Origin of the sequence: Kaistia sp. MMO-174 (genome assembly GCF_037147815.1) — a bacterium.
In the GTDB taxonomy this organism is placed as follows: Bacteria; Pseudomonadota; Alphaproteobacteria; order Rhizobiales; family Kaistiaceae; genus Kaistia; species Kaistia nematophila.
Map to the genome: position 1 here is coordinate 274699 of NZ_JBBCUO010000003.1, position 57671 is coordinate 332369.

The 57671-nt window shown below is 67.5% G+C and carries 43 protein-coding genes and 1 other RNA gene (2 of these 44 only partly in view); 8 read left to right on the forward strand and 36 right to left on the reverse strand.

What is annotated here, in order from left to right; genetic code table 11:
• A protein-coding gene (locus WFK98_RS13235; protein ID WP_266338415.1) for a ribbon-helix-helix domain-containing protein crosses the window boundary here: on the forward strand, positions 1 to 132 show its 3' portion. The gene continues 120 nt to the left of window position 1, outside the view; 132 of the gene's 252 nt are visible here — the last part of the coding sequence; its start codon lies beyond the left edge, outside the window; the stop codon is at positions 130 to 132.
• Here the strand turns inward: WFK98_RS13235 and WFK98_RS13240 are convergent.
• The 3 genes from WFK98_RS13240 to WFK98_RS13250 form a co-directional block, all read right to left on the reverse strand.
• Positions 119 to 3997: an AsmA family protein gene (locus tag WFK98_RS13240; protein WP_336800788.1), complete on the reverse strand. Its 3879-nt coding sequence runs from the start codon at positions 3995 to 3997 to the stop codon at positions 119 to 121. The two genes, WFK98_RS13235 and WFK98_RS13240, sit on opposite strands and share 14 nt — an antisense overlap.
• Positions 3951 to 5372, reverse strand: a complete 1422-nt coding sequence (locus WFK98_RS13245; RefSeq protein ID WP_266338416.1) for an FAD-binding oxidoreductase — start codon at positions 5370 to 5372, stop codon at positions 3951 to 3953. The genes WFK98_RS13240 and WFK98_RS13245 overlap by 47 nt, the downstream gene beginning before the upstream one ends.
• A gap of 173 nt (positions 5373 to 5545) precedes the next feature.
• The gene (locus WFK98_RS13250; protein WP_336800545.1) at positions 5546 to 6529 is read right to left on the reverse strand and encodes a zinc-binding dehydrogenase; all 984 of its coding nucleotides are present in this window, start codon (positions 6527 to 6529) and stop codon (positions 5546 to 5548) included.
• Between the two features lie 190 nt (positions 6530 to 6719).
• Between WFK98_RS13250 and WFK98_RS13255 the strand changes: the two genes are divergently transcribed.
• Complete coding sequence (locus tag WFK98_RS13255) at positions 6720 to 9077, forward strand: ATP-dependent helicase (RefSeq protein WP_336800546.1); 2358 nt, start codon at positions 6720 to 6722, stop codon at positions 9075 to 9077.
• Positions 9078 to 9164: 87 nt separating this feature from the next.
• Here WFK98_RS13255 and WFK98_RS13260 read toward each other — a convergent pair whose 3' ends face one another.
• Complete coding sequence (locus tag WFK98_RS13260; RefSeq protein ID WP_336800547.1) at positions 9165 to 9566, reverse strand: GNAT family N-acetyltransferase; 402 nt, start codon at positions 9564 to 9566, stop codon at positions 9165 to 9167.
• A gap of 44 nt (positions 9567 to 9610) precedes the next feature.
• On the opposite strand from WFK98_RS13260, the gene WFK98_RS13265 reads away from it, so the two are divergent.
• Complete coding sequence (locus WFK98_RS13265) at positions 9611 to 10504, forward strand: 50S ribosomal protein L11 methyltransferase (RefSeq protein WP_442907419.1); 894 nt, start codon at positions 9611 to 9613, stop codon at positions 10502 to 10504.
• Between the two features lie 236 nt (positions 10505 to 10740).
• Here the strand turns inward: WFK98_RS13265 and WFK98_RS13270 are convergent, their stop codons facing one another.
• Positions 10741 to 12243, reverse strand: a complete 1503-nt coding sequence (locus WFK98_RS13270; RefSeq protein ID WP_336800789.1) for an acetyl-CoA hydrolase/transferase family protein — start codon at positions 12241 to 12243, stop codon at positions 10741 to 10743.
• A 156-nt stretch (positions 12244 to 12399) separates the two neighbouring features.
• A complete protein-coding gene (locus tag WFK98_RS13275; protein ID WP_266338421.1) occupies positions 12400 to 12618 on the reverse strand; it encodes a hypothetical protein in 219 nt (72 codons plus the stop codon).
• Between the two features lie 238 nt (positions 12619 to 12856).
• Between WFK98_RS13275 and WFK98_RS13280 the strand changes: the two genes are divergently transcribed.
• Complete coding sequence (locus WFK98_RS13280) at positions 12857 to 14692, forward strand: aminopeptidase P family protein (protein ID WP_336800549.1); 1836 nt, start codon at positions 12857 to 12859, stop codon at positions 14690 to 14692.
• Between the two features lie 129 nt (positions 14693 to 14821).
• Positions 14822 to 15385 carry a PRC-barrel domain-containing protein gene (locus WFK98_RS13285; protein ID WP_266338423.1) on the forward strand — a complete coding sequence of 188 codons (564 nt, stop codon included), beginning with the start codon at positions 14822 to 14824 and terminating at the stop codon, positions 15383 to 15385.
• 59 nt (positions 15386 to 15444) lie between these two features.
• Here the strand turns inward: WFK98_RS13285 and ligA are convergent, their stop codons facing one another.
• Positions 15445 to 17592, reverse strand: a complete 2148-nt coding sequence (ligA, locus tag WFK98_RS13290) for an NAD-dependent DNA ligase LigA (RefSeq protein ID WP_336800550.1) — start codon at positions 17590 to 17592, stop codon at positions 15445 to 15447.
• Between the two features lie 131 nt (positions 17593 to 17723).
• The gene (locus WFK98_RS13295) at positions 17724 to 19001 is read right to left on the reverse strand and encodes a multidrug effflux MFS transporter (RefSeq protein ID WP_266338425.1); all 1278 of its coding nucleotides are present in this window, start codon (positions 18999 to 19001) and stop codon (positions 17724 to 17726) included.
• 379 nt (positions 19002 to 19380) lie between these two features.
• Here WFK98_RS13295 and WFK98_RS13300 point away from each other — a divergent pair, with 379 nt between their 5' ends.
• On the forward strand, positions 19381 to 20763 hold the full coding sequence (locus WFK98_RS13300; RefSeq protein WP_336800551.1) for an FAD-binding oxidoreductase: 1383 nt from the start codon (positions 19381 to 19383) through the stop codon (positions 20761 to 20763).
• Positions 20764 to 20811: 48 nt separating this feature from the next.
• Here the strand turns inward: WFK98_RS13300 and WFK98_RS13305 are convergent, their stop codons facing one another.
• The 24 genes from WFK98_RS13305 to WFK98_RS13420 form a co-directional block, all read right to left on the reverse strand.
• Entirely contained in the window at positions 20812 to 21648 is an 837-nt protein-coding gene (locus WFK98_RS13305; RefSeq protein ID WP_336800552.1) for a siderophore-interacting protein, read from the reverse strand.
• A gap of 206 nt (positions 21649 to 21854) precedes the next feature.
• Positions 21855 to 23525 (reverse strand): DNA repair protein RecN, encoded by a 1671-nt coding sequence (recN, locus tag WFK98_RS13310; RefSeq protein ID WP_266338428.1) that lies wholly within the window; start codon positions 23523 to 23525, stop codon positions 21855 to 21857.
• A gap of 19 nt (positions 23526 to 23544) precedes the next feature.
• Positions 23545 to 24384, reverse strand: coding sequence for an outer membrane protein assembly factor BamD (locus WFK98_RS13315; protein ID WP_266338661.1), 840 nt, complete (start codon positions 24382 to 24384; stop codon positions 23545 to 23547).
• A gap of 216 nt (positions 24385 to 24600) precedes the next feature.
• The gene (gene lpxC / locus WFK98_RS13320) at positions 24601 to 25551 is read right to left on the reverse strand and encodes a UDP-3-O-acyl-N-acetylglucosamine deacetylase (RefSeq protein ID WP_336800553.1); all 951 of its coding nucleotides are present in this window, start codon (positions 25549 to 25551) and stop codon (positions 24601 to 24603) included.
• 266 nt (positions 25552 to 25817) lie between these two features.
• Positions 25818 to 27590, reverse strand: coding sequence for a cell division protein FtsZ (gene ftsZ / locus WFK98_RS13325; protein WP_266338430.1), 1773 nt, complete (start codon positions 27588 to 27590; stop codon positions 25818 to 25820).
• Positions 27591 to 27689: 99 nt separating this feature from the next.
• A complete protein-coding gene (gene ftsA / locus WFK98_RS13330; protein ID WP_336800554.1) occupies positions 27690 to 28982 on the reverse strand; it encodes a cell division protein FtsA in 1293 nt (430 codons plus the stop codon).
• 29 nt (positions 28983 to 29011) lie between these two features.
• Positions 29012 to 29920, reverse strand: a complete 909-nt coding sequence (locus WFK98_RS13335) for a cell division protein FtsQ/DivIB (RefSeq protein ID WP_266338432.1) — start codon at positions 29918 to 29920, stop codon at positions 29012 to 29014.
• Positions 29917 to 30840 carry a D-alanine--D-alanine ligase gene (locus WFK98_RS13340; RefSeq protein WP_336800555.1) on the reverse strand — a complete coding sequence of 308 codons (924 nt, stop codon included), beginning with the start codon at positions 30838 to 30840 and terminating at the stop codon, positions 29917 to 29919. The genes WFK98_RS13335 and WFK98_RS13340 overlap by 4 nt, the downstream gene beginning before the upstream one ends.
• A gap of 140 nt (positions 30841 to 30980) precedes the next feature.
• The gene (locus WFK98_RS13345; protein WP_336800556.1) at positions 30981 to 33743 is read right to left on the reverse strand and encodes an autotransporter outer membrane beta-barrel domain-containing protein; all 2763 of its coding nucleotides are present in this window, start codon (positions 33741 to 33743) and stop codon (positions 30981 to 30983) included.
• A gap of 89 nt (positions 33744 to 33832) precedes the next feature.
• The gene (gene murC, locus WFK98_RS13350; RefSeq protein WP_336800557.1) at positions 33833 to 35245 is read right to left on the reverse strand and encodes a UDP-N-acetylmuramate--L-alanine ligase; all 1413 of its coding nucleotides are present in this window, start codon (positions 35243 to 35245) and stop codon (positions 33833 to 33835) included.
• A gap of 3 nt (positions 35246 to 35248) precedes the next feature.
• Entirely contained in the window at positions 35249 to 36367 is a 1119-nt protein-coding gene (gene murG, locus WFK98_RS13355; protein WP_336800558.1) for an undecaprenyldiphospho-muramoylpentapeptide beta-N-acetylglucosaminyltransferase, read from the reverse strand.
• Positions 36368 to 36371: 4 nt separating this feature from the next.
• On the reverse strand, positions 36372 to 37532 hold the full coding sequence (gene ftsW, locus WFK98_RS13360; protein WP_266338437.1) for a putative lipid II flippase FtsW: 1161 nt from the start codon (positions 37530 to 37532) through the stop codon (positions 36372 to 36374).
• A complete protein-coding gene (gene murD, locus WFK98_RS13365; protein WP_336800559.1) occupies positions 37532 to 38932 on the reverse strand; it encodes a UDP-N-acetylmuramoyl-L-alanine--D-glutamate ligase in 1401 nt (466 codons plus the stop codon). The genes ftsW and murD overlap by 1 nt, the downstream gene beginning before the upstream one ends.
• Positions 38933 to 38939: 7 nt before the next feature.
• Positions 38940 to 40025 (reverse strand): phospho-N-acetylmuramoyl-pentapeptide-transferase, encoded by a 1086-nt coding sequence (mraY, locus tag WFK98_RS13370; RefSeq protein WP_266338439.1) that lies wholly within the window; start codon positions 40023 to 40025, stop codon positions 38940 to 38942.
• Positions 40025 to 41476 (reverse strand): UDP-N-acetylmuramoylalanyl-D-glutamyl-2,6-diaminopimelate--D-alanyl-D-alanine ligase, encoded by a 1452-nt coding sequence (locus WFK98_RS13375; protein WP_336800560.1) that lies wholly within the window; start codon positions 41474 to 41476, stop codon positions 40025 to 40027. The genes mraY and WFK98_RS13375 overlap by 1 nt, the downstream gene beginning before the upstream one ends.
• Positions 41473 to 42933 carry a UDP-N-acetylmuramoyl-L-alanyl-D-glutamate--2,6-diaminopimelate ligase gene (locus tag WFK98_RS13380; RefSeq protein ID WP_336800561.1) on the reverse strand — a complete coding sequence of 487 codons (1461 nt, stop codon included), beginning with the start codon at positions 42931 to 42933 and terminating at the stop codon, positions 41473 to 41475. Before WFK98_RS13380 ends, WFK98_RS13375 begins: the two co-directional genes overlap by 4 nt.
• Before the next feature lie 84 nt (positions 42934 to 43017).
• Positions 43018 to 44751, reverse strand: a complete 1734-nt coding sequence (locus tag WFK98_RS13385; protein ID WP_266338442.1) for a peptidoglycan D,D-transpeptidase FtsI family protein — start codon at positions 44749 to 44751, stop codon at positions 43018 to 43020.
• The gene (gene ftsL, locus WFK98_RS13390; protein ID WP_266338443.1) at positions 44748 to 45191 is read right to left on the reverse strand and encodes a cell division protein FtsL; all 444 of its coding nucleotides are present in this window, start codon (positions 45189 to 45191) and stop codon (positions 44748 to 44750) included. The genes WFK98_RS13385 and ftsL overlap by 4 nt, the downstream gene beginning before the upstream one ends.
• Positions 45191 to 46225 carry a 16S rRNA (cytosine(1402)-N(4))-methyltransferase RsmH gene (rsmH, locus tag WFK98_RS13395; protein ID WP_336800562.1) on the reverse strand — a complete coding sequence of 345 codons (1035 nt, stop codon included), beginning with the start codon at positions 46223 to 46225 and terminating at the stop codon, positions 45191 to 45193. The genes ftsL and rsmH overlap by 1 nt, the downstream gene beginning before the upstream one ends.
• On the reverse strand, positions 46222 to 46695 hold the full coding sequence (locus tag WFK98_RS13400; protein ID WP_266338445.1) for a division/cell wall cluster transcriptional repressor MraZ: 474 nt from the start codon (positions 46693 to 46695) through the stop codon (positions 46222 to 46224). The genes rsmH and WFK98_RS13400 overlap by 4 nt, the downstream gene beginning before the upstream one ends.
• 532 nt (positions 46696 to 47227) lie before the next feature.
• An RNA gene (rnpB, locus tag WFK98_RS13405) (RNase P RNA component class A) lies at positions 47228 to 47619 on the reverse strand.
• A gap of 239 nt (positions 47620 to 47858) precedes the next feature.
• Positions 47859 to 48359 (reverse strand): lytic transglycosylase domain-containing protein, encoded by a 501-nt coding sequence (locus WFK98_RS13410; RefSeq protein ID WP_266338446.1) that lies wholly within the window; start codon positions 48357 to 48359, stop codon positions 47859 to 47861.
• 172 nt (positions 48360 to 48531) lie between these two features.
• Positions 48532 to 49314, reverse strand: a complete 783-nt coding sequence (locus WFK98_RS13415; RefSeq protein WP_336800790.1) for an N-acetylmuramoyl-L-alanine amidase — start codon at positions 49312 to 49314, stop codon at positions 48532 to 48534.
• Positions 49315 to 49316: 2 nt separating this feature from the next.
• On the reverse strand, positions 49317 to 50033 hold the full coding sequence (locus WFK98_RS13420) for a J domain-containing protein (protein ID WP_266338447.1): 717 nt from the start codon (positions 50031 to 50033) through the stop codon (positions 49317 to 49319).
• A gap of 175 nt (positions 50034 to 50208) precedes the next feature.
• On the opposite strand from WFK98_RS13420, the gene WFK98_RS13425 reads away from it, so the two are divergent.
• The gene (locus WFK98_RS13425) at positions 50209 to 53838 is read left to right on the forward strand and encodes a hydantoinase B/oxoprolinase family protein (protein WP_336800563.1); all 3630 of its coding nucleotides are present in this window, start codon (positions 50209 to 50211) and stop codon (positions 53836 to 53838) included.
• Between the two features lie 55 nt (positions 53839 to 53893).
• Here WFK98_RS13425 and WFK98_RS13430 read toward each other — a convergent pair whose 3' ends face one another.
• On the reverse strand, positions 53894 to 54901 hold the full coding sequence (locus WFK98_RS13430) for a zinc-binding alcohol dehydrogenase family protein (RefSeq protein WP_336800564.1): 1008 nt from the start codon (positions 54899 to 54901) through the stop codon (positions 53894 to 53896).
• Between the two features lie 130 nt (positions 54902 to 55031).
• Between WFK98_RS13430 and WFK98_RS13435 the strand changes: the two genes are divergently transcribed.
• Complete coding sequence (locus tag WFK98_RS13435) at positions 55032 to 55370, forward strand: winged helix-turn-helix transcriptional regulator (protein WP_266338450.1); 339 nt, start codon at positions 55032 to 55034, stop codon at positions 55368 to 55370.
• A gap of 196 nt (positions 55371 to 55566) precedes the next feature.
• Here the strand turns inward: WFK98_RS13435 and WFK98_RS13440 are convergent, their stop codons facing one another.
• The 3 genes from WFK98_RS13440 to WFK98_RS13450 form a co-directional block, all read right to left on the reverse strand.
• Positions 55567 to 56268 (reverse strand): hypothetical protein, encoded by a 702-nt coding sequence (locus WFK98_RS13440; protein ID WP_266338451.1) that lies wholly within the window; start codon positions 56266 to 56268, stop codon positions 55567 to 55569.
• Between the two features lie 104 nt (positions 56269 to 56372).
• The gene (locus WFK98_RS13445) at positions 56373 to 57272 is read right to left on the reverse strand and encodes an extensin-like domain-containing protein (RefSeq protein WP_336800565.1); all 900 of its coding nucleotides are present in this window, start codon (positions 57270 to 57272) and stop codon (positions 56373 to 56375) included.
• 111 nt (positions 57273 to 57383) lie between these two features.
• Positions 57384 to 57671 carry the 3' end of an alanine racemase gene (locus WFK98_RS13450; protein ID WP_336800566.1) on the reverse strand. Its footprint extends 933 nt past the window's final position, so only the last 288 of its 1221 coding nucleotides appear in the window; the start codon falls outside the window, past its right edge; the stop codon is at positions 57384 to 57386.

The following is a 57671-nucleotide window of genomic DNA, read 5'->3' on the forward strand; positions in this document are numbered from 1 at the left end:
GCCGCCATCGACGGCGAGCGTGCGGCCCAGACCAATCTCTCCTCCGCCATCCGCCTCGCCGTGCTCGCCTGGTATCAGGCGCGCGTGGAAGCGCAGGCGCCGAAAGAGACCGTCCCGCTCAATTCGGAATAGACTCCGGCGGCGTCAGCCGCATCGGCGCGCCGGGATCGAGCGGCGGCTGCGGCAAAGGCGGCAGGGCCCGGGTCTGTGGCGTCGGCGGCACCTCGCGCAACAGGGTTTCGATCCCGTCAGTGAAATCGAGCTTCTGCCTTTCGGCCTCCGCCGCGCGGCGCGCCCGCTCCTGGCGCTGCGCCTCCGCCTTGCGAGCGGCATCGGCAGCTTTCCTGGCCGCAGCGGCTTCGGCGGCCGCCTTCTCCGCTGCCAGCTTCGCCGCCGCTTCGGCGGCCTGCCGCGCCTCCTCGGCCTTGCGCGCGGCATCGCCGCGGCGCTGATCGTCCTCGCGCGCCAGGCGCACGAGCCGGTTCAGCTTCTCCTTCTCGAGGATCTCCGCCTGGAGCTTCTCGATCCGCTCCACCTCGCGCTCGAAGGCTCGCACCGACAGGAAGCCGGCGAGCGGCGCGACGTCGATCCGCCGCGTCGGCGCATCGAGCGGCCCGGAAAACACGAGCCCGACCTGCGGGATGGCGCCGCTGACGCGGTCCTCGCCCGGATCGATGGTCAGCGTCCACTGGCTGTCGATCGTATCGGCGTTCAGGTCGATGGTGGCGCCGCCGGCCATCGTCGCGCTCTTGCTGACGACGTTCAGGTTTGGCGCACGCAGCGTCCCTGCGGCGATCGAGAACGCGCCCTCGACGCGGTCGAATGCCAGCGTGCCGGCGTCGAGATAACCTGCGAACAGCTTGCGCAACTCCGCCTCGCTGATCTCGCGGCCGGCATTCGCGGCGCGGATGACCGCGCCGAACGCCTCCGGATTGACGAAGCGGGCCGAGCCTTCGCCGATGGTGAAGGAGCCCCCGCCCGTAAGCGCCGAGACAACACCCGCGGCCGAGCGGCCGGAGCCCTCGAACTGGCCGGAGAAGTCGAAGCTGCCATCGGCGACCGAGCGCCCGTCGCGCTGCCAGACGACGTCCGTCAGCGCCGCGCCCTTGACCGAGACCTGTCCCGAGACGGTGGCGTCGCCCTGCGGATTGGCGATCGAGAGCGAGCCGGTCGCCTTGCCACCGGCGAAATCGCCATTGGTCAGGCGGATTTCGGTGCGATCGCCGGAGAAGCTGGTCTCGACCGCCGCATTGGTGACGGCGAGGCCGTCGCCGATGGCGAGCCGGTCGGCGGAGAGGCGGAAGGCTACGTCGAAGCCATCGATCGCCGGGCGGCCGAACGTGGTCTTCGACCAGACGCTCTCGGTGTTGGCGAGCAGGTCCGGCGGCAGGCCGAGGCCCAACGCCAGCGCGAAGGTCAGGTCGGCCTCGTCGATGGCGACGTCGCCCTTCAGCCTCCAGCGGCCGGCGTCGCGGCCGAAATCGATCATGCCGCCGGCATAGGCGTCGCCGAGCCTGGCATCGCGGAACGACAGCGTGGCGCTGCCGTCGCGGATATCGAGCGAGCTCGCCGCCTCGAGCGGCAGCTTCTCGCCCTGTCCCGGCAGGGCCAGCCCGACCAAGGTCAGCGCCGGGGTTGCATCGGCACCGCGCGCCGTGATCGTGCCCTGGTAGCTCGGCACGCCGGCCTCGTCGATGCCGAGGCTGCCTTCGGTCGAATAGGAGAGACCCGCGAATTCGCCATTGATCGTGCCGTTCACGCCCTCGGCCAGCGAGCCGCCGCCACCGGTGGTCTCGACCGCGATCCGGGCGCGACCGGGCTTTTCGAGCGGCGTCGCCTCATAGCCGAGCTGGCGCAGCAGATGGCCGGCGTCGTTACTGTCGACAGCGGCCGAAACCTTCAGCTCGCCCTCGCGCCAGGCGGCCGGCGTGCCCTTAAACCCGACCGCCATGTCAATGGCGGTGCCGCCGGACGTGCCGTTCACGGTCAGGTTCGCATGGGTGACGCCGTCCTGCGCCCGTGCATTGACGACCGTGTCGAGAATGGCGGGGCCGAGCAGCGGCGCCGCCGTCTTGAACCAGCCGGCGATGGCCGAGCCGGGCAGCAGCCGCTCGACCAGCGCAGCGGATCCCGTGAGGTCGGAGGCGTCGACGGAGACCGAGAGCTGGCCGTTCGGCGCGCCGGTCAGGTCCGCGACACGGCCGCTCGCCGAGATCGCCGCGCCCGCGACATTACCGATCGACAGCTTCTTCGCCACCAGCACGCCGTTCGACAGGCTGCCATCGGCGACGACCTTTTCCAGCGTGATATCGTCGATGTCGAGCGCGTCCGTCGCGACCTTGATCTGGAAGTCGTCGGCGAGCGCGCCGGTGTTGCTCAGGCTCCGGCCCGCGAAGAGCTCGGTGAGCGCAACCAACTGGTTGTAGTCGAGCCGGTCGGCGGTCAGGTCCACCGAGAGGTTGCGGCGGCCGCCGGATGCCGCCTGCTGCCAGCGCAGGCCGCCGTTCAGGTCGGAATCCTGCATCTGCGCCGTCATGCCGGATATCGCGACCGAGCCGGGCGCGAGATGCAGCTGGCCATTCATCTCGAAGGCGCGCAACTGCGGCATCGCCGCGATCTTGCCGCCACGCCACCAGGCGGCAAACGTCGTCGGCTGGTCGGAAACGATCCGCACGGCGCCGTCGAAGGTCGCCTTGGGCACGGTAGTGACGACGCCATCGGCCGCAAGCCGAGTGCGCCCCGGCAGATCGGCGCCCAGTTCCTCGATCTTCCAGCCATTGTCGGCCGTGACCGCGTCGAAACGCAGGTTCTGGATCACCGAACCACCGATGACGATGCCGGGAATGTCGAAGCCGATGCGGCCGGGGATCGACGGCACGGGCAGCTCCGCCAAGCCCTTCACGACGGCCGACGAGGCGATCTCGACGCTCGCCGGCTCGTTCGGCCCCTTGCCGATCGAACGATCGAGGTCGAGCTGGCGCGCCTTCAGCACAGCATCGAAGCGCATCGCCTTGCCGAGGTCGATCGAGGCGGCGCCTGTCAGGCTGTAGGGCCTGTCTTCCGGCCCCTGCGACAGGGTGAAGTCGGGAAAACGCAGCTGCTCGGGACGCAGATCGAACGTGCCGGAAGCGCGCCAGCCCGGCGGCGGCTTCCGGCCCGCCTTGCCGTCGTCGTCCTGGACATGGGTCAGGCCGAAATTGCCGGACCAGCCGAGCCCCTTGTCGTCGAATCCGAGTGGCCCCTCGGCCGAAAGCGCAATCGGCACGGTCGCCGGATTGGCCTCGAGCTTGACGCGGATGGTGTTGTTCGGGTCGCGACGGCCCGTCGCGACGCGGAACGTCGTCGGCACGCCGTCGGCGACCAGCCCCCCCTCGATCTTCCAGGGCCCGAGCAGCGAGCGCGCATCGACGGCCGCATTGATGTTGGAAAGCGAGACGGCCCTTCCCGTGCGGGCGTCGCGATAATCGATCACGCCGTCGGAGATATCGACCTTCTCCAGCGTCACGGCGTCGGGATCGAGCGACTTCGACGCTTCCGAGCGGCGCAGCCAGTCGGGCAGGCCGTCGGCGCCGACGGTGACCTGCAGATGCGGCCGGGTGATCGCCATGTCGACCACTTTGAACGTACCCGAGATGAGCGGGATCAGCTCGATCCGGACCGCGAAGCGGTCCACCGTCATCATCGGCTTGTCCGGCGTTCCGCCGACGCGCACATCGGTGAATACCAGCGAGGGCATGGGCAGCAGCGAGGCGTCGGCGGTCCCCGCGACGGTGACCGGCTGGCCGAGGATCTTCTCCGCCTCGCGCTCGAAGGTCGTGCGGAAGGCGTTCCAGTCCACGAACCAGGGGATCACCAGCGCCGAGACCAGCACGGCGATGATGATGCCCCCGATGATCAGATACAGCCTGTTCAGCTTCGCCTCCGCCTTGCCGACCCGCGCGGGAGCGCGCTCACGCGTCGGGCAGGATCTTGCCCGGATTGAGGATTCCGAGCGGATCCAGCGCCCCCTTGATCACTCGCATGATGTCGAGACCGTGGCCATGCTCCTTGACGAGATATTTGCGCTTGCCCTGGCCGACGCCGTGTTCGCCGGTGCAGGTGCCGTCGAGCGCGATCGCCCGCTCGTTCATCCGGCTGATCACGGCTTCCGCCTTGGCAATCTCTTCCGGATTGGTGACGTCTATCAGAAGCTGGGTGTGGAAATTGCCGTCGCCGACATGGCCGACGACCGGTCCGATCAGGCCGTTGGCCGCGATATCGGCACTGGTCTCGGTGACGCATTCCGCCAGCCGCGAGATCGGCACGCAGACATCGGTCGAGACGCTCTGGATGGTGTCGCCAGGACGAAGCCCCTTCACGGCGAAATAGGAATCGTGGCGCGCCTGCCAGAGCTTGGTGCGATCCTCGGGACGGGTCGCCGAGGCGAACTCGCCGCCATTAAATTCCTGCGCGATCGCCGCGAACTGCTCCGCCTGCTCGGCGACCGAGGCCGGCGAGCCGTGGAATTCGAGGAAGAGATGCGGCGTCTCGGGCAGGCCGAGCTTCGCGAATTCGTTGGTGGCGCGGATCATCATGGCGTCGCCGAGCTCGATGCGGGCAATCGGGATGCCGCTCTGGATCGTCAGGATCGCCGCGTTGCAGGCATCCTCGACGGTCGGGAAGGAGCAGACGCCGGCGGCGACCGATTCCGGCAGGCCGTGCAGGCGAACCGTCACCTCGGTGATGATGCCGAGCGTGCCTTCCGAGCCGACGAGCAGCCGAGTCAGGTCATAGCCGGCCGAGCTCTTCTTGGCGCGGCTGCCTGTGCGGACGATCGAGCCATCGGCCATCACGGCCGTGAGGCGCACGACATTCTCGCGCATCGTGCCGTAGCGAACGGCGTTGGTGCCGGAGGCGCGTGTCGCCGCCATGCCGCCGAGGCTGGCGTCGGCGCCGGGATCGATCGGGAAGAACAGGCCCTGGTCGCGGATGAAATTGTTGAGCTGGATGCGGGTGACGCCGGCCTCGACGGTGCAGTCGAGATCCTCGGCATGCACCGCGACGATCTTGTTCATCTGCGACAGGTCGATCGAGACGCCGCCCTTCGGCGCGTTGACATGGCCTTCCAGCGAGGTGCCGGTGCCGAACGGGATGATCGGCACGCGATGCGCGGCGCAGATCTTCACGATCTCGGAGACTTCCTCGGTGGAAGCCGCGAAAACCACGGCGTCGGCGGGCTCGTTCGGCAGCCAGGTCGTCGTGTTGGCGTGCTGGCGCCGGATCTCGAGCCCACGGGTGAAGCGCGAACCGAAACGCTCCTGCAGAAGATCGAGCGCGGCGCCCAGAGCCACTTCATCACGCGCGCCATCGTTGCGCAGCGCCGAAACTACCATTCCGAGAACCTCCCAAGCGATTTCACGGCTTGCTCGCCATGTCGCCGGCAACCTAGCAAAATCAGGCTGCCACGCCAAAGACTTCCTGCCGTTGACGCGGCCTGCCGGAACCCGGATTCGACGGTTTCACACGGTGGCGTTGCGGGGCTCCGGATAGCCTACCAGCTGGTTCGTCACAGTGAACCTTCGATGGCGATCTTGCCCGACCGTCCGGGCCGGTCGCTGGCCGCCGCCGCAGCAGCGGCATCGGAAAGTCCGAACCGCTCATCGATCGTCAGGCGGAGCGCGCCCGAGGCCGCGAGCCGCACCAGCTCGCCGATCAGACGCCCCAGTTCGCCACGGTCCGTCGCCGCCATCCGTCGCGCGCCCCAGAAACCCTTCACCGAAACCTGACGGAAGATGAGGTCCCCCGACGAGATCACCAGCGGCTTGTTCGACATCGCGCCGAACGACATCAGCAGCCCGCCCTCGGCGAGCAGGCTGGCGAGCCTGCCGCCCTCCTCGCCGCCGACGCTGTCGACCGCGCGCAGGATGGGCGCCCCGCCGGCGAGCGCCCGGACCCTGTCTTCCCAACCCGGCGCCTCGGTCGAGACGACATCGCCGATACCAAGCGCCGCCAGCTCGGCGATGCCGGCATCGCGGCGCACGAGGCCGATAACGCGGATGCCGCGCGCCTTGGCGAGCATGGCGACGATCTTGCCGACGGCGCCGTTCGCGGCGTTCTGGATCATGCACTGGCCGCTGGCGATCTGCAGGTCTTCAAGCAGCATCAGCGAGCTCAGCGGCATGGCGATCAGCTGGCAGGCCGTGTCGTCGTCGATCCCGTCCGGCAACGGCACCGAGGCGGCCGCCGGCGCGAGGAAATAATCCGCCCAGGCGTCGGCGATACCTGCCGCCACCACGCGCTGGCCGATCGCGGGCTCCGTGACGCCCGGGCCCAGCGCATCGACAATGCCGACCGCCTCGCTGCCGCCGACCGCCGGCAGAGCCGGCTTGTGACCATAGGTGCCGCGGATGGTCCAGAGATCGTGGTTATGGATGGGCGACAGCATCATGCGGACGCGGACCTGGCCCTGCCCCGGCTGCGGCGTCGGCCGCTCGCCCGTCTTCAGGACCTCGGACGGAACGCCGAAACGCTCATAAACAGCCGCTCGCATGCGCCGCACTCCTCTTCTGCTGCCGATAAGGTAGCGCGCCGGCCCGGTACCCGCAAACGGCCGAGGCCTCGAAAAGACACGCTCCGCACTTGGACAGCGAGACGCCCTTTCTGTAGGAAAGCTGGCATGGACGGCTGCCGCGGTCCATATTTGTTCTCATGTCCAGCTCTTCGAATCGACCGCCCCTGAGATGACCGCTCCCTTCGACAGTTCCGCCCCCGCCCCGCGCCCCGGCGGCATTGCCGCGCGCGCGCTCGGCCGGGCTGCCGCCCCCACGCCCGATTATGTCGCCCGTCTCAATCCCGAACAGCGGATGGCGGTCGAGACGACGGAAGGGCCGGTGCTCGTCCTCGCCGGTGCCGGCACGGGCAAGACGCGCGTGCTGACGACGCGGATCGCGCATCTGCTCGCCACCCAGAAGGCCTATCCGAGCCAGATCCTCGCCGTCACCTTCACCAACAAGGCGGCGCGCGAGATGCGCCACCGCATCGGCGACCTGATCGGCCCCTCTGTCGAGGACATGAACTGGCTCGGCACGTTCCACTCGATCGGCGTCAAGATCCTGCGCCGCCACGCCGAACTGGTCGGCCTGCGCTCCGATTTCACCATCCTCGACACCGACGACCAGATCCGGCTGATGAAGCAGGTGATCCAGGCCGAGAACATCGACGAGAAGCGCTGGCCGGCGCGGCAGCTCGCCAACCTGATCGACAGCTGGAAGAACCGCGGCCTGACGCCGGAAGACGTGCCGCCGGGCGATGGCGGCTCCTTCGCCGACGGCCGGGGCGTCAAGCTCTACAAGGCCTACCAGGCTCGCCTGAAGACGCTGAACGCCTGCGATTTCGGCGACCTGCTTCTGGAAAACCTGCGCCTCTTCCGCGAGCACCCCGACGTGCTCAGGGACTATCACCAGCGCTTCCACTACATGCTGGTCGACGAGTATCAGGACACCAACGTCGCGCAGTATCTCTGGCTGCGCCTGCTGGCGCAGGGCCGCAAGAACATCTGCTGCGTCGGCGACGACGACCAGTCGATCTATGGCTGGCGCGGCGCCGAGGTCGACAACATCCTGCGCTTCGAGAAGGATTTCCCGGGCGCCGTCGTCATCAAGCTCGAGCGCAACTACCGCTCGACCTCGCACATCCTCGGCGCCGCCTCGCACCTGATCACCCACAATGAGGGCCGCCTCGGCAAGACGCTGTTCACCGACGCCGTCGACCCCAATGCCGCCCGCGTCCGCGTCGCCTCGGCCTGGGATTCGGAGGAGGAGGCCCGCGCCATCGGCGAGGAGATCGAGGCGCTGCAGCGCAAGGGCCACAGGCTGAACGACATGGCGATCCTCGTGCGCGCCTCGTTCCAGATGCGCTCTTTCGAAGAGCGCTTTGTCTCGATCGGCTTGAACTATCGCGTCATCGGTGGTCCGCGCTTCTACGAGCGGCAGGAAATCCGCGATGCGCTCGCCTATCTGCGCGTCGTCGCGCAACCCGCCGACGACCTCGCCTTCGAACGCATTGTCAACGTGCCGAAGCGCGGCATCGGCGAGACCACCGTCCGCCTGCTGCACGACCATGCGCGGGCGCGCGACATCCCGATCATCGAGGCGACCGACGAACTGATCCAGACCGAAGAGATCAAGTCGACCAAGACGCGCACGGCGCTGCGCGACCTGCTCTCCTCCTTCGGCCGCTGGCGCTCGCGCCTCGACGACATGAAGCACGGCGAACTGGCCGAGATGATCCTGGAGGAAAGCGGCTACACCGACATGTGGCAGCAGGACCGCTCCGCCGACGCTCCGGGCCGGCTCGAAAACCTGAAGGAACTGGTCCGCTCGATGGAGGCGTTCGAATCGCTCGGCGGCTTCCTCGAGCACATCGCTCTCGTCATGGACACGGACAACACCGAGAACCAGGACGCGGTGTCGATCATGACGCTGCATTCCGCCAAGGGGCTGGAATTCGAGACGGTGTTCCTGCCCGGCTGGGAGGAAGGCCTGTTTCCGCACCAGCGCTCGCTCGACGAGAGCGGCCGCGCCGGACTGGAGGAGGAGCGCCGCCTCGCCTATGTCGGCATCACCCGCGCCAAGCAGCGCGCCATGATCTGGTTCTCCTCGAACCGCCGCATCCACGGCCTCTGGCAATCCAACGTGCCGTCGCGCTTCCTCGATGAACTGCCGGAAAAGCATGTCGAGGTGATCGAGCAGACGTCGAGTTATGGCGGCTACAATGTCGGCGGCGTCGGCAATTACGGCGCCAGCCGCTTCGACCGCGCCGACCCGTTCACCAACACCTATTCGACGCCCGGCTGGCAGCGTGCGCAGGCCAACAAGGGTTCGGCGCAGGCGCATGCCCGCGCCGTCCCCCGGCAGATCGAGGGCGAGCTGGTGGCGAAATCGACCGGCTCGGCTTCGAAGTACAAGCTCGGCGAGCGCGTCTTCCACCAGAAGTTCGGCTATGGCGCGGTCATCGAGATCGAGGGCAACAAGCTGACGGTCGACTTCGAGAAGGCCGGCACCAAGAAGGTGGTCGACAGCTTCGTGACGAAGCACTAGGCGCGCGGCGCGGCAAGCGGCTTTGCGCCACGTCTCACCTCTCCCGCGGGAAGAGGTGAGAGCCGGACTTTGCCACTCCAGTCTGCCTCAGCGGTCGCCTTGCAGCCGCATCAGCCCGGCCTCGGTCGGACGGAAACCGCAGGCGCGGTAGAAGCCGGCGAGATGCGGCTCGTAGTCGACATGCAGCCACGCCGCGCCGCGCGCCGCCGCGAGCTCGGCCGCCCGGCGCACCAGCCGCGTGCCGAGCCCCTTGCGCCCGTGGTCGGGATGCACGGTCGGATCGAGCAGGAAGGCATGGATGCCGCCATCCCAGGCGACATTGACGAAGCCGACCAGCGCGCCTTCGGCATAGGCGCCGAGATGCACGAGGCTGCGCGACAGGATCGCCCGCGGATCGGCCGGCCCTTCCGCCTGCCACGCCACCCGCGAGAGCCGATCCATCTCGTCATGGCTCGGAAAGGGATCGACGCGGATTTCGGTTTCGGCCATGAAGCGCATTCCCAATTCGGCTCAGAGGCGGATATGAAGTCATCATCCGCCGCCAGACAAGGTTCACGCACTTGACCCTCATCGCTTCCCTCAACCTCGCCAAGGAATCCGACGCGACCCGCCTGATCGAGGCGATCGGCGAGGACGAAGCGCTCGGCTACCCCTCCGCCGCCACCACGGAGCAGGCGGATCAGAGCTGGACCGTCGACGTCTATTTCGAGGAGCAGCCCGACGAGCCGGCGCTCGCCCGCGTCGTCGCCGCCGTGCTCGGCCCCGATGCCGGCCGCTTCGTCGTGTCGGAGCTCGCCGACGAGGACTGGGTGGCGAAGTCGCTCGAGGGCCTGAAGCCGGTGCGCGCCGGCCGCTTCCTCGTCCATGGCAGCCATGACCGCGACAAGGTGCAGCCCGGCGACATCGCGATCGAGATCGAGGCGGGCGAGGCGTTCGGCACCGGCCATCACGGCACCACGGCCGGCTGCCTGGAGGAGATCGACCGGCTCGGCAAGCTGCACGACTACCAGAGCATCCTCGACCTCGGCACCGGCACCGGCGTGCTCGCCATCGCCATCGCCAAGGCGTGGGAGAAGCCGGTGCTCGCCACCGACATCGACCCGATCGCCACCCGCGTCACCGCCGAGAACGCGGCGCTGAACGGCGTCGCCGACAAGATCGAGGCCGCCACCGCCGAAGGCTTCGGCAATCCCGTCCTCGCCAACCGCGCCCCCTATGACCTGATCGTCGCCAACATCCTGGCCGGCCCGCTGATCGCGCTGGCGCCGGAAGTGGCGGCCCATCTGGCGCCGAAGGGCACGGTGGTGCTCTCGGGTCTCCTCACCACGCAGGGCGCGGCCGTCACCGCCGCCTACGAGGCCGAGGGCCTGAAGCTGGTGCGCCAGGGCGAGCAGGAAGGCTGGCTGACCCTCACGCTGGAGCGGTAGGCACGCGCGACGCGGCCGAAGACAGGCGAGCCGCGAGGCCGATACTCTCCGTCATCCTCGCGACAGCGAGGATCCACGCAGCCGCGATTCGCTCGCCGGCGAACCTCCCGAAAGCGTGGCGGAATGGATCCCGGGTCAAGCCCGGGATGACGCCGGAGGTTCGGGATACGGGACAGGCGCAGCCAATCCCCCTCTCCCGCTCGCGGGAGAGGGTTGGATGAGGGTTTTTCGCCCTCCTACTCCGCCGCCGGCAGCATCGAGCCGGTCGCTTCCTGGCGCAGGTGCCAGGAATAGGCCTCCGCCAGCAGATGCGGGGTCTGGCCGCCATGATCGCGGACGGCGCGGCGGTAATAGTCGGCCGCCAGCTCGCGATAGCTCGGGTGGGTGCAGTTGGCGATGATCACCTCGGCCCGCTCGCGCGGCGCCAGACCGCGCAGGTCGGCGAGGCCGTTCTCGGTGACGACGACATCGACGTCGTGCTCGTTGTGGTCGACATGCGGCACCATCGGCACGATGCGCGAGATGGCCCCGTCCTTGGCGAGCGACTTGGTGACGAAGATGCCCATATAGGCGTTGCGGGCGAAATCGCCGGAGCCGCCAATGCCGTTCATCATGTGCGTGCCGCCGACATGGGTCGAGTTCACATTGCCGTAGATGTCGCATTCGAGCGCGGTATTGATGGCGATGACACCGAGGCGGCGCAGCACCTCGGGATGGTTCGAAACTTCCTGAGGCCGCAGCACCAGGCGGCTCTTGTAGTTCCGCAGTTCCGGCATCACCCGCGCCTGGCAGGCGGCGGAGAGCGTGATCGACGAACCGGACGCGAAGGCGAGCTTGCCGGCATCGAACAGTTCGAAAGTGCTGTCCTGCAGCACCTCGCTATACATGGTGAGGTCGTGGAACGGGCTGTCGATCAGGCCGTGCAGCACGGCGTTGGCGATCGAGCCGATGCCGGCCTGCAGCGGCGCCAGCTGGTTGGTCAGCCGGCCCTTGCGGACCTCATGGCTCAGGAATTCGATCAAGTGGCCGGCGATCGCCTGCGTCTCGGCGTCCGGCGCCGTCGTCTCGGCGGAGCTGTCCTGCCGCTCGGTGACGACAATGGCGGCGATCTTGGCCGGATCGATCGGGATGAAGGGCAGGCCGACTCGGCTGTCCGGCGCGACGACAGGGATCGGCTCGCGATGCGGCCGGCGGGTGGGGATGTAGATGTCGTGCAGGCCCTCGAGCTCGGCCGGCTGGCCGATATTGAGCTCGATGATCACCTTCTCGGCGAGAATGGCGAAGGTCGCCGAATTGCCGACCGAGGTCGTCGGGATGATGCCGCCCTCGCGGGTGATCGCGGTCGCCTCGACGACGGCGACGTCGATCGGCCCCATCTGGCGCGAACGCAGCAGTTCGACCGTCTCGGAGAGATGCTGGTCGATGAACATCACCTCGCCCCGGTTCAGGGCGGCGCGCAGCACGCGGTCGGACTGGAAGGGCAGCCGCCGCTTCAGCACATGCGAGCGGGTCAGCACCTCGTCGATGCCGTTGCCGAGCGAGGCGCCGGTGATCAGCGTGATGCCGAACGGCTCGGTCGCGGCGCGCTCGGCCAGCGCCAGCGGCACGGCCTTCGCGTCACCGGCGCGGGTGAAGCCGCTCATGCCGACGGTCATGCCGTCCCGGATCAGCAGCGCCGCCTCGGCTGGCGACATCACCTTGTGGAGAAGGGCGGGAAGGCGGATTCGGTCCTGCAGCATGATATCCAGCATGTCGGTGGCGTTGCTGGACCATAGGCCTCGGAAAGCGCGGAAGCATCCCGCAAAAAGCAGAAAATCCGCGACGGGCTGTCGCGGATTTTCAGATCTCAGTCAGACGATCGACGGCGGCCCCGGCGATCCGCCGGCCGCGCCGGATCAGATGAGGGCGCCGACCGCGCTGCGCTCGATGGTCTCGCGGTCATAGCCGAAAGTGGCGAGCGAGGCGTCATCGAGGGAGAGCTGGTAGCCGTTCACGAAACGCGGCATCTGCCGGTCGCGCGTATGGGTCATGCGGGCCACAGCGCGCCGAGCGACGCCATGGCCGCGGCTTCCAGCCGGGGCAACGCCGAACTCGCCAAATGCTGCCGTCAACATGATCAATTCCTTTTTGTGGCGACGCCCTATGCGTCCCTTAAGCAGGCTCTTCATACCCCTAACGCTGACGTGAAGGTACAGCTGTAATCGAATGCCAGACATGCACTTTTCGCAACGCACAAGATGCCGCCACATTTGCGCCGCGCCGCAAACACGGAGTGTGATGGAATTGCAGTCGGCAAGGCGCGCCGATAGGGTCGCGCGAACCGTTTTGTTCCGTGAAGAAGGCCCTCCGCGCATGTTCCAGAATTTTGACGCTCCGAGCCGCGCCCACCCGATCAAGGATCGGCTGGTGGCGCTGCGCGCCCATCTCGACCGCGCGGGATTGCAGGGTTTCATCGTGCCGCACGCCGACGAATACCAAGGCGAATACATTCCCGCCGCCGCCGAGCGACTCGCCTGGCTGACGGGCTTCACCGGCTCGGCCGGGGCCGCCATCGTACTCGCTGAGGAAGCCGCCGTCTTCGTCGACGGTCGATATACGCTTCAGGTACGCGACCAGGTCGACGTCGACGATTTCACGCCGGAGGACCTGATCGGCAATCCTCCGCACCAGTGGCTGAAAGACAAGCTAAGCACCGGCCAGCGCATCGGCTATGACCCGCGCCTGTTGACGCTCGCGGAAGCTCGCCGCTTCGAGGCCGCCTGCCGAGCGGCAGGGGCGGAACTCGTCGCGCTGGAGGAAAACCCCATCGACGCGATCTGGACCGACCGGCCGCTGCCGCCGCTGTCGCAGGTCATGCAGCAGCCGGACGAACTCGCCGGCGAAAGCGCCGACGACAAGATCCGGCGTATGCAGGCCGTCCTCGCCGACAAGGGCGTCGACGCGGCCATCCTGGCGCAATCGGATTCGATCGCCTGGCTCTTCAACATCCGCGGCGCCGACGTGCCGCACAATCCCGTCGTGCTCTCCTATGCGCTTCTGAAGCGCGACGAGCGCCCCACCCTCTATGTCGACGGCCGCAAGCTTTCCAACGCCATCCGCGACCAGCTTGCCGAGCGCGCCGACATCAAGGAAGAGCGCGCCTTCCTGACCGATCTCGCCGCGCTCGGCGACGAAGGACGCCGCGTGCTGGTCGACCCGCAGACCACCCCTGCCCTGTTCGCCAGGACGCTCACCGACGCCAGGGGCGTGCTCGTCGAGGGCGCCGATCCCGTCGTGCTGCCGAAGGCGCGCAAGAACGCAATCGAACTCGACGGCACGCGCCGCGCCCACAAGCGCGACGGCGCCGCGATGACCCGCTTCCTCGCCTGGCTCGACGCGAATGGCGCCAACGGCACCGAAACGGAGATCAGCGTCGCCAGGAAGCTGGAGGCCTTCCGTGCAGAGGCCGGCGAGGCGGACGGCTCGCCGCTGCTCGAGATCTCCTTCGACACGATCTCCGGCGCCGGCCCGGACGGCGCCATCGTGCATTACCGCGTCAACGAGGCGACCGACCGCAAGCTCGAGGCCGGCACGCTCTACCTCGTCGATTCCGGCGCGCAATATCGCGACGGCACCACCGACATCACCCGCACCATCGCCATCGGTACGCCCTCGGCCGAGATGCGCGACCGTTTCACCCGCGTTCTGAAGGGCCATATCGCGCTTGCGACGGCGCGCTTCCCGCGTGGCACGACCGGCGCGCAGCTCGACACGCTGGCGCGGCACGCGCTCTGGCAGGCCGGCCTCGACTTCGACCACGGCACCGGCCATGGCGTCGGCGTCTTCCTGTCCGTGCACGAGGGGCCGGTCCGCATCTCCAAGGCCGGCAACCTGCCGCCCGAGCCGGGCATGATCCTTTCGAACGAGCCCGGCTATTACAAGACCGGCGCCTATGGCATTCGCATCGAGAACCTGATCGTCGTCACGCCGCCGGCGGCGATCGCCGGCGGCGACCGCGAAATGCTCGGCTTCGAGACGATCACACTGGCGCCGATCGACCGCAAACTGATCGACGTCGCATTGTTGAGCCCCGCCGAGAAGACCTGGATGGATGCCTACCACGCCCGCGTCCGCGATGCGCTGGCGCCCTCCCTCGAAGGCGCGGATCTCGCCTTCCTGATCGCCGCCACGCAACCGCTGGGCGCATAGGCATCCCCTGACAGTTCCATCACGGATCCTGTCGCCTTGATAGGTTTCGTGATGGAACGTGACCCTGCACGCTCCGTTGTCCGATCGAGCCTCAGCTCAATTGTCTCGATAAAACACGGAGTTACGACCATGAAAACGATCCTTCGGACAACGGCCCTGGTCGCCCTCCTTGCGGCGGGCCCGGCGCTGGCGCAGGACGCGACGACGCCGGCCGACACCACAGCCCCGGCCGCGACCACAACCCAGCCCGCGGCCCCAGCCGGTCGCTTCATCGTGCTGGAGGACGGCAGCACCGACTGGCTCGCCTCCACCCTGATGGGTTCCACCGTCTATAGCGGCACCGACGAGAACCTCGGCAAGATCGTCGATATCCTCGCCACCGACGACGGTGAGGTGAAGGCCGTGGTGATCGGCGTCGGCGGCTTCCTCGGCATCGGCCGCAAGGACGTCGCGGTGTCGCCGAGCACGCTCGAGCGCGTCAAGATCGACAATGGCCAGAAGCTGGTCCTGAAGACGACCAAGGACGAGCTCAACGCCGCGCCGGAGTTCAAGACCGCCGCGCAGCAGGAATCGTCCAGCGTGACCACGACGCCGGCGCCCGACGCGACCGTGCCTGCCGCGGACCCGATGACGCCGCCCGCCGCAACCACGCCGGCGCCCGCCGCGCCCGAAACGGCCCCTGCGACGCCGTAAGACCCAAAAAGCGCAGGATGGAAGGCCCGCCCGCAGGGTGGGCCTTCTTTCCTGCCGGCTCAGTCGGCGCCGACGAGCGTGAACCAGCCATCCTCGTCGATCACCTCGACGCCGTTCTCGGCGGCGGCCTTGAGCTTCGAGCCCGCGCCGGGGCCGGCGACCAGAAGGTCCGTTTTCTTCGATACCGAGCCCGCGACCTTGGCGCCCAGCCGCTCCGCCATCGCCTTGGCCTCGTCGCGCGTCATGCGCACCAGCGTGCCGGTGAAGACGACCGTCTTTCCGGCGACGGGGCTGTCCGTCCTGGCGGCTTCGAGCGGCTGCGGGCGCACCTGCTCCAGCAGGCGGGCGAAGGCATCACGGTTGTGCGGTTCGTCGAAGAAATCGACCACCGCCTCGGCGACGACGTCCCCGATCCCCTCGATGCCGATCATCTCGACCCAGGCATCATTGCCCTTGAGCAGTTCCGGTCCGGGCGGCCGCGCCGCCAGCGCCGTATCGCGAAACGCCTCGACCGTGCCGAAATGGCGGGCGAAGCGCTTGGCGTTCGTCTCGCCGACATGGCGGATGCCAAGTGCAAAGATGAAGCGGTTGAGCGCGATGCTGCGCCGCTCGTTGATCGCGGCGAACAGGTTGCGCGCCGATGTCTCGCCGAAGCCGTCGCGGTTCTTCAGCCGCTGCAACTGGCCGGCGTCGCGCGCCTCCAGCGTGAAGATATCGGCGGGCTCCTTGATCAGCCCCCACTCGTGGAAAGCCTGCACCTGCTTCTCGCCAAGCCCCTCGATGTCGAAGGCGTTGCGCGAGACGAAATGGCGGATGCGCTCGACCGCCTGCGCGGCGCAGATCAGGCCGCCCGTGCAGCGCCGCACCGCCTCGTCCTCCTCGCGCACGGCGTGGCTGCCGCAGACCGGGCATAGCGTCGGGAAGCTGTAGGGCACGGAATCGGCCGGCCGCTTGTCGAGCACGACCGAGACGATCTGCGGGATGACGTCGCCGGCGCGCTGAATCACGACCGTGTCGCCGACGCGGATGTCGACGCCATCGCGGATCGGCAGACCATCGCCGCCGATGCCCTTGATGTAGTCCTCGTTGTGCAGCGTCGCATTGGAGACGACGACGCCGCCGACCGTGATCGGCTCCAGCTTCGCGACCGGCGTCAGCGCGCCGGTGCGGCCGACCTGGATGTCGATGCCGTTCAGCACGGTGACGGCCTGCTCGGCGGCGAATTTGTGGGCGATCGCCCAGCGCGGACTGCGCGACACGAAGCCGAGCCGGTTCTGCAGCGCGAGCGAGTTCACCTTGTAGACGACGCCGTCGATATCGTAGCCGAGGCCGGCCCGGTCCATTTCCAGCCCGTGATAGAAGGCGAGCGCCTCCTCGACGGTGGTGCAAAGCGTCATGCGCGGATTGGTCGGCAGCCCCCAGGCGGCGAAGGCCTCGACCATGCCCATCTGCGTCTCGGCCGGCATGGCGCTCATCTCGCCCCAGGCATAGGCGAAGAAGCGCAGCGGCCGCGAGGCGGTGATCTTGGAATCGAGCTGGCGCAGCGAGCCGGCCGCCGCGTTGCGCGGATTGGCGAAGGTCTTGCCGCCGCCGGCCGCCGCCATGCGCGCGTTCAGCGCCTGGAAATCGGCATGCGCCATGTAGCACTCGCCACGGATCTCGACGGTGTCGGGCGCGCCGGCGGGAAGCTGGTTGGGGATGTCGGCAATGGTGCGGGCATTGGCGGTGACGTTCTCGCCCTCGAAGCCGTCGCCGCGCGTCGCCGCGGTGACGAGCCGGCCGCCCTCGTAGCGCAGCGACAGCGACAGGCCGTCGATCTTCGGCTCGGCGGTGAAGGGAATGGCGTCCGCGGCGTCGATCTTCAGGAAGCGGCGAGCGCGATCGATGAAGTCGATGACGTCCTGATCGTCAAAGGCGTTGTCGAGCGACAGCATCGGCACGACATGCGGCACCTTGGCGAATTTCGGCGAAGGCGCCGCGCCGACGGACGTGCTCGCCGCCGAGGAGAGATCGGGGAACTGGGCCTCGAGCGCGACGAGCCGGCGGCGCAGCGCATCATAGTCCGCGTCCGAAATCGTCGGCGCGTCTTCCTGATGATAGCGGATGTCGTTTTCCGCGATCTCGGCGCTGAGACGCGCGTGCTCCTGCGCCGCCTCATCCGCCTTCAGCGTCTCGACCGGTGTTTCGCGCAGATGATCCGACGACATGGCAGCACTCCCGTTCAGGGGAGAAGCTATGCCGCGCCGCCGGACCGGTCGCAAGGGCGCATCGGTCGCCCACCAACAGAAGCGCGCGCCGGCTTCGAAAGTCCGGGCGGATCAAGCCGCCCGGATGGCTGTCAGTGGCCGACATCCATGACGGCGGCCGGATCGGGATGATGCGGCGCGAACAGGCGGCCACGCTCCGTCCAGTAGACGACGATCAGGCTCAGCACGCCGGTCGCAAGGAAGCCGACCGCCAGCGGCAACACGGTGCCATTGAACATCTGGCCGATGACCATGCCGACGATCGTGCCGAGGATCGTCGTGTAGAAGCCGATCATCGAGGACGCTGTGCCGGCGATGTCGCCGAGCGGCTCCATCGCCATCGTGTTGAAGTTCGGCATCGTCAGGCTGAACAGGAACTGGCAGGCGGCGAGGTTGACCGCGAACAGCAGCAGCGGCGGCTTGCCATCGAACCAGATCGCACAGCCGACCATGATCGCCGACATCAGCACATGGCCGCAGACGCCGGCATGCGAGATGCGCCGCATGCCGAGCCGCCGCACGATCCGGACATTGACGAAGGAAGCGATGCCCATCACCGCCGCGATCGAGCCGAAGACGACTGGGAAGATCGCGCCGAGGCCATAGACCTCCGTCTCGAAGATCTGCTGAGACGAGCCGATATAGGCCATCAGGCCGCCGAACATCAGGCCGATCGCCGTCGAGTAGCCGACCGTGGCCCGCTCCTGCAGGCAGCGCTTGGCGCCGCCGAGGATGCGCGCGGCGGAGAACGGCATCCGGTATTCGGGATGCAGCGTCTCCGGCATGCGCCGGCCGAACCAGAGCGCGATGCCGACGGCGATCACCAGCATGCTGACGAAGATCGTGTGCCAGGTGCCGAACAGCAGGAAGAGGCTGCCGATGGCGGGAGCGAACACCGGCACGATGATGAAGATCATCATCGTGAAGGACATGACGCGCGCCATCTCGCGGCCCTCATAGCGGTCGCGCACGATCGCCACCGAGAGGATCCGGGTCGCCGCCGCGCCCATGCCCTGGATCAGGCGGGCCACCAGCAGCATCTCGAAATTCGGCGCGAACAGCGCGATCAGGCTGCCGATCGAGAAGATAATCAGGCCGATCATCAGCGTCGGTCGCCGCCCGACGATGTCGGAGACCGGACCGTAGAAGAGCTGCATGACGGCGAAGCCAGCCATGTAGACAGTCAGGATCAGCTGCACCTCATTGGCCGAGGCGAGGCCGAAATCCTGCTGGATATGGCCGAAGGCGGGCAGCAGATTGTCAATCGACATCGAGCCGAGCGCCATCATGAACGCGATGATGACGACGAACTCGAAGAAAGACGGCTCAGGAGCAAGGCGCGCCGGCGCGCGCTCGGACAGGACGGACATAACGAGTTTCCAAAAGGGGCCTCGGCAGACGAAATGGCCTGCTCGAAGAGCGAGCGGTCGCCGGGGCAGAGCGGATCCGGCCCGAAACGATCGACGCGAAGCTTACTAGTAGACGAAAATATGTGGCGTGGCCGTGACGCAAGTCACGCAGGGCGCAGATCGGGCGCCTCCGGTAGCATGTTCATACTCTAAAGGCAGCCTTATGATCAATGCGGAAACCACCGAATTCGGGTCGAAACGGCCCCGCTGCGGCGCGCGGGTCACATCCCCCGCGTGAAAGACCTCGCGCGCCGGGCGGTGGCCGAACATTGCACGGGGGCGTAATATGGCGCGGGCACTCCCGAAGGCGCGGCGGACGCGACATCAGTGGAGGAAAGCCATGCGTTCCCAGGAAGCTGCCGAACTCTCCGGCAAGATGCGCGGCCCGGTCATCGACCGCGACAGCCTAGACTATGACGAGGCCCGCAAGCTCTATAACGGCATGATCGACAAGAAGCCGCTGATGATCGCGCGCTGCAGCGACGTGGCGGACGTGATCGAGGCGGTCGCTTTCGGCCGCGAGCACAAACTTTTGATCGCCATCCGCGGTGGTGGCCACAACGGTCCGGGCCTCGCGAGCTGCGACGATGGCCTCGTCATCGACCTCTCGCAAATGAAAGGCGTCCGCATCGATCCGGAGGCGGCGACGGTGCGTGTCGGCCCCGGCTGCACCCAGGGCGACGTCGATCACGCGACGCATGCCTTCGGCCTGGCCGTCCCGGCCGGCATCGTCTCGACCACCGGCATCGCGGGACTGACGCTCGGCGGCGGCACAGGCTACCTGACCCGCCAGTACGGCCTGACGATCGACAACCTGCTCGAAGCCGACGTTGTGCTCGCCGACGGCAGTTTCGTCACCGCCAGCAAGTCGGAATGGCCGGACCTGTTCTGGGCGCTGCGCGGCGGCGGCGGCAATTTCGGCGTTGTGACGAGCTTCCTGTTCAAGGCCCATCCGGTCAGCATGGTCTTTGGCGGCCCGATCTTCTGGGACCAGAAAGACGCCGCCGCGGTCATGCGGCGCTATCGCGACGTGCTGCCGAAGGCGCCGGAACGGCTCGGCTGCTTCTTCGGGCTGAAGACGATGCCCTCGGCCGATCCCTTCCCGCGCGAGCATTGGGGCAAGCGCATCTGTGCGCTGATCTCCTGCTACAACGGCCCGCAGGAGGACGGCGAGGAAGCCATGAAGCCCTTCCTCGAAGGCGTGCCGCCACCGCTCGTCAACTGGATGAGCATGATGCCCTTCCCGACCCTGCAGAGCCTGTTCGATCCGCTGATGCCGACCGGCATGCAATGGTACTGGAAGGGCGATTTCGTCAACGAGTTGACCGACGAGGCCATCGACGCGCATCTCCAGCAGGCGGCGGCTACGCCGAGCATGCTGTCGCTGATGCACCTCTACCCGATCGACGGCGCCGTGCATCGCGTCGGCAGGGACGAGACGGCCTGGAACACCCGCGATGCCCGCTGGTCGATGGTGATCGCCGGCATCGACCCGAATCCGCAGCAGGCCGGCCCGATCACCCGCTGGACCAAGAGCTACTGGCAGGCCGTGCATCCGCACAACAAGGACGGCGGCTACGTCAACTTCATGATGGACGACGAGGGCGATGCCCGGCTCCGGGCGACCTATGGCGGCAATTTCGAGCGGCTGCTGGCGCTGAAGACGAAATACGACCCGGACAACCTCTTCCGGGTAAACCAGAACATCCGCCCGGCGCATTGAGACCGAGCGAGGCGGCGCGGAGTGTCTCCCGCGCCGCCGGCCACGATCTCAATCCTCGTGGGTGTCGTGATAGCTGACGAGCCCGCGCTTCCAGTAGCCCGACGCCTTCACCCGCCGCTTCGGCAGACCGAGATCCTCGACCAGGATGGCGCGCAGGCGCTTGGCCGTGTCCGATTCGCACGCGATCCAGGCGAAGCCTTCGCCATCGCCGCGCCGGAATGCGGCGACCGCGTCGTCAAGCAACCTCCCCTCGCCCGGCGCCAGGTCGCCGCGATGCAACCAGGTGATCGAGGTGGACGCGCGGCTCGGCAGCGGCATCTCGTCGGCGGGTGTGCCGACCTCGACGATCACGGTCACCTTCGCCTCGGGACGCAGTTCTTCAAGCCGCCGCGCGATCGCCGGCAGCGCGGTGTCGTCGCCGACCAGCAGATACCAGTCGAAATCGTCGGGAACGATCATCGAGCCGCGCGGCCCGGCGACGTGCAGCGTGCTGCCGACGGCGGCGTTGATCGCCCATTCCGTCGCGGGGCCCGCCTCATGCACGGCGAAGTCGAGATCGAGCTCGCCCGTCGTCGCGTCGTGGCGGCGCGGCGTGTAGTCGCGCGCGATCGGCTTCTCCCCCTCGGGGAAGACAGGGCCGTTGGGGCCGAAGGTCGGCAGCGCCGGCTCGTCCTCGCCGGGGCGGGCGAAGAAGAGCTTGACGTGGTCATCATGCGATCGGCTCTCGAAACCTTCGAGATCGGGGCCGGTGACGGTCACGCGGATCATCGTCGGCGTGATCCGGGCGATGCGCGCCACGGTCAGGCGGCGGATCTTCAGCGGATAGCGGACGCGGTAGGTTTCATGCGGCGCGGGCGCCGTGTGGACGATGTGGGTATCGGACATGGAAACTCCTGAAAGGAGAGCTGTCCGGCCCGATGCAACGTTCCCTAGGCAACGCCGCGCGGGCCGAACCTGCTCAGGCAAGCTCGATCAGCGCGTTGTTTGACGTTAACGCCTACGTGCAGGCCTGTGGTGTGCCCGCAAAGCACGGTCGCAAGATGCAGCGCCGGCGCCGGAAGTGCAAGCGCCGATCCGCCCCTGGGGGCCGATCAGCCGTTGCCGTGAATGAGTTGGTGGGCTGCGGCGCGCGCCGCGTCGGTGATGACGCTGCCGGCCAGCATGCGGGCGATTTCCTCGCGCCGCTCCTCGCCGTCGAGCGGCGTCACGCCGGTCGCCACCCGATCCTCGCCGGCGACGCCATCCTTGGCGATGCGCAGGTGATGGCCGGCCCGTGCGGCGACCTGCGGCGCATGGGTGACGGAGAGCACCTGCACCCGCTCCGCCAGACGCGCCAGCCGCCGCCCGATCGCCTCGGCGACCGCGCCGCCGACGCCGGTGTCGATCTCGTCGAAGACGAGCGTCGGCGCCGAGCCGCGATCGGCGAGCGCCACCTTGATCGCGAGCAGGAAGCGCGAGAGTTCGCCGCCCGAGGCGACCTTCATCATCGGCCCGGGCCGCGTGCCCGGATTGGTGCGAACGAAGAAATTGACGATGTCGATGCCGGCGTCGGTGCGCTCCTCGGCATCGGTCTCGATCGAGACGATGAAGGCGGCGCGCTCCAGCTTCAGCGCCGGCAGTTCTTCGGCGACACGCGCCTCGAGTTCCTCGGCGACGGCGCGGCGACGGGCCGAAAGCGCGGCCGCGAGAGCATCAAAACGACGGCAGGCGGCCTCGGCCGCCGCTTCCAGCGCCGCCAGCCGCTCCTCGCCCGAATCGAGCGCCGCGAGATCGGCGACCATCTTGTCGCGCAGCGCGGCGAGGTTCTCGACCGCGACGTCATGCTTGCGGGCGGCGCCGCGCAGCGCGAACAGGCGCTCTTCGGTCCGCTCCAGTTCCTTCGGATCGAACTCGCTTTCGCGGATCGAGCGCGCGAGCAGCGTCTCGGCCTCCTCCAGCGCGTCGATGGCGCTGTCGATCGCCTCGACCACGCCGTCGAGCAGGCCACCCGCCTGATCGCGCTTGCGCTCCAGACGCCGCGCGAGGCTGGCAAGATTGGGGATCGGCGAGGTGTGGCCGGCAATGGTGTCATGAGCCTCGGAGAGATCGACCGCGACCTTCTCCGCCTGCATCATGGTGTGGCGACGCTGCGCCAGTTCAGTCTCCTCGCCCGGCTGCGGCGCGAGCTTCGACAGTTCCTCGACCGAGGCGCGGAGATAGTCTCCCTCGCTGCGCGCCGAAGCGATCCGCCGCCGGAGCGCGGCGACCTCGCTTTCGGCCGAACGCCAGCCGCGGAATGCCTCGGCGACGGCGAGCGCCTCGGGATCGAGCCCGCCGAACGCATCGAGCAGGCGACGATGGATGGCCGGATCGACCAGAGCCCGATCGTCGTGCTGGCCATGGATCTCGACAAGCGACGCGCCGACATCGCGCAGCAGCGCCACGCTCACCGGCTGGTCGTTGACGAAGGCGCGCGTCCGGCCGTCGCCCGTCTGGACGCGGCGCAGGATGATGTCGCCGTCATGGTCGATGGAATTGTCGCCGAGCAGCGAGCGGGCGGGATGGCCGGCCGGCACGTCGAAGACTGCCGTCACCTGTCCCTGGTTGGCGCCCTGGCGCACAAGCGCACCATCGCCGCGCCCGCCAAGGGCGAGCGACAGCGAATCGAGCAGGATCGACTTGCCTGCGCCGGTCTCTCCGGTCAGGACCGTGAGACCGCGCGCGAAGTCGATCTCCAGCCGATCGATGAGGACGATATCGCGGATTGCGAGCGCGGCGAGCATGGCGCGCCCTGTCCCCTTGTTAGCCCGTGATCGAGCGGAAGGTACGGCTGATCCAGGAGCCCTTGTTCTCCGACGGCGACACGCCGCCCGTCTGGAGAAGCGAATAGGCGTCCTTGTACCACTGCGAATCCGGGAAGTTGTGGCCGAGCACTGCCGCGGCGGTCTGCGCTTCCGGGACGATGCCCATGGCGTAGTAGGCCGCGGTCAAGCGGTAAAGCGCTTCCTCGACATGGCGGGTGTTGGCGTAGTCGGTCACGACAACCTTGAAGCGGTTGATCGCGGCCGGATATTCCTTGCGCTCGAGATAGTAGCGGCCGACCTGCATCTCCTTGCCGGCCAGTTGGTCGCGCGCCACGACGATCGCCTTCTGCGCGTCGTCGACATATTCGGAGTTCGGATACTTGTCGACGACCTCCTGCATGGCGGCGATCGCCTTCTTCGTCGCGTCCTGGTCGCGCGTCACTTCCGGGATCTGCTTGAAGTAAGACTGGCCGATCATGTACTGCGCGTAGCCGGCATCCGGGCTCGAAGGATAGAGCGAGATATAGCGCTTGGCTGAGTTGACCGTCTCGTCATAGTTGCCGAGCCGATAATTGGTGAAGGCGGTCATGATCAGCGCCTTGCGGGCCCATTCCGTATAGGGATGCTGCTGATCGACCTGCTCGAACTGCTTCGCCGCCGACTTCAGCTTGCCGTTCTGCATCAGGGTCAGACCCTGATTATACATCTGGCCGGCCGGGATATCCGGCTCGTCGACCGAATCATCGTCCTTGGTCAGGGAGCAACCCGCCACGGCCACGAGCGCGCAGAGCGCAACGGCGCGCAGGGTAACGGAGCCGAACCGGCCAAAGGCGGCAATGGTCGACGGGCGGATCGAGCTAACTTCGTTCATTCACACATCGAACCGGCACGAGCCGGCATCGCCTCTTTCGATGGGGCAAAGCGGTGCAGCCTCTCTAGCGGAAACAGCACGATGACGCCACCAGCCGTCGCAACCCATTGCCGCAATTTCGTGGCAGAGAAACGCCCGGCCCCGGAAATATCCGGACTGTGCGGAATATGCCGCTTTTTCGGCCTAGGACTTGTCGGGACCGAAGGCGGCGGCCGGCAGCCGGACGGCCATCTGGTCGTGCTGGAAGTCCCGCTTCGACACCGACGCGCCCTCGACGAAGGTCCAGGCGTCCGAATCGGCGAGCAGCGTCTCGACGATCTTGGCGTTCATCATGTGGCCGCCGCGATAGGACCGGTAGGCGCCGAGAATCGGCGCGCCGGCAAGCGCGAGATCGCCGACGGCGTCGAGCGTCTTGTGGCGGACGAACTCGTCCGCGAAGCGCAGGCCCTCGGGATTGATGACCTTGTCGTCGCCGAGCACGACGGTGTTCTCGAGCGAGGAGCCGAGCGCGAGGCCGCGGGACCAGTAGAACTCGACATCCTTCAGGAAACCGAACGTCCGGGCGCGTGCGAGATCGCGCCGGAAGACATTGGCGTCGAGGTCGACGACGAAGGCCTGGCGGCCGATCAGCGGCGACTTGAAGTCGATGTCGATCTCGAAACGGCGGGTCTCTGCCGGCAGCAGTTCGGCGAAGCCGCCGGCATGCTCGATGCGGACCGGCTTCAGAACCTTGATGAAGCGGCGCGACGCCGAAAGGGTGACAATCTCGGTCTGATCGACCAGGTCGACGAAGGCAGCCGCGCTGCCATCCATCATCGGAACTTCGGCGGCGTCGATCTCGACCACGACATTGTCGATGCCGAGGCCGTTGAAGGTCGCGAGCAGGTGCTCGATGGTCGACACGGAAACGCAGTTCAGGGCGACGGTCGTGCAGGAGTCGGTCGCATGCAGGCGATCGATGCGGGCATGGATCGGCTCGCCGCTCGCAGTATCGATCCGGTGGAACACGATGCCCGTGTCGGCTTCGGCCGGGTTGAGGGCCATTGCCACGGGCTTGCCGCTATGCACGCCAATGCCAGAAACCTCGACGCGATCGCGGAGCGTGGTCTGGTGCATGCCCTGTCGTTTAGCCATCAATTCGCCCCGAGAGAGCTGGTCAAAATTCCCGACTGCTCTGTGGTCCGCCCCCGGCTGTCCCGACCCGACTGATCCCTTGAACCAGAAGAACGGCCAACCAGGAATCATCAGATTCGTCAGCATGTTGTGTATGCTAGATAGAGCGTGGACCGGTCGGTCAACAAATCACTCTTTCTAACCTTCTGTAACGTGGTTCACGGACCTCTAACGAAAGAGGCCCGGCGCTGTGACAGGGCCGGGCCTCGATCTTGCTTGGGTACGCCTCAGTTCGCCTGGCGACGGAGGAAGGCCGGGATTTCCAGCTGGTCGTCCTCGTTGCGCGGCATCACGCGGCCGTGCTGGTCAAGCTCGGCCTGGCGCGGGCGATAGTCCTGCTGCTGCTGCGGAGCGCGCGGCGGCTGGGCCTGCTGCGGCTGGCGCGGAGCGGCGGCGTAGCCGGCCTGCGGAGCCTGCGGCTGGCGGATCGGCTGCTGCGGGCTGCCCTGCTGGGGAGCGCGCTGCTGCGGGGCCGGCTGCTGGCGGTTCACCTGCGGGGCGGCTTCCTCCTCACGACGGCCAAGCCCTACATGCGCCAGACGGCGCAGCAGGCTCATCGGACCGCGGTCCTCTTCCTGCTGGGCCTGCGGCTCGGCGCGCTGCGCCTGCATCTCGCGCTGGGCGACGACCGGGAAGTCCTCGACACGCGGCATGCGCGACGCCGTCGGCGCCTCGGCGGCCGGCGGGATGAACGGCTGGGCGACCGGAATGTGATCGTCGCGCACCGGAGCCGGCACCATGTCGAACTCGTGGTCGAGCTCGGCCTCGGCGTAGGAGACGGCCGGCGGCGTCATCGGAGCAATCGTTACTCCAGGATCACGCACCGGAGTTTGAGCCGGCGCGTGCTGCTGCACGGGCGCCTGCTGGGGGACGGCGGGGCGGAAGGCCGGAGCCGGGGCCTGCGGAGCGCGCGACTCGGTCTGGACATTGGCCGGGCGCGGAGCGGGCGCGGTCGGAGCCGCTGCCTGGGCGGCGGCCTTCATGCGGGCAGCCATTTCCTGCGTGCGCAGGTCCGGCGTGACCTCGTCCTTGGCGTCCGACTCGATGCCGGTGGCAACGACCGAAACGCGGATGACGCCCTCGAGGCTTTCCTCGAACGTCGCGCCGAGGATGATGTTGGCGTCGGGATCGACTTCCTCGCGGATACGGGTCGCGGCTTCGTCGACTTCGAACAGCGTCAGGTCACGGCCGCCGGTGATCGAGATCAGCAGGCCGCGGGCGCCGTGCATCGAGGTCTCGTCGAGCAGCGGGTTGGCGATCGCCGCCTCGGCGGCCATGATCGCGCGGCGGTCGCCCGAGGCTTCGCCCGTACCCATCATGGCCTTGCCCATCTCGCGCATCACCGAACGGACGTCGGCGAAGTCGAGGTTGATCAGGCCTTCCTTGACCATCAGGTCGGTGATGCAGGCGACGCCCGAATAGAGCACCTGATCCGCCATCGCGAAGGCGTCGGCGAAGGTGGTCTTCTCGTTGGCGATCCGGAACAGGTTCTGGTTCGGGATCACGATGAGCGTGTCGACGCTCTCCTGCAGTTCCTTGATGCCGGCCTCGGCGACGCGCATGCGGCGGGCGCCTTCGAACTGGAACGGCTTGGTGACGACGCCGACGGTCAGGATACCGTGCGAACGCGCCGTGCGGGCGATGACCGGGGCCGCCCCGGTGCCGGTGCCACCGCCCATGCCGGCGGTGACGAACACCATGTGCGAGCCAGCGAGATGGTCGTTGATCTCGTCAATGACTTCCTCGGCAGCCGCGCGGCCGACATCCGGCATCGAGCCGGCGCCGAGCCCCTCGGTGACGGCGACGCCCATCTGGATCAGTCGCTCGGCGCGGGCCGACATCAGCGCCTGGCTGTCGGTGTTGGCGCAGACGAACTCGACGCCCTCAAGGCCCGAGCGAATCATGTTGTTGACGGCGTTGCCACCCGCACCGCCGACGCCAAAGACCGTGATCTTGGGCTTCAGCTCAGTAATGTCCGGCATTTTCAGGTTGATCGTCATAGTGACCTCGTCGTCTTGACCCCTAAGCCGGTGGCGTGCCCCGACCATATTTTCCATCAAATTGAAGCGCCCCGCCGCGGGCGCCCCATCTGTTGCTTCTTAGAAACTTTCACGAAACCAGTGGCCGAAACGGGAGAAGTAGCCCCCCGTCCCGGTCATGGCCAACCGATGCCCCCGCATCGCGGATACCTGCTCGATCTGCGCGACCTGCGGATAGATCAGGAGACCCACCGCGGCCGAGAAGGCCGGCCCGCGCGCCGCCTCCGGCAGACCCGTTACGCCGAGCGGACGACCGAGCCGGACATTGCGGGCAAGAATCCGCCGCGCCGCCTCGGTAATGCCTGTCAGCTGGCTGGCGCCGCCCGTAAGCACGATGCGCCGGCCTACCATGGTCTGGAATCCGGAGGCGTTGAGCCGGTCACGGACGAGTTCCAGGATTTCCTCGATGCGCGCGCGGATGATGCGCGTCAGCGCCGAGCGCGGAATCTGGTTGGGCAGGTCGCGGTCGTCGTCGCCGATCGGCGGGACCGAAAGGATGTCGCGATCGTCCGACACGCTCGGCAGCGCGCTGCCATGCATGGTCTTCAGACGCTCGGCGTCCTCGATCCGGGTCGACAGGCCGCGGGCGATGTCGGTGGTGACGTGCTGGCCGCCGATGGCGATCGCGTCGGTATGGACGAACTGGCCGTCCATGAAGACGGAGATCGTCGTCGTGCCGCCGCCGAGATCGACGCAGGCGACGCCCAGCTCCGTCTCGTCGTCGACGAGCGCCGAAAGACCCGAGGCATAGGGCGTCGCGACCATGGCCTCGACCGAGAGATGGCAGCGGCCGATGGCGAGTTCGAGATTGCGCAGCGGCGCGGTCTCGCCGGTGACGACATGCATGTCGACGCCGAGGCGCTCGCCCAGCATGCCGCGCGGATCGCGAATGCCGCCATTGCCGTCGATGGCATAGCCGATCGGCAGAGAGTGGATGACCGAACGGTCGTCCGTCACGGAATGCTCGCGTCCGGCTGCCAGAACCCGCTTGATGTCCGCCTCCACCACTTCATGGCCGGCCAGCGCTACGCTGGCGGAAAACGCCTCGCTCGCCAGGCGGCCACAGGAGACGTTCACGATAAGCGATTCGACCGTCACGCCCGCCATGCGTTCCGCGGCGTCGACCGCGAGGCGGATCGCCTGCTCGGCCTTGTCGAGGTCGACGACAACGCCCGACTTGATGCCGCGCGACCGTTGGTGGCCGATGCCGAGAACCTCGACCGCATGGGTGCGGCCGGGCAGCACGTCGCCGACCTCGCGCGGCTTCAGCCGGGCGATCAGGCAGCAGACTTTCGACGAACCGACATCAAGGATGGAGACGACGGTGCTCTTCTTGGTGGGCAGGGGGCGCATGCGACTGTCGGAGGACACAAAAAGGGACATCAGGTGCTCGCTCCCTTACGCTTGGCGAGCTTCTCGCGTTCCTTGATCTCGGCCGTCCGGCGCGCCGCCGCTTCCGGCGTCAGGCGCACGAACATCCGGTCGGCGAGGCGCAGGTCGACGCTGACGATATCCTTCGACAGCAGCCCGTCCTTGGCGTCGAGCGCCGCGATCACCTGCAGCGCCGCTTCCGGCTTGTCCTGTGGCAGCATCAGCGTGACGCCATTGTCGAGGACGAGATTCCAGCGACGCTCCGAGATCAGTACGGCGGCCCGCAGTCGGTCGCGGATTGCGGAGGCGGCGCCAGCCAGCGCGATGGCCTCGCCGGCGCGCTTGTCGGCGCCCTGCCCCACCACGCGGATCAGATCCTGGTAATGGGTGTCCGACGCGTCGCCGATGACACGGCCCGACTCGTCGATGACCGAGACGGTCTGGTCACGCTGCCACAGCACATAGGGCTTACGCTCGTTGATGGTGATCTTGAGCGTCGCCGGATAGATCTTGCGCAGCGTCGCGTTCTCGACCCAGGGCAGCGTCTCGACGCGCTCGCGCGCGGCGGCCAGATCGAAGGTCGCGAGCGAGGCTTCCGGCGCCAGCTCGAGGCGGTTCAGCACCGCGATTTCAGAGGTCTCGGTCTGGCCGGTGATGCGGACGGAATCGATCGCGAGCCCCGAGGCCGAGCTGATCCAGGTCAGCGTCTCGTCGACGCGATCGGCCGAGACCACGCCGGCGATGCCGGTCGCGGCGAACAGAAGGAACGTGCCCTTCAGTCCGGCATGGCGCGGCACCCGCCAGTTGATCCGGGAGAGCGCGCGGATACGCCGATGCAGCCAGGGCGACAGCCTCCGGCCGGAGCCGAGCTCCGTTGCCGGCGCATCGCCCGCCGCTTCCTTGGTCGATCTCGGGCTCATCTGCCGCAAGACGCGTCCTCCACCATCCAACTGACCAGTGCCGGAAAATCAATTCCGGCGTGTCGCGCCATATCCGGGACCAGCGACGTCGCCGTCATGCCCGGCTGGGTGTTCACTTCGAGACAGACGAGTTGCCCCGTTCCGCCGGGGCGATCGTCATATCGGAAGTCCGCCCGGCTGATGCCGCGACACCCGAGAGCCCGATGCGCCCGTACCGCTAGATTCTGTATACTTTGGTAAATATTTGGTGAAAGCGGCGCCGGAATAACGTGGCGCGCGCCGTTGGCGGAATACTTGGAATCATAGTCGTACCAGCCGCCCTCGGCCGTCACGAGTTCAATGATATCAAAGGCTTCGTCACCCCTGACGCCACAGGTGAGCTCGCGGCCGCCGACGTAACGCTCCACCATGACCGTGTCCCCGAAGGCCCAGTCATCCGCAAATAATTGCTGAGGCGGGTTAATCGCGTCCTCGCGGACGATGAGCACGCCGAAGCTAGACCCTTCCGCCACCGGCTTGACGACATAGGGCGGCTCCATCGCGTGGGCGCGGGCGGCCTCGAGGCGATGCACCAGCAGCGAGTCGGCAACGGGAATGCCGGCCGCCTGCATCACATCCTTGGCGCGCGCCTTGTTCATGGCGAGCGCCGAGGCGAGCACGCCGGAATGCGTATAGGGAATGCCGAGGATCTCGAGGACGCCCTGGATCGAGCCATCCTCGCCATAGGGACCATGCAGGGCGTTGAAGGCGACGTCGGGCTTCAGCTTCGCCAGCACCTCGGCGATGTCGCGCTGGACATCGACGCGGGTGACGCGATAGCCGGCCTGCTCCAGCGCGTCGGCGCAGCCGTTCCCCGAATTGAGCGACACCGGCCGTTCACTGGACCACCCGCCCATCAGGACGGCGACATGCTTCGCCAAAACGCATTCCTTCCAACCGAATCGTATCGGTCGGAATATCTACGAAAAATGGTAAAGAAGCGTTAACCAAGCGAAGGCGTTCACTTTAAAAATGGCGGCCCGCCGCGGGGCCGCCATCCCGGCTGAGTCAATCGGTCGCGTCAGAACTTGATCTCGCCGTTGAGCTTCACCGCGTTCGAGGTGACGCCGTCGCCGAACGAGCCGGCATAGGTCAACCCGAGATTGACATTGGCATTCACCGCAACGTCCAGGCCGGCTTCGAGCAGCAGGCTGTCGCGGGCGATCGGCGCGCCGTCGACCGTGAAGCCGGTGCCCGTGCCGGTGAAGGCGAGCGCCGCCTCCGGCACGTCGTCAGCGGCATGACGCCAGCCGACCATGCCGCGCGGCGCGACCTTGACGCCCCCGACCACGACCTCGGTCGAGGCCCGGACGCCGAGCGTCGTGTAGAACGTGTTGAACGAGGCGCCGTCGGAGCGGAGCCCCGTCACCGGCGCATTGCTCTCGGTGAAGCCGTCGGCATCGACATTTACCCAGCCGAGGCCTGCGAAGGGCTCGATCGTCGCGGCGCCGAACTGCGTCTGGTAGCCGAGCTCGGCGAACAGATTGGCCGTGGTCGCGTCATAGGACGCTTCCGGCCGCTCGACGACATCGCCGATCGTGGTGGTGCGCTTGGTATCGATCGAACTCCAGGCGATCGAGGCGCCGCCGCGCAGCCGCAGCTTGTCGAAGCCGGCGCCGCCATAGAGGGCGAGCAGGCCGGTGTCGATATCGGCCGACGAGGCGAGATCGTCGGCGTCGGTCGAGCCGCGGCTGTAGCCGCCGGCGACGCCGAGCGTATAGCCCTCGCCGGTCAGGTCGACGCCGACCAGCACGCCGCCCAGATTGGTGTCGACGCCGGCGGCATTGCCGTCGCCATTCGTCGACGCCCAGGAACCGAAGGCCTGCGTCCAGGTGGAATAGCCCATGTCGGCCGGCGCCAGCGCGCTGAAGGCCGAGGTGCCCTTCGCCTTCGGCTCCTCGCCATAGGCGAGCGGGGCGGCGTCCGCCGCCGGCGCCTTGGCGCCGCCGATCCGCGACAGTCGCGACAGGATGGCGAGTTCGGCCTGCATCGACTGCTGGGCCAGCGCGCCGGTGACGTCGGCATGGATCTCGCCGTCGAGCGAGGCGAAGGAGTTCGCCAGCGCGACCGGATCCTCGGCGCCGAACACCCAGCGATAGAGCTCGCCGGTGCCGTTGGCGGCGTCGATCGCATTGGCGACGGCCCGCTGGTTGTCGGTGTTGGCGACATCCGCGAAGGCGACGTCGTTGCGGTCGAGCGTCACCGAAACCGTGTTGGCGTCGCCGCCCAGCGTCGGATCGATGAACAGGAAGTCGGACGAGGTCGTGACGCTGCTGTAGCGCGTTCCCTCGATACCGCCGGTCGCGTTGATCAGCGTATAGGTGCTGCCGAGCGTGTAGGGGCCGCTCTCGGTCGTCAGCGCGATCGTGCCGCCGTCCAGCGTGGCAACGCCATCGACGTCGAGCTGGCCATGGTCGCCATTGCCGGCGATGGAGGCGTTGAGCGTCTGGAAATTGTCGAGCGAGCCAACCGTCGAAGTGCCGTAGTCGACCAGCGTCAGCGTATTCGAACCGGCCTGTCCGTCGAGCAATCCGTCGATCGACTGGCCGGCATAGAGCGTGACGATATCGTCGCCGCCGCCCATCAGCACGTCGCCGACGATCTCGCCCTTGTTGATCAGCGTGTCGTTCCAGTCGCCCGTCAGCGTGATCGCCTGGCCGATGTCGCTGACGATCTCGCCTTCGTTCATGATGGCGGTGGCGCCGAAGGCGGCACCGCCCTCGCTGTCGTCGATCAGGATGCCGCGCTGGACGCTGTAGATGAGGCCGCCGGCATAGTTGTTGATCGTGCCGCCGCCGGCAGAGATGCCGTCCGAGATGTTCGGGTCGGTCAGCACGCCGTCCTTGTAGCCGCGCGCGCCGAGCGCCTGGATCGTGCCGTAATTCTCGATCGCGACGAGACCGTCGACGTCGACGCCGTCGCCGTCCGTGTCGGTCGAGCTCGTGACCTGCGCCTCACCGGAGATCAGGCCGTAGTTGATCACCGAAACCGGCGCCGCCGTTCCGGACGTGTCGAAATTGATGCCGGAGCCGTTGCGGCCGCGGATGGTCGCGCCGGCCTCGTTGACGACCGTCGCGCCGAGGTCGCCGGTGATGCCGTGCTTCGAGCCCTCGATCAGGCCGCCGGTGAAGTTGTTGACGGCGCCGCCGCCCTTGTCCTGGAAGTCGATGCCGTCGCCGCTGAAGCTGTTGGCATTCGCCGACGACTGGATCTTGCCGTAGTTGTTGATCGTGGCGTTCTCGCCCGGCCGCATCACGTCGGCACCGGTGGCGGCGCTGATCACGCCGGTGGCGTAGTTGTTGATGGTGATCGTGCCGCCGGTCGCCGCATTGAAATTGATGGCGCGGCTCGCCGTCGAGGTGATCGTGCCGTAGTTCTCGACCAGCACCGTGCCGCCATAGAGCGGATTGCTGATCTGGAAGGCGTCGTCGCCATTGCTCTCGATCAGTCCGGAGGAACGGTTCGTGACGGTCAGCGAATGGCTGTTGTTGACCGTGCTGTCATTGAGGCGAATGGCGCGGCCGGTGGTCGACTTGATCGTTCCGGCATTGTCGATCGAAAGCGTCGTCGAGGCGCCGTTGATGGTGACGGCGGTGCCGCTCGTCTGGAAGCTGCCACCCGTCTGGACCGTCAGCGTATCCGCGCCGGCCATGTTCAGCGACGTCGTGCGCGGCGTGCCGGCGACGACCGTGGTGTCCGTGCCATAGGCGGCGTTGGACATCGTGGCGAGCGCGCCAGTCGCGGCAAGCGCCACCCAGCTTACGGAAGAGAAATTCCTGATCACGTCAAAGCCCCCGGTATGACAACCGGGGTGCTTTACGGATTCAACATGACAATCGGACAACAGCCCCCGGCAGCGGGAACCGGGGCCAGTCAGGCGAGCGCGGCGAGCGCCTCCAACTCGCCCGGCAGAGCATAGGCCCAGCTGGTGATCGAGCCGGCGCCGAGGCAGACGACATAGTCGCCCGGCTTGGCGATCGCGGCGATCTCGGCGGCGAGCGCCTGCGGGCCTTCGAGCGCGCGGGCGTCGCGGTGGCCGCGAACCCGCAGACCATCGACGAGATGGTCGCTGTCGATGCCCTCGATCGGCGTTTCGCCGGCGGCATAGACGGGCGCCACCAGAACGGTGTCGGCATCGTTGAAGCAGGTGCAGAAGCCGTCGAACAGGTCGCGCAGACGGGTATAGCGATGCGGCTGGACGACGGCGATCACCCGTCCCTTGGTCGAGGCGCGCGCCGCCTTCAGCACGGCGGCGATCTCGACCGGATGGTGGCCGTAATCGTCGAACACCTCGACGCCGTTCCAGGAGCCGGTATGGGTGAAGCGGCGCTTGACGCCGCCGAACGCCGCCAGCCCCTTGCGGATCGCGTCGTTGGAAATGCCCAGGTGATGCGCCACGGCGATGGCGCCGGTCGCGTTCTGCACATTGTGCTCGCCCGGCATCGGCAGCACGAGGTCCACCAGCTCCGCGGTCTCGCCGGTCACGCGGTCGCGGATGCTGGCGGTGAAGATCGACTTGCCGCCCTCGTTGCGCAGATTGCCATAGCGGATGTCGGCCTGCGGGTTGGCGCCATAGGTGATGATGCGCCGGTCCTCGATCCTGCCGATCAGCGACTGCACTTCCGGATGGTCGAGGCACATCACGGCGAAGCCGTAGAACGGGATGTTCTCGATGAACTGCTTGTAGGCGTCGCGCGCCTTGTCGAAGGTGCCGTAGTGGTCGAGATGCTCGGGATCGATATTGGTGACGAGCGCCACGTCGGCCGGCAGCTTGACGAAGGTGCCGTCGCTCTCGTCCGCCTCGACGACGACCCAGTCGCTGTCGCCCATGCGGGCATTGGTGCCATAGGCGTTGATGATGCCGCCATTGATGACGGTCGGGTCGAAGCCGCCGGCGTCGAGCAGCGCCGCCACCATGGAGGTGGTGGTGGTCTTGCCATGCGTGCCGGCGATGGCGATGGCGCTCTTCAGGCGCATCAGCTCGGCCAGCATCTCGGCGCGGCGCACGACGGGCAGCAGCCGCTCGCGGGCGGCTTTCAGCTCGGGATTGCTGGCCTTGATGGCCGAGGAGACGACGACGACCCGCGCATCGCCGAGATTGGCGGCGTCATGGCCGACCGCGACGGCGACGCCCTTCGCCTTCAGGCGCTGGACATTGGCGTTCTCGGCCGTGTCCGATCCCTGCACCCGGTATCCGAGATTGACCAGCACCTCGGCGATGCCGCTCATGCCGATGCCGCCGATGCCGACGAAATGGACCGACCCGATGTCGCGGGGCATTTTCATGACTTAAACTCCGGTGGATCCGTCGGGGCGCTTTCCGCCGGCAACGCGCTCGACCAGGTCGACCAGGCGTTCAACGGCGTCGGGGCGTCCGACGGATCTTGCTGCGGCCGCCGCCTGGGCCAGACGGCCCGGCTCGGCCAGGAAAGCGGTCAATTCGCGCGCCAGGCGGTCGGCTGTCAACTCGGCCTGCGGGACGACCCAGCCGCCGCCCGCCCTGGCGAGGACGAGCGCGTTGGCGCTCTGGTCCTGATCGATGGCGCCGGGAAGCGGCACCATGATGGCGGGCCGGCCGATGACGGCGAGTTCACACACGGTCGATGCGCCCGAGCGGGAGACGACGAGATGGCTCGCGGCGATCCGCGCTGGCATGTCCTTGAAGAACGACGCCAGTTCCGCCGTGACGCCGAGCCTGTCATAGGCGGTGCGGACACGGTCCATGTCCTCCGGCCGGCACTGCTGGACGATCGAAAGCCGGGCGCGCGAAGCAGCGTCGAGCTTGGCGAGCGCCTCGGGCAAGAGGTCGGAGAAGAAGCGCGCGCCCTGGCTGCCGCCGAAGACGACGAGCTTCAGCGGGCCGCCTTCCGGCTGGGCCGGATAGGGAAGCTTGCTGGCGTCGATCACCATCTGCCGGACGGGATTGCCGGTCTGCACGACCTTGCCGCTGGCCGCGTCGGCATGGCCGACCTCCGGAAAGCTGGTCGCGACCGCGCTGACCCGCGACGCCAGCAGCCGGTTGGCGCGGCCGAGCACGGCATTGGCGTCATGCGCGACGGACGGGATGCGCAGATGCACCGCCGCCAGAAGCGGCGGCACCGTCGGATAGCCGCCGAATCCGACCACGGCGGCGGGCCGCAGCCGCTTCAGCATCGCCTTCGACTGCCGATAGCCCTGCCAGAGGCTCCAGGCCGCCGCCAGCAGCACCTTGGGCGATTTCACCGAAGGGGTCGCGGAGCGGATGATATGCGTCTCGTCGGCCGGAAAGTTCTGGCCGTAGGTCTCGGCGCGATGATCCGTCGCCAGATGCACGGACCAGCCGCGATCCTTCAGCGCGTAGGCGAGCGCCTCGGCGGGGAACAGATGGCCGCCCGTTCCGCCGGCGCAAAGCAGGATCGTCCTGTTCATCGCGTCAGGCTGCCTTCGGCCGGGTGGTGGCGAAGCGGCTGAAGCCGGCGGTCAGGCGCGCGGGCTCGAAGCGACGGCGCGTCAGCGCCAGCACGAGGCCCATCTGGAAGGCGAGCGCCAGCATGGACGAACCGCCATAGGAGATGAACGGCAGCGTCATGCCCTTGGCCGGCATCAGGTTCAGATTCACCGCCATGTTGATGACCGACTGCACGCCGAACAGCACCAGCAGGCCGGCGGAGGCGAGGCGCACGAAGGCATCCTCGTTCTTGAGGCTGTGGCTCAGGCCGCGCACGACGACGAAACCGAACATCAGCACGAGCCCCATGCAGAGGATGATGCCGAATTCCTCGGCCGCGACGGCGAAGATGAAGTCGGTATGGCTATCCGGCAGGATGCGCTTGACGACGCCCTCGCCCGGTCCCCGGCCGAGCCAGCCGCCGTGGATCACCGAGTTCAGCGCGGTATCGACCTGGAAGGTGTCGCCGGCGCCGGGATCGAGGAAGCGGTTGATGCGGCCGGCGAAGTGCGGGAACACCGTATAGGCGGCGACGATGCCGAGAGCGGCCAGACCGGCGAGGCCGGCGATCCAGAACCAGGAGAGGCCCGCCATGAAGAACACGGCCGACCAGGCGATGACGACCAGCATGGTCTGGCCGAGGTCCGGCTGCGCCACCAGCAGCGCGGCGACGATCGCCAGCAGCAGCATGGCGAAGATGTTGCCCGGGATATCGTTGCGGCGCGAATTCTCGGTGAAGAGCCAGGCCGACAGCACCAGGAAGGCCGGCTTGACGAATTCGGACGGCTGCAGCGAGAAGCCGAGGATGTTGATCCAGCGCCGGGCGCCCTTCACTTCCTGGCCGATGAACAGCGTCGCGAACATCAGCACGACCGAGATCGCGAAGACGATCAGCGCCGTGCGGCGGACGTTGCGCGGCGACAGGAAGGAAGTGCCGATCATGATGGCGATCGTCGGCACCATGAACATCACGTGGCGTTTCACGAAGTGGAAGCTGTCGAGACCGATGCGCTCGGCCACGGGCGGGCTGCCGGCGAGCGACAGCACGACGCCGCCGATCATCAGGGCGAGCAGCCCGAACAGGAGATACTTGTCGACCGTCCACCACCATTCGGCGAAGACGCTGCGATCGGCCCGGCTGACCATCACTTGACCTCCACGAACGGTTTGGCGCCGTCGAGCGCCAGGACGAGAGAGCGGAAGTGATCGCCGCGCTGCTCGAAATTGGAATATTGATCGTAGGACGCACAGGCTGGCGACAGCAGCACCACAGGCTCCGCCGCGCCGTCCGTCGCCGCGTCGCGGGCCGCATCGGCGACCGCGACATCCATCGTACCTGACATCACCGTCTCGACCTTGCCCGCCAGCGTCGCCGCGAATTCCTCCGCCGCGTCACCGATCAGATAGGCTTTGGCGATCCGGGGAAAATACGAGGCGAGGCTGGTGATGCCGCCGGTTTTCGGCTTGCCGCCGGCAATCCAGTAGATGCGGTCATAGCTCGCCAGTGCCTTCTCGGCGGCGTCTGCATTGGTCGCCTTGCTGTCGTTGACGAACAGCGCCCGGTCGATCCGCGCGACACGCTCCATACGATGGGCGAGGCCCGGAAAGCTCTTCAACCCCTCGACGATCTCGGCCTCGGAGATGCTCAGCGCGCGCGCCGCCGCGATCGCCGCGGCAGCGTTCTGCGCATTGTGGGCGCCGCGCAGCGATCCGATGCCGTCGAGATTCGCGACCTCGCGGATGACGGCGTCGTCGGCCTCGACGATGCGTCCCTTGTCGACGAAATAGCCATTGGCGACCGGCCGGCGCACGGAGATCCGCTCGACCGCCACGCCGCGCTTGTCGAGATCCGACGCGATGGTCGAGCACCAGTCGTCGTCGACGCCGACAACCGCCGTCCCGGCGCCGCGCACCAGCCGCGCCTTGATGGCGGCATAGCGCTCCATCGTGTCGTGCCGGTCGAGATGGTCCTCGGTCAGGTTCAGCAGGATGCCGACGGTCGGGTCGATGGTCGGGGCCAGGTCGATCTGGAACGACGAGCACTCAACGATGTGGATACGATCCTTGGCGGGCGGATCCAGCGAGAGGATCGCCGTGCCGATATTGCCGCCGAGCTGCACGTCCCAGCCGTCGACGCGGAAGAGATGGGCGATCAGGGCCGTCGTCGTAGACTTGCCGTTGGTGCCGGTGATGGCAATGAAGGGCGCCGACGGGGCAATCGCCCGCCGCTCGCGGCAGAAGAGCTCGATGTCGCCGATGATCTCGACGCCGGCCGCCTTGGCGAGTTCGACGGTCCAGTGCGGCTTCGGGTGGGTCAGCGGCACGCCCGGCGACAGCACCAGCGCGTCGACGCGAGAGAAATCCAGCCCGCGCAGGTCGACGGTCGGGATGCCGACCGCGGCCGCCTTGGCGACGGACTCCGCCTTGTCGTCCCAGGCCGAGACCTCCGCGCCGCCGGCGACGAGCGCCTGCGCGGTGACGAGGCCGCTGCCGCCCAGTCCGAAGACCGCGACCGACTTGCCGGCGAAGGAGGTGATCGGCGTCATGCTGTGGCTACCGGATCTTCAGGCTGGAGAGGCCGATCAGGGCCAGCACGACCGCGATGATCCAGAAGCGGATCACGACCTGCGGCTCGGTCCAGCCAAGCTGTTCGAAATGGTGATGAATCGGCGCCATCTTGAAGACGCGCTTGCCGGTCAGCTTGAACGACAGCACCTGGATGATGACCGAGGCCGCCTCGAGCACGAACAGGCCGCCGACGATGGCGAGCACGATCTCGTGCTTGGTAGCGACGGCGATGGCGCCGAGCATGCCGCCGAGCGCGAGCGAGCCGGTATCACCCATGAAGATCGCCGCCGGCGGCGCGTTGAACCAGAGGAAGCCGAGGCCGGCGCCGAGCATCGCGCCGCAGAGCACGGCGAGCTCGCCCGTGCCGGGCACGAAATGAATCTGCAGGTATTCGGCGAAGATGGCGTTGCCGGAGAGATAGGCCATGACGCCGAACGAGGCAGTGGCGACCATGACCGGCACGATGGCGAGGCCGTCGAGGCCGTCGGTCAGGTTCACGGCATTGCCGGCGCCGACGATGACGAAGGCGCCGAACGGAATGAAGAACCAGCCGAGATCGATGACGAAGCCCTTCACGAAGGGAAAGGTCAGCGCGTCGGAGAGCGGCCCGGCCGAGAGGCGCGAGATGGCGATGCAGGCGACAGCGGCGATGGCGAACTCGACGGCGAGGCGCGAACGGCCGGAAAAGCCCTTGTGGCTCTGCTTCGTGACCTTGAGATAGTCGTCATAGAAGCCGATCAGGCCGAAGCCGACCGTCACGCCGAGCACCGTCCAGACATAGAAGCTGGAGAGATTGGCCCAGAGCAGCGTCGAGACGATCAATCCGGACAAGATCATCAGGCCGCCCATGGTGGGCGTGCCCTTCTTGGTGACGAGATGGCTCTGCGGCCCGTCCTCGCGGATCGGCTGGCCCTTGCCCTGCTTGAGCTTGAGCCCGCGGATGATGGCGGGGCCGAACAGGAAGACGAAGATCAGCGCCGTCATCGTCGCGCCGCCAACACGGAAGGTGATGTAGCGGAAGACGTTGAGGCCCGAGAATTGCGCGGAGAGATCCCCCAGCAGGTACAGCATCAGACGGGTCCTTCAGTGGCGGGATCGCTCTCGACGGGGGCCGGGGTAAATCGGGTCTTCAATGTCTCGACGATGGGAGCCATGCGGCTGCCATTCGAGCCCTTGACCATCACGACATCGCCGGCGCCGAGCTCGTCGACGAGAATCGCCTCTAGCTCATTTGCCGTTTCGGCATAATGGCCGCGCATGGCGTCGGGCAAGGCCTCCCAGAGGGCTCGCATCGACGGGCCCGCCAGATAGGCGCGGTCGATACCGGCCGCGACGAGCGGCTCGGCCAGTTCTGCGTGCAGTTTCAGCGTGTCGTCGCCGAGTTCCAGCATGTCGCCGAGCACGGCGATGCGACGGCCGGCTCCGGCCGTCCGCGCCTGCGCCAGGACGGTGATCGCCGCGCGCATGGAGGTCGGGCTGGCGTTGTAGCTCTCATCGATCAGCGTCGCATCGCCCTGGCCGATCGCGAGGCGGTGACGGGCGCCGCGCCCCTTCGGCGCGGAAAGCCCGCCAAGCGCGGCCGCCGCCTCGGCGACATCGCCGCCAAGCTTCGATACCGCCAACAGCACCGCGAGCGAATTCTGGACGAGATGGCGACCCGGCGCGCCGATGGTGAATTCGACCAGCTGGTCGAGGATGCGGGCGCTGACGCGCGAGTGGTCCGCCTGCATGTCGAGGGCTTCGAGCCGCGCGTCTGCGTCGCGGCCCGTGCCGAACGACAGGACATTGTCGATGCCGGCGTCCATGGCGAGCAGCGCCAGCCGCTCGAACTGCGGGCTGTCGCCATTCAGGATGGCGGCCCCGCCCGGCTCGACACCGGAGAATATCTCCGCCTTGGCGCGGGCGATGCCGTCGACGCCGTCGGGGAAGAATTCGAGGTGCACGGCCTCGATGTTGGTGATGATGGCGACATGCGGCCGAACCTGCGCCACCAGCGGGGTGATCTCGCCGGCATGGTTCATGCCGATCTCGAACACGGCGAAGCGGGCATCGGCCGGCATCCGCGACAGGGTCAGCGGAACGCCCCAGTGATTGTTGAACGACGCCGGCGAGAAGTGGGTCGGCCCCTGCGCGGCAAGCACATGGCCAAGCATCTCCTTGGTCGAGGTCTTGCCGACGCTACCGGTCACCGCGGCGATGCGGGCGGTCGAGCGGGCGCGCGACGCGCGGGCAAGATCCTGCAGCCCTTCCAGCACGTCCTGCACGACGACCAGCGGAATCGTCATCCGGCCGAGGCCGGCGAGCTGGTCCGCCGCGACCACCGCGACGGTCGCGCCATGGCCGGCGGCGGCGCCGACAAAGCGGTGCCCGTCGAAGCGGTCGCCGCGAATGGCGAAGAAGGCGTCACCCGGCTGGACGGTCCGGCTGTCGATCGAGATGCCGGTGATCGCCGGGCCGACGGCGGTCGGACGCCCCTTCATGCCGGCGACGAAATCGTCGAAGTTCCAGAGCTTTTCGGTCATGTGCGCGCCTCCGCGGCGAGCGCCGCGGCGACCACCTCGTGGTCGGAGAAGGGCAGCACGACGCCGTTGACGATCTGCCCGGTCTCGTGGCCCTTGCCGGCGACGCAGAGCACGTCGCCCTCGCCCAGCATCGCGACGGCCTCCAGGATGGCGGTGCGACGATCGGGGATGACGATGGAATCGGGCGCGCCGGCCAGGATCTCGGCGCGGATGCGGGCCGGATCCTCCGAACGGGGATTGTCGTCGGTAATGATCACCACGTCGGCATTGCGCCGGGCCGCCTCGGCCATCAGCGGCCGCTTGCCGGCATCGCGGTCGCCGCCGGCGCCGAAGACCACGAAGAGCCGCTTGCGGGTCATCGGCCGCAGCGCGCCGAGCGCATGGTCGAGCGCGTCGGGCTTATGGGCGTAGTCGATGAAGACGAGCGCGCCCTTGTCGGTGACGCCGACCCGCTCCAGCCGTCCCGGGGCGCCGACGAGCGAGCCGAGCGCCTCGATGGCGATGCGCGGCTCGATGCCCGCGCCGATGGCGAGGCCGGCAGCGACGAGGGCGTTCGAAACCTGGAAACCGCCGGCGAGCGGCAGGCGGACATGCATCGGCGTGCCGAAGACGTCGAGCTCGAGCGACTGGCTGTAGAGATCGGGCTCGTCCTTGACGAGGCGAATCGACCGCCCTGCCCGGCCTACATCGATCAGGCGCTGCCCGCGGCGGCGCGCCACGTCCATGACCGCCTTCGCATAGGGACCGTCCGCGTCGACGACGGCGGTGCGGCCTTCCGGCAGGAGATTGCCGAACAGCTTGAGCTTGGCCTCGAGATAGTGCTCGACCGTCGGATGATAATCCATGTGGTCGCGGCCGAGATTGGTGAAGGCCGCCGCCGTCAGGCGAACGCCGTCGAGCCGATGCTGATCGAGGCCGTGGCTCGACGCCTCGAGCGCCGCGTGGGTGACGCCCTGGCGAGCCAGCCGGTCGAGGATCCGGTGAAGCTGGATCGGATCGGGCGTGGTCAGGCTGCCATAGTCGGAACCGTCGGGCGAGACGACGCCGATGGTGCCGATCGAGGCGGACTTCCTGCCGGCGATCTCGAAGATCTGGCGGACAAAGGCGGCGACCGAGGTCTTGCCGCTGGTGCCGGTGACGGCGACCAGGTTTTCCGGCTGCAGGGGATAGAAGCGGGCGGCGAGATGCGCCAGCGCGATGCGCGGATCGGCGGCGCGCAGCACCGGCACGCCGAGATCGTCGGGAAGGACCGAGTCGGGACCGCAGACGATGGCCGCAGCGCCCCGCTTCACCGCATCCGGCGCGAAGCGGGCGCCATCCGCCGCCACGCCCTTCAGCGCCGCGAACAGAATGCCCGGCTCGACAGCGCGGCTGTCCGCCGTAAGGCCGGAAATCTCGATCTCCGCCTGATCGGCGGAAAGCGAGAAGTCGTTCGAAGCTAGATCACCGAGCCGCATTCTGGGGTCGAACCCTCCCGATCGTTCCTGTTTCGCGCCAGGTATGGGGCGCGCAGGCCCTTCCAAAGGCCCGCTCTTCGAACCTCAATACGACACAAGCATGGCGTCGGGGTGGCTTTCGTTCTCGCTGCGCGGCTGGACGCCCAGAATTGCGGCGGCACGACGGATGACGTTGGAGCTGACATTCGCGGCGTTCCAGGCCGCGAGCGCCGGCAGGCCGGGCTTCTCCGGCTTCGGATCGTCGATCGAGATCAGCATGACATATTCCGGATCGTCCATCGGGAAGGCCGACAGGAACGAGTTCAGGTAATGGCCCTCGACATAGCGCCCGTTGGCGATCTTCTCGGCCGTGCCGGTCTTGCCGCCGACGACATAGCCGGGGACGTCGGCATTGCGGCCGGAGCCCTTGACGGCGTTGAAGCGGAACAACCAGCGCATCTCGTCGCTCGTCTTCTTCGACACCATCTGCGTGGAGTCGGCCATCGCCTCTTCCTGCGTGCGCGGGAAGAAGGTCGGCGTCAGAAGGTGGCCGCCATTGACCAGCGCCGCATCGGCGACGGCCGCCTGCATCGGCGTGATGGCGATGCCGTGGCCGAAGGAGACGGTCAGCTGCGTCGCCTGGCTCCAGCGCTTCGGCACCTGCGGCGTCGCGACTTCGGGAAGGTCGGTCTTCAGCCGGGTCGAGAGGCCGAACTTCTTCAGATAGGCCTGCTGCTCCTCCTGGCCGACGGCGAGCGCCATCTTGGCCGTACCGATGTTGGACGAATACTGGAAGATCTCCGGCACCGTCAGGAAGCGCGCCTTGGCGTGGAAGTCGCGGATGACGTTGCGGCCGACATGGATCGGGAAGCGCGCGTCGATGCTGTCCGTCATCTTCACGCGGCCGGAATCAAGCGCCATCGCGAAGGTGAAGCTCTTGAACACCGAGCCGAGCTCGAAGGTGCCGGCGGTCAGGCGGTTCAGCCGGTCCGGCTTGTTGGCGTCGGTCGGCGTGTTCGGGTCGAAATCGGGCAGTGACGCCATCGCCATGACCTCGCCGGTCTTGGCGTTGAGGATGACGCCCATGGCGGCGACCGACTGGTAGCGCTGCATCGCGCCGACGAGCTCGTCGCGCAGGATGTGCTGGACGCGCATGTCGATCGACAGCTTCACCGGCTGCATGTCGGCGCCCTTCATGGCGAAGCCCGCGCCATGCAGATCGCCAAGGCCGCGCTCGTCGATCGCCTTCTCGATGCCGGCAATGCCCTGATTGTCGATGTTGACGAGGCCAACGATATGGGCCGCGGCCGGGCCGCCCGGATAGAAGCGGCGGTTCTCGGTCAGGAAGCCGACGCCGGGAATGCCGAGATTGTGGATCTCGGACTGCTGCTTCGGCGTGATCTCGCGCTTGACCCAGACAAAGCCGGCCTGCGTCGACAGCTTCTTGCGCAGCTGCGCCGCGTCGAGGTCCGGCAGGACGCTGGTGATCAGTTCGGTCGCCTCGTCGGGGTCGACGATCTTGTTCGGCTCGGCGAAGAGCGAGGCGGTCTTGATGTCGGTGGCGAGGATCTCGCCATTGCGGTCGACGATGTTGGGACGCGCGGTCGCGACCGCCTGGGCCGCGCTGCCGCGGGCGGCGGAGCCGGCCTGGTCGCTCATGCCGAGCATGACGAGACGGCCGCCGATGACGCCATAGACGAGCATGAAGGCGACCATGGTCAGCGCGATGCGGCTGCGGGTCTGGTCGTGGCGCGCCTTGCTCGCTCCCTTCAGCGCGACATGACGCCCGCCATTGGCGGGGCTGAACATGCCGGGACGGTCGGTCAGCGTCATCGTCATGGGTTCGCTCCCGTTTGAGCCACGATGTCACGGGGACGGGGCTTGGCGACGCTTGCCTGCGCCGTGGTGGGCTTGGCGACGATCGGCTTCGCGGCGCCCGACTTGGCGACGCCGCTGGTGATCATGCGGTCGAGCGAGGCGCCCGGAACCTCGATCGGCTTGTCGGGCACGTCCTCGATGCTGGCGAGCTGGCGCACGTCGAGCGGCGCGAGGTGCAGATAGGAGCCATAGCGCTGGACGAGGTCCTGCAGACGGGACGGCTGGTCGAGCACGCTCCACTCCGCCTGCAGGATGTTCATCATGTCCTTCTCGCGCACGATCTCGCGGCGAAGCTCCATGACGTGATCGGCGGCGCGGCCAGCGCGATCCTTCATGGCATAGGTGACGACGGCGCCGGCCACCATCAAAGCAACCCAGATGACGTTGAGTGCCCGGAGCATTACGACCTCGCCACTTTGAATTCAGGTAGTGCCGGAACGCCGGCCGCCTCGGCGTCGAACGGCCGCGCTGGCGCCTCCGTCCGGATGCCGGCGCGCAGCTTGGCCGAGCGAGCCCGCGGATTGCGCGCCGTCTCGGTGTCGCCCGCGACGACCGCGCCCTTGACCGCCAGCGTGAAGGTCGGCGCCGCGAGAACGCGCTCGGGCATGTGCCGCGAGCCGCCCGCCCGGACCTCGCTGCGTTCGGCCAGGAAGCGCTTGACGATGCGGTCTTCCAGCGAATGGAACGACACGATGACCAGGCGGCCGCCCGGCTTCAGCACGCGCTCGGCGGCGGCCAGCGCCCGGCCGAGCTCGTCGAGCTCCTGGTTGACGTAGATGCGCAGCGCCTGGAACGTGCGGGTCGCCGGATGGATCGGATCCGTCGGCTTCTTGCCGACGACGCGCTCGACCAGCCCGGCCAGTTCGCTGGTGCGCAGATAGGGCTTGGCGACGCGGTCCTGCGTGATGGCGCGCGCGACGGCGGCGGCCCGGCGCTCCTCGCCGAGCACCGAGATGATGCGGGCGAGGTCGCGCGCTTCCATCGTGTTGACGACGTCGGCGGCGCTCGGCCCTTCCTGGCTCATGCGCATGTCGAGCGGGCCGTCGAAGCGGAAGGAAAAGCCGCGCTCGGCTTCGTCCAGCTGCATCGAGGAAACGCCGATATCGAGCACGACGCCGTCGACCTTCCCGTGCCCCTGCCCTGCCGCGATCGCGTCGAGATCGCCGAAGCGGCCATGCACGAGTTGCAGCCGGCCCTGATATTCGGCGACGAGCGCCTGGCCGTCGGCGATCGCGTTCGGATCGCGGTCGATGCCGATCACCGAAGCGCCGGCGTCGAGGATGGCGCGGCTGTAGCCGCCGAGGCCGAAGGTGCCGTCGATGACGACGCCGCCGGCCACGGGCGCGAGATGCTCGATCACCTCGGCGAGCAACACGGGAACGTGGCGGTCGGATCCGCCGGCGATGCCGCCCTTCGAGCCGTCACCGGTCGTCATGATTCCGCGCCTCCGGAGGAACGCGGACCCGCGCCAAGCCGGCGGCGCAATTCGCGCACGCGGTTCTTGGCCTCGTCCCGATAGGCGACGAAACGCTCCGGTTCCCAGATCTGAAACTTGTAGCCCTGACCGACGAAGGTCACGGTGTCGCCGATGCCGGCATGGGCCTTGATCACCTCGGACAGCGCCACGCGCCCCTCCGGGTCGATCCTCAGCACCTCGCTCTCGCCGATCAGCGTCGTCGAGAGGAATTCGTGGTCCTCGGAGAAGGGCTCGAACAGCGTCAGGCTGGCGCGGATCTGGCTGACGAGGCGATTGCCGCCCGCATCCACCGCGTTCTGGTCCAGCGTCGGACAGCAATAGAGCCCCTCGAAGCCGTCGCGCGCCAGCACGGAGCGGAACGATGCCGGGATCGACACCCGCCCCTTCGAGTCCAGCCTGTTGGTGAAGGTCGAAACGAATTCCTCCATCACCTTTCGCGCCGGCGCTCCCCTTGAAAATGCCCATTGAAAGCCCGCCCGCGCAGCGAGCCGGGAACACACTCAATGGACGCGGACTGGAAACAACATCCCGGCATGCCATGCGGCGCCACAGATCGACCGGAATTTGCCGACCGCAGTGCCCTCGAACCGGGATGATTTGGGATACCATGGGTGAATATGGGCGTCAATGGAATCGGCCCCCACGACAGGCAGGCGCCACCGCCCGTATCACACCGGGTTAAGCTTAATTTTCCGTAGCTTTTGACGGCGCGGGCATAAGGAATCCGTATGATTTCGGCCGTTCGGGCACGGCACTTTTCCAAGGCCTAATTTTGCGGGGCGATGGGAATGGCCAGCATCCGGCGGCGACGAGGCGATCGCGGCGGGGATCGGGAGCCGTGGTGGGAGGCGCTCCCATCCGGCGGGCGGCCCTTGCGGGCGCGGCGCGGCCGGCAAGGGCGCGCGCGGGACGGCATCGCGGCGGGGCCGGCGATGCGGATCGACAATCAGGGGAAGAAAGAATGCCAGTCGGCCTGTAAGCCGGGTTCTGTAGGGCGGCGGCGAACCGCCGCGTGACGACCATTCATCTTGGACGTCCGTTGCCGGACGCCTCGTGCGACCAACCCGGGTGACCGGCCTGGAAACAGGCTGGGCTCACGCCCGCGTCACCCCTATTCGGTCTTGCTCCCGGTGGGGTTTACCGTGCCGTTCCCATTGCTGGGACCGCGGTGGGCTCTTACCCCACCCTTTCACCCTTACCCGTGGCGCGAACGCTCGGGCGGTTTGCTTTCTGTGGCACTTTCCCTGGGGTCGCCCCCGCCGGGCGTTACCCGGCACCGTGTTTCCATGGAGCCCGGACTTTCCTCCCCTGCGACCTTTCGATCCTGCAGCAGCGGTCGTCCGGCCGACTGGCAATGCGGGGCTTAGGGGGGCGACGGGTGCGGGTCAAGCCCAAGGAGGGGGAAGTCGTTCCCCGCACCCGACATTGAAGGCGGTCAGGAGGCCTGTCGGCCCGCAACTGATTCAGGCGGCACCCGCGAAGGCGGGCGACATCGAGCCTGGCAGTCTTTCGTCCTCCCCGTACGCGCCCGCACTAGCGAACGCTGCAACACGAGAGGCTTCGGCCGAGACCGCCCCGACCACGTCCGAACTTAGTTCGAAGCCATGATCTGCTGGACCTTGCCGCAATAGCGCAGCGGGCCCTTGGTCATGCGCGTGGCGCCATGGCCGCCATTGTACTTCAGGATGGTGCCGCAAAGATCGCCGCCGGCGAGCTTGCGGGCCTGGCCGAGATACATCATGCCGTAGCGGATGTTGGTGGCCGGGTCGTAGAGGGCCTTGGCCGAGCCCTTGTAGCCCATGCCGCGAGCCGTCTGCAGGCGGACCTGCATCAGGCCGATCTCGCCGACGCTGCCCGTCATGTTGGGCTTGTAGTTGCTCTCGACGGTGATGACGGCGTGGGCGAGTGACAGGGGAACGTTGTTCGCCGCGGCGTGGGTGCGGATCAGATCATCGAAGCTGCTGCGGTCGGCTGAGGCGATACGCGTTTCGTTCGACTTGAGCAGTCGGCCAGACTTGGCCGACGCCGGAGCAATGGCGAGACCGCTAGTGGCGACGAGGGCGGTCAGGGCGAGTACGCAAAACTTCTTCATACCTGGGGGTAACTCACATCGTTGACGATGGCGGCACCTTTCGTTGCCCAAGAGTCCCGAATTGGGGCACCCGAACTGAAATCAGGTTACAGGCTTTAACATTCCGTGATCGCCCGAACGGCCAGGCAAAATAATTTGCCGGCTGAACAGTTTCGAGCTGCCGCTGGGGAACTCAGGCCTTGTCGGACAACGCCCGAGCGAGACGGTGCAGCGTCACAATCGTCGAAGAATCGGCAATTCCATCAACCCTTTCGGGCCGGAAGTGGCGCTGGAACGCGGTGACGACCTGTTCCGTCTCCTGATCGTAAGTTCCAGAGATCTGAATGGGATAGCCGTACAGCGCCAGCATCGCCTGCAGCGCCTCGATCGGCGCGCCACTTTCACCGATGCTAAAAAAACGACCGCCCCGAATCGGTTCCGGCTCGACGAAATGACCGAGCCCGGCAGAAGCCAGGCGGCCCCATGGGAACTTCTCGCCTGGGTCGCGCTTCCGCGCGGGCGCAACATCGGAGTGAGCAAGGATTCGTTCCGGACGAATGCCGTGTCGAGCGCAAATGTCGCAGGCAAGTGCGATCACCGCATCGATCTGTTCGTCGGGAAAATCGGGGTAGCCATGGTCATGGCCCAGGTTGGCGATCTCGATTCCGACAGACCGGGAGTTGATATCGGTCGCGCCATGCCACGAAGAGACGCCGGCATGCCAGGCGCGATCCGCCTCGGCGACCAGTTGCGTGATGGTTCCGTCCTCGCCGACGACATAGTGGCAGGAGACGTTGGAGGCCGGGTCGCTCAACAGGCCGATCGCCGCCTCGGCCGTCTTCATGTCCGTATAGTGCAGGATCAGGATGTCGATCGGCGCGCCGCCGACGCGCGGTCCGAAATTGGGCGAAGGCCGCCATGCCACACCCGGCAGCTTGGCATCCGGCAGGGCTGCGTCAGGCACGTCTCTCTCCATGGTCATGCGAAGGCCCGCTCGCGGCGGATGCGGTCATACGCGCCGTTCAGCGCGGCGAGCTTGGCGGTGGCGATCGCGAGAAATTCGGCCGGCACGCCGCGCGCGATCAGCCGGTCCGGATGGGTCTCGGCGACAATGCGGCGATAGTGCCGCTTCACGTCGTCATTCGAGGCGGCGCGGTCGATGCCCAGGATGAGGTAGGGGTCGCCCTCCTCCGGCACGATGTGGCGACTGCTGATGCGCGCGAACGCCGCCTCGCCGATGCCGAAGATCGACGCGACATGGTCGAGGAACGCCAGTTCGTCCTGATGCACCATGCCGTCGGCCTTGGCGATGTGGAACAGGCCATCGACGATGTCCTCGAACACGGGCGAGCCCGGCTCGAACAGGCCGGCGAGCTTGCGCGCATAGGCGTCGAAGCCGGCGACGTCCTGCTTGGCGAGGTTGAACAGCCGCGCCACGTTCTGGTGCTCGGCCGCCGGGATATCGAACAATTGCTCGAAGGCGGTGACTTCGTCCCGCGTCACGACGCCGTCCGCCTTGGCCATCTTGGCCGAGAGCGCGATCATCGAGACGGAGAACGCCACCTGCCGCCGATCCTCCGGCGAGCCGGACAGCATCGTGCGGACGGTTTCGATCAAATCGTCCAGCGCCCGCCCGAGGGTGCAGGAGCCGGGAAGCGAGCATATGAGGTCGCCGAGTCGTTGCCAGATTGTCATGGCGGAATCATAGGCATCCGCGGCGTCGAGTGCGAGAGTCCAGGGTGTCGCGCAGTCGCCAATTCACGCAGGACGGGTCGCAGCCCCTCGGCCAGGGCGATCTTCCGGCCATTGCGGATTGACGGAAGCCGGCCGAACCGTACTCATGCGGCCGGACCGGCAGGATACGGGGAGCATGACGATGACGCAGTGGGACTTCTGGATCGATCGCGGCGGCACCTTCACCGATATCGTCGCGCGCGACCCGGAAGGCCGTATCCGCGCCCACAAGCTGCTCTCGGAAAATCCCGGCGCCTATCGCGACGCCGCCGTGCAGGGCATCCGCGAACTGATGGGCGTTCCGGCCGGTGCGCCGATCCCGCCGGGCGCCATCGACACGGTGAAGATGGGCACGACCGTCGCCACCAACGCCCTGCTCGAGCGCAAGGGCGACCGCACGCTCCTCCTCATCACCCGGGGTTTTCGCGACGCGCTGGCGATCGGCTACCAGGCGCGCCCGGACATTTTCGCCAAGAAGATCGTCAAGCCGGAACTGCTCTATGAGCGCGTCGTCGAGGTTGCCGAGCGCGTGCGGGTCGACGGCACGGTCGAGGTCGAACCCGATCCGGCCGAGGTCGAGGCCGCCCTTCGCGACGCCCATGCCAGCGGCATCCGCTCCGTCGCCATCGTCTTCATGCATGCCTGGAAATATCCCGGGCACGAGGCGCGGGTCGCCAAAATCGCCCACTCCGTCGGCTTCCCGCAGATCTCGGTCAGCCACGAGATCTCGCCGCTGATGAAGCTGGTCGGGCGCGGCGACACCACCGTGGTCGACGCCTATCTCTCGCCGATCCTCAACCGCTATGTCGAACAGGTCTCCGCCGAGCTGGGCGGAACGGAGGGCGCCTCGCCCCGCCTGATGTTCATGATGTCGTCCGGCGGGCTGACGGCGGCGGAGCTTTTCCGCGGCAAGGATGCCATCCTCTCCGGGCCGGCCGGCGGCGTCGTGGCGGCGGTCGAGACGGCGCGGCAGGCGGGCTTCGGCCAGGTCATCGGCTTCGACATGGGCGGCACGTCCACCGATGTCTCGCACTATGACGGCGTCTATGAGCGCTCGTTCGAAACCGAGGTCGCGGGCGTGCGCATGCGCGCACCGATGATGCGGATCCACACGGTCGCCGCCGGCGGCGGCTCGATCCTGCACTACGAGGCCGGCCGCTTCCGCGTCGGCCCGGATTCGGCCGGCGCCGACCCCGGCCCTGCCAGCTACCGGCGCGGCGGCCCGCTCGCCGTCACCGACGCCAATGTCATGACCGGCAAATTGCGGCCGGAGCATTTTCCAAAGATTTTCGGCGCGGGCCGCGACCAGCCGCTCGATGCCGCCATCGTGCGCGAGCGCTTCGAAAAGCTGGCCGCCGAGATCGGCGACGGCCGCACGCCCGAGGACATCGCCGACGGTTTCCTGCGCATCGCCGTCGAGAACATGGCGAACGCCATCAAGAAGATCTCCGTCCAGCGCGGCTATGACGTCACCGACTATGCGCTGAACTGCTTCGGCGGCGCCGGCGGCCAGCACGCCTGCATGGTGGCGGACGCGCTCGGCATGACGACTGTGCTGGTGCATCCCTTCTCCGGCATCCTCTCCGCCTATGGCATGGGCCTCGCCGACATCCGCGCCGGCCGCAGCAAGGCGGTGGTCCAAAAGCTGGCGCCGGAAGCGCTGCCCGAGCTTCTGGATCTCGCCTCGACGCTCACGGACGAGGTCCATGCCGAACTGGCGCAGCAGGGCGTCGAGGCCACCGACACCTTCGTCCGCGCGCATCTCCGCTATGACGGCACCGACACGACGATCCCGGTCGAGGTGCTGGCGGAGGGCCCGGACTGGCTACCGCTGGATGAAATCCTCGCCGCTTTCCAGGAGGCGCACCGGAAGCAGTTCGGCTTCGTCTTCGAGGGCAAGGCGATCGTCGTCGAGAGCCTGGAGGTCGAGGCGGTCGGCGGCGGCGCCGCGATCGAGGAACCGGCGCTCGACGCGCCCGAGAGCCGGCCCAAGCCCTCCGAGACCGTCTCGATCTTTTCCGACGGCGCGGCCCATCGCGCGGGCATCTTTCCCCGCGCAAGCCTCGCGCGCGGCGCCATCGTCGCCGGGCCGGCGCTGATCATCGAGCCGCACCAGACCATCGTCGTCGAGCCGGGCTGGCAGGCTGAAATCTCGGCCCGCGACCATGTCGTACTGACGCGGGTCGAGGGGCTCGACCGTCGCCATGCCATCGGCACCGACGCCGATCCCGTGATGCTGGAGGTGTTCAACAACCTCTTCATGTCGATCGCCGAGCAGATGGGCGTGACGCTGCAAAACACCGCCTATTCCGTGAACATCAAGGAGCGGCTCGATTTCTCCTGCGCCGTCTTCGACGCGACCGGCGCGCTCGTCGCCAACGCGCCGCACATGCCGGTGCATTTGGGCTCGATGGACCGCTCGGTCGAGACGATCATCGAGCTGAACCGGAGGGCGATGCGGCCGGGCGACGTCTATGCGCTCAATGCGCCCTATAATGGCGGCACGCATCTCCCCGACATCACCGTCGTCTCGCCCGTCTTCGACGATGCGGGCCACGAAATCCTGTTCTTCGTCGCCAGCCGCGGCCACCACGCCGATATCGGCGGCACGGCGCCGGGCTCGATGACGCCGCGCGCCACCACCGTCGACGAGGAAGGGGTTCTCATCGACAATTTCGTCCTCGTCGACCAGGGCCGCTTTCGCGAGGCCGAACTGGTCGAGCTGCTGACCGACCATCCCTACCCCGTCCGCAACGTCACGCAGAACATCGCCGACCTCAAGGCGCAGATCGCCGCCAACCAGAAGGGCGTCCAGGAGCTGCGCCGGATGGTCGAGCATTTCGGGCTCGATGTCGTCACCGCCTATATGGGCCATGTGCAGGACAACGCCGCCGAGAGCGTGCGCCGGATGCTCGGCAGCCTCCGGGATTCCGAATTCGCCGTCGAGACCGACCAGGGCGCGGTGATCCGCGTGAAGATCCGCGTCGACCGCGAGAAGCGCGAGGCGACGGTGGACTTCACCGGCACCAGCCCGCAGCAGAAGACCAATTTCAACGCGCCGGAACCGGTGACGCGGGCTGCGGTCCTCTATGCCTTCCGCGTCATGGTAGAGGGCGACATCCCGATGAATGCCGGCTGCCTGCGGCCGATCCACATCATAATCCCCGAGGGCTCGATGCTGGCGCCGCGCTATCCGGCCGCCGTCGTCGCCGGCAATGTCGAGACGAGCCAGCAGGTGACCAACGCGCTGTTCGGCGCGCTGGGCGCGCTTTCATCCTCGCAGGGCTCGATGAACAACCTCACCTTCGGCAACCAGACCTACCAGTATTACGAGACGCTCTGCTCCGGCGCCCCGGCAGGCCGGTTCAACGACGGCACCGGCTTCGACGGCGTCGACGCCGTGCATGTCCACATGACCAATTCGCGCCTGACCGATCCGGAGGTGCTGGAGTTCCGTTTCCCCGTCCTGCTTGAGGACTTCCACATCCGCGAGGGCTCCGGCGGACGCGGAAAATGGTCGGCCGGCGGCGGCACCAGGCGGACGATCCGATTCCTGGAGGCGATGGAATGCGCCATCCTCGCCTCGCACCGCACCGTCGCGCCGCACGGGCTCGAAGGCGGCGATCCCGGCGCCCTCGGCAAGACCGAGGTGCGCCGCAACGACGGCCGGGTCGAGGTGCTGGAAGGCTGCGACCAGACCGTGCTCGCCGCCGGCGAGGCCGTCATCGTAACGACGCCCACCGGCGGGGGATTTGGCAGGGCATAGGCCGGACTGGAGTGAAGCCCTCACCTCTCCCAGAGGGAGAGGTGTAAGAGAGCCCCTACCAGCCCTCGACCACCGTCTTGCCGATCGAGCGACCGCTTTCGACCAGCGCGTGGACCTCGCGCAGCGTCGCGGCGTTGATCGGGCCGACCCGGTTGGTCAGCGTCGAGCGGATCTTGCCCGCCTCCACCAGCCCCGCGACCTCGTTCAGCAGCTTGTGCTGCTCGACCAGGTCAGCGGTCTGGTGGATCGGCCGGGTGAACATCGATTCCCAGTGAACGCCGACAGCCTTGCCCTTGAACGGCACGATGTCGAGGGTCTCCATGTCGTCGATGACGCCGACATGGCCCTGCGGCGCCACCAGCTTCTGGATCGCCGGCCAGTGATGCGGCGTCTGGGTCAGCGCCAGCACGATGTCGACGGCCGGAATGCCGATCCGCGCCACTTCCTCGTCGAGCGGCTTGGTGTGGTCGATGACGTGATGCGCGCCGAGGCCCTCGACCCAGGCGACGGTGTCCGGCCGCGAGGCGGTGGCGATCACCGTCAGCCCGGTCAGCGCCCGCGCCAGCTGGATCGCCATCGAGCCGACGCCGCCGGCGCCGCCGACGACGAGCAGCGTCCGCCTGTCGGCGCCCTCGCCCTTGCGCACGCCGATGCGGTCGAACAGCAGCTCATAGGCCGTGATGGTGGTGAGCGGCAGCGCCGCCGCTTCCGCGACATCCAGCGTCGCCGGCTTGCGGCCGACGATGCGCTCGTCGACGAGGTGATATTCGGCATTGGTGCCGGGCCGGTTGATCGTGCCGGCATAGTAGACGGCGTCGCCGGGCTTGAAGAACGTCACCTCGGCGCCGGCGGCGTCGACGATGCCGGCCGCGTCATAGCCGAGCACGCGCGGCGTGTCGGATCCTGCGTTGCGCCGGACCTTGGTGTCGACCGGGTTGACCGACACGGCCTCGACCTTGACGCGAAGATCGCGCGGGCCGGGCTCGGGAATGTCGAGCGTGATGTCGGAGAGGGCGTTGGCATCGCTGGCGGGAAGCGACTTGGTGAAGGCGATCGCACGCATGAGCGGGCTCCATTTCCTTGGCGCCGCGGGAAGCGGCGGACACAGAGCCATTTCGTGCATATTGACCGTTCCCGCAAGAATGCACAATTTGGGCCTATACTGACCGAATGGATACTAATGGAGATCAGCCATGGGCGCGGAGCACGAGAAATGCGATGTCGAGACGACGCTGGAGCTGATCGACGGCAAGTGGAAGGGCGTGGCGCTGTTCCACCTGCTCGACAACACGCTGCGCTTCAACGAACTGCATCGCCGCACGCCGGCAGTGACCCAGCGCGTGCTGACCAAGCAATTGCGCGAACTGGAGCGTGACGGACTTGTGATCCGCACCGTCTATGCCGAGGTGCCGCCGCGCGTCGAATACCGTCTGTCGCCACTCGGCGAGACGCTTCGCCCGATCATCCTCGCGCTCCGGGCCTGGGGCATCGCCTACAAGGAGCGCCAGCTCGGCGAAAGCGCGGCGGCGTAGAGGCGCGACTCAGGAGGCGTCACCTCTCCCTCAGCGCCGACGATATTTTGCCAACCTCTCCCATGGGGAGAGGTCGACGGCCGAGGGCCGGCGGGTGAGGGGTTCAGCGCTCGCCGGAGAGATCGCCTCCCTCACCCGGAGCTTCGCTCCGACCTCTCCCTCAGGGAGAGGTGAAGAAGAATGCCGCTCGCCTCCCCTACGCCGCCTGGGCCAGCGCCTGTTCCAGTGCCTGCCAGTCGGCGTGCGTCAGTACCGGCTTGACGCCCATGTCGACCACCGCCGCGAAGACCGGCACCGGCATGGCGGCCTTCATCCCGCCCAGCATGCCGAGCCGCTCGGCCGGGTTCATCGCCGGAATCATGATGCGGATGAACTCCATCATCATGTCGGGATCGACGGAGCCGACGATGCGGCCCTCGATCGCCGCGAGCTCGCCATCGGTGAAGTGCCGGTGCAGCAGCGACAACGTCTCGGTCTCTTCCTCGATCATGTGCTCGTAATCATGCGCCAGGAATTCCGTGTAGCGGAGATAGAGCGCCCGCAGCATCGGCGAGCGTCGGGACGCCGGGGCCGCCTCGATCTGCCGCAGCCGCGTTTCCAGCTCGTCGAAATCGCGCTCGTGGTGATCGTGGTCGTCGGCCAGCCGCTCGGTGGCGCCGGTCCGGCGCTGCTCGATCTCGGTATGGATGAAGACGTTCTCGTGATGGAGATGCTTGCGCCCCATCGTCACCATCAGGCGCATGTCGCGGATCAGGCCGGCGACATCGGTGTCGTTCAGCGGATCGATGGCGCCGAGGCGCATCATCAGCTGGGCCTGGGCGCGGCGAAGGCCCTTGTGGATGGACGCATAGAGATTGTAGCGCGTTTCGTCGACATAGACGGCGGCAAAACTGGTCATTCCGTAACTCCTCAAACCCCTAGTGGGACGGCGAAGTACAGCATGACGCTAGGGCAGGATGTGACGTTCGTCACTGACATTTCCCGCCACGGGCCGGGCGAGCCTTACTGCGTGTAGGAGAGAGGAATGCTGGCCGGCGGCGTATAGGGGCCGGAGGGCGGCACGGATGGCGTCTGGCCGTTCAGGATCTGGTCGCCCGGATAGGGCGCCTCGGCATCGGGCGCGCCGAGATTGTCGTCGAAGCGATAGGTGAAGGCGCGCTGCTCCATGTTCGCCGGCGCGGCCGGCGGCGGCGTCTGCAGCAGCGTCGCCATCGGGATGCCGGCATTGGGGTCGAGCGGCGTCGGGCCCGGCCTTTCGAGCTTCGGCCGGCAATAGCGCGAGGTGCCGCTGGCATTGTGGCGCGCGAGGTCGATGTGGATGTGGTCCTCGTGCAGGCGGTTCGAGCCCGGCCCCAGCACGGTGGTGAAATAGCCGCAGGCCGAGATCAGCGCCTCGCGCAGGAAGGCCTGGCTGGCGGGATCGCCACGGCGCCAGTCGGTGCGGACGCGGATGGTGCGGCCGTCCGCCAGGCGAAGGCCGGCGACGTCGAAGGCATTGGCGAAGGCATGTTCGGAGAGCTTGTCGCCGTGGCGGTTGTTGCGCGGACGGCAGGCATAGGTGCCCATGGTCAGGACTTCGGTGACCGGCATGCCGAAGCGCGCCTGCGCCGCCGGCTGCACCGCCTCGCGGACCCAGCGTTCCATGGCGTTGGTCATCATGCAGCCGAGCAGCACGTCGCCGCCCGTCACCGCCACCACGCCGCGCTGGAAGGCATTCACCTTCAGCGGCTGCTCGATGCCGCACGCGCCCTTGCCGTCAACCTCGCGCGCCGGGCGCTGGAAGTAGGAAGGGACGACGAGCTTCTGCGCGTAACAGGCTCGCTCCGTCGCGTCCCGCCAGCCTTCCCTTTGCTCCGAAAGGAAGTTCAGGGCGCAGCCAGAGAGCGAAACGAGAGCGAGCACCGACGCGATACGCAACGCTACGCAACTGTACATGCCCCGTAGAATGCGCCCGAAGCTCTTAAAGAATGGTCAACCATACCCGCAACCGGAGCGGGCGGTCGCGCCGAAACTCTACCCGCCCATCGTCTCGATCGAGGCGAAGCCCTCGACAGGGCCCGCCGCCTCGAAGGGCGTCGTCACCTCGACGAAGCGATCGGGATAGAAGCCGTTGAAATGCGTCCGGAGCGACAGCGAATAGGCGCCGATATGGCCGATCTCGATCCAGTCTCCGACGCCGATGCTTTCCGGCAGGTAGAAGGGCCGCGACAGGATATCGACGGAATCGCAGGTGGCGCCGCAGACGCGGAACGGCACGACCGTATCGCCATCGACGGCGCGGGGACGGCGGGCCGGATCCGG

Bases quoted from the DNA above. Each gene is read 5' to 3' on its own strand.
- WFK98_RS13245 (WP_266338416.1), bottom strand. From the start codon at position 5,372: ATGGTAGTTTCGGCGCTGCGCAACGATGGCGCGCGTGATGAAGTGGCT.
- WFK98_RS13420 (WP_266338447.1), bottom strand. From the start codon at position 50,033: ATGACAATCTGGCAACGACTCGGCGACCTCATATGCTCGCTTCCCGGC.
- WFK98_RS13425 (WP_336800563.1), top strand. From the start codon at position 50,209: ATGACGATGACGCAGTGGGACTTCTGGATCGATCGCGGCGGCACCTTC.
- WFK98_RS13375 (WP_336800560.1), bottom strand. From the start codon at position 41,476: ATGACCGAAAAGCTCTGGAACTTCGACGATTTCGTCGCCGGCATGAAG.
- ligA (WP_336800550.1), bottom strand. From the start codon at position 17,592: ATGTCGTCGGATCATCTGCGCGAAACACCGGTCGAGACGCTGAAGGCG.
- WFK98_RS13410 (WP_266338446.1), bottom strand. From the start codon at position 48,359: ATGAAGAAGTTTTGCGTACTCGCCCTGACCGCCCTCGTCGCCACTAGC.
- WFK98_RS13275 (WP_266338421.1), bottom strand. From the start codon at position 12,618: ATGTTGACGGCAGCATTTGGCGAGTTCGGCGTTGCCCCGGCTGGAAGC.
- ftsZ (WP_266338430.1), bottom strand. From the start codon at position 27,590: ATGACGATCAACCTGAAAATGCCGGACATTACTGAGCTGAAGCCCAAG.
- WFK98_RS13300 (WP_336800551.1), top strand. From the start codon at position 19,381: ATGCGTTCCCAGGAAGCTGCCGAACTCTCCGGCAAGATGCGCGGCCCG.
- WFK98_RS13285 (WP_266338423.1), top strand. From the start codon at position 14,822: ATGAAAACGATCCTTCGGACAACGGCCCTGGTCGCCCTCCTTGCGGCG.
- murG (WP_336800558.1), bottom strand. From the start codon at position 36,367: ATGAACAGGACGATCCTGCTTTGCGCCGGCGGAACGGGCGGCCATCTG.
- WFK98_RS13270 (WP_336800789.1), bottom strand. From the start codon at position 12,243: ATGCTGCAGGACCGAATCCGCCTTCCCGCCCTTCTCCACAAGGTGATG.
- ftsL (WP_266338443.1), bottom strand. From the start codon at position 45,191: ATGCTCCGGGCACTCAACGTCATCTGGGTTGCTTTGATGGTGGCCGGC.
- recN (WP_266338428.1), bottom strand. From the start codon at position 23,525: ATGCTCGCCGCGCTCGCAATCCGCGATATCGTCCTCATCGATCGGCTG.
- WFK98_RS13260 (WP_336800547.1), bottom strand. From the start codon at position 9,566: ATGGCCGAAACCGAAATCCGCGTCGATCCCTTTCCGAGCCATGACGAG.
- WFK98_RS13415 (WP_336800790.1), bottom strand. From the start codon at position 49,314: ATGGAGAGAGACGTGCCTGACGCAGCCCTGCCGGATGCCAAGCTGCCG.
- ftsA (WP_336800554.1), bottom strand. From the start codon at position 28,982: ATGCGCCCCCTGCCCACCAAGAAGAGCACCGTCGTCTCCATCCTTGAT.
- lpxC (WP_336800553.1), bottom strand. From the start codon at position 25,551: ATGGCTAAACGACAGGGCATGCACCAGACCACGCTCCGCGATCGCGTC.
- mraY (WP_266338439.1), bottom strand. From the start codon at position 40,025: ATGCTGTACCTGCTGGGGGATCTCTCCGCGCAATTCTCGGGCCTCAAC.
- WFK98_RS13430 (WP_336800564.1), bottom strand. From the start codon at position 54,901: ATGCGTGCGATCGCCTTCACCAAGTCGCTTCCCGCCAGCGATGCCAAC.
- WFK98_RS13305 (WP_336800552.1), bottom strand. From the start codon at position 21,648: ATGTCCGATACCCACATCGTCCACACGGCGCCCGCGCCGCATGAAACC.
- WFK98_RS13440 (WP_266338451.1), bottom strand. From the start codon at position 56,268: ATGACCAGTTTTGCCGCCGTCTATGTCGACGAAACGCGCTACAATCTC.
- WFK98_RS13250 (WP_336800545.1), bottom strand. From the start codon at position 6,529: ATGCGAGCGGCTGTTTATGAGCGTTTCGGCGTTCCGTCCGAGGTCCTG.
- ftsW (WP_266338437.1), bottom strand. From the start codon at position 37,532: ATGGTCAGCCGGGCCGATCGCAGCGTCTTCGCCGAATGGTGGTGGACG.
- murD (WP_336800559.1), bottom strand. From the start codon at position 38,932: ATGACGCCGATCACCTCCTTCGCCGGCAAGTCGGTCGCGGTCTTCGGA.
- murC (WP_336800557.1), bottom strand. From the start codon at position 35,245: ATGAAAATGCCCCGCGACATCGGGTCGGTCCATTTCGTCGGCATCGGC.
- WFK98_RS13380 (WP_336800561.1), bottom strand. From the start codon at position 42,933: ATGCGGCTCGGTGATCTAGCTTCGAACGACTTCTCGCTTTCCGCCGAT.
- rsmH (WP_336800562.1), bottom strand. From the start codon at position 46,225: ATGACGACCGGTGACGGCTCGAAGGGCGGCATCGCCGGCGGATCCGAC.
- WFK98_RS13385 (WP_266338442.1), bottom strand. From the start codon at position 44,751: ATGACGATGACGCTGACCGACCGTCCCGGCATGTTCAGCCCCGCCAAT.
- WFK98_RS13335 (WP_266338432.1), bottom strand. From the start codon at position 29,920: ATGAGCCCGAGATCGACCAAGGAAGCGGCGGGCGATGCGCCGGCAACG.
- WFK98_RS13280 (WP_336800549.1), top strand. From the start codon at position 12,857: ATGTTCCAGAATTTTGACGCTCCGAGCCGCGCCCACCCGATCAAGGAT.
- WFK98_RS13400 (WP_266338445.1), bottom strand. From the start codon at position 46,695: ATGGAGGAATTCGTTTCGACCTTCACCAACAGGCTGGACTCGAAGGGG.
- WFK98_RS13435 (WP_266338450.1), top strand. From the start codon at position 55,032: ATGGGCGCGGAGCACGAGAAATGCGATGTCGAGACGACGCTGGAGCTG.
- WFK98_RS13255 (WP_336800546.1), top strand. From the start codon at position 6,720: ATGACCGCTCCCTTCGACAGTTCCGCCCCCGCCCCGCGCCCCGGCGGC.
- WFK98_RS13295 (WP_266338425.1), bottom strand. From the start codon at position 19,001: ATGTCCGTCCTGTCCGAGCGCGCGCCGGCGCGCCTTGCTCCTGAGCCG.